Origin of the sequence: Streptomyces sp. NPDC005181, assembly GCF_040608395.1 — a bacterium.
In the GTDB taxonomy this organism is placed as follows: domain Bacteria; phylum Actinomycetota; class Actinomycetes; order Streptomycetales; family Streptomycetaceae; genus Streptomyces.
In genome coordinates, this window is the sequence record NZ_JBEXID010000028.1 from 1 (window position 1) to 57,105 (window position 57,105).

Consider the following 57,105-nt stretch of genomic DNA (forward strand, 5'->3'; position numbering starts at 1 on the left):
GCACGCGTCGGGCCCCTCCGGCGTTCTGCTTCTCTCAAGCCCGGGCGGCGGCGGTCCGGCGGCGGTGGGCTGCCCACAGCGCCTTCTGGAGCAGCAGCGTCAGCGTCCCCGCTAGCACGATCCCGCCGAGGTTCGCCATCAGCTGGCCCACCGAGCCCGACATCTGCCCGAAGTCCCGGTAACTGAACGCCACCGCCGCATTGGCCGCGGCCGGCACGGTCGTCACCGAGATCGCGACGCCGATCAGCGCCCCGGACTTCGTCGAGGTGAGGGAGAGCGTCCCGGCGATGCCCGCCAGGAACGCCACCACGAACGACATCCAGTCCGGCTTCCAGATGAACGCCGTGTTGGGCCGGGCCGCCTCGATCATCGCCTCCGTGAACAGCCCGAAGGCGTTCATCATCCACGCGAACCCGACCGTCACCACTATCGCGACGGCGAACCCGGCGATCAGCGTCCACAGCGACCGCCACGCCAGACGCGGGGCACGCTGCACCAGGGCCGTGGAGATACCGGCCAGCGGTCCGAACTCCGGGCCCACCGCCATCGCGCCCACGATCAGGATCGCGTTGTCGAGCATCACACCGCAGGCGGCGAGCATCGTCGCGACCGAGAGGAACGCCGCATAGGTGACGCTGAACGTCGACTCCTCGTGGGTCGCGTCCGTCAGCTTCTCCCACAGCACGGCGTCCACACCCTCACCCGGCGCGTCCTCCTTGGCCTGGTCGGCGCGGGCGGAGAGCGTCAGGTCCGAGTGCTCGACGGTGATCGAACCGGACTCGTCGATACCGAGCGCGCGCAGGGCGCCGATCAGCTCGTCGCCCGCCTCGCGTGCCACGTCGAACAGCACCAGGTCGCCCGCCGGATTACGGGCGGCGGCGGGCAGCACCACCAGATGCGTGGTGCCGACCGTGTGCTCGACGAGATGCAGCACCTCGTCCGTACGGTCGGCGGGGACGATCATGCGCAGGTGCAGCACGCGGGTACTCCCGGGAGGCTCGACAGCTCAGAGTTTGCGCAGCGACAGACGTTGGACCTTGTGGTCCGGGCCCTTGCGCAGCACCAGAGTGGCACGGCCCCGGGTGGGCGCCACATTTTCCAGCAGATTGGGCTTGTTGATGGTCCGCCACATCGTGCGGGCGTACTCCATGGCCTCCTCCTCGGAGACCTGTGTGTACTTGCGGAAGTACGAGAACGGGTTCTGGAACGCGGTCTCGCGCAGCTTGCGGAAGCGGTTGAGATACCAGGTCTCGATGTCCTCGGCCCGCGCGTCCACGTACACACTGAAGTCGAAGTAGTCGGCGAGCCCGACCCTGGTGCGGCCGTCCTTGCCGGGCAGGGCGGGCTGCAGCACGTTGAGGCCCTCGACGATCAGGATGTCGGGGCGGCGCACGGTGAGCCGCTCGCCCGGCACGATGTCGTAGATCAGGTGCGAGTAGACGGGCGCCGTCACCTCGTCCTTGCCGGCCTTGATGTCGGCGACGAAACGGGTCAGGGCACGCCGGTCGTACGACTCCGGGAACCCCTTGCGCGACATCAGCCCGCGCGCCTGGAGCTCCTTCATCGGCAGCAGGAACCCGTCCGTGGTCACCAGCTCGACCCGGGGGTGCTCGGGCCAGCGGGCCAGCAGAGCCTGGAGGATACGGGCACTGGTGGACTTGCCGACGGCGACACTGCCCGCGACCCCTATGACGAACGGGGTGCCGCGCTGCGCGCCGTGGCCGTTGCCCGCGTCCCCGAGGAAGGTGTTGAGGGCGCCGCGCAGGCCTGAGGTGGCCTGGACGTAGAGGTTCAGGAGCCGGGAGAGCGGCAGGTAGACGTCCCGCACCTCGTCGAGGTCGATGACGTCCCCGAGCCCGCGCAGCTGCTCGACCTCGGCGGCGGTCAGCGGCAGCGGGGTCTTGTCGCGCAGGGCACTCCATTCGGCACGCGACAGGTCGACGTACGGGGTCGAAGCGTGCTCGGCGCGTCGCTGGGTGCTTCGTGGCGGCGAAGTGATCACGGATTCATTGTTGCGGGAGTTTTGACGGAGTGGGGGGTGGGGTCGGTCACGTGGGGAGACGAAAGGGATCGTTCCGGGCGTGCCGACTACGGTTGTGTGCTCACTTTCCTGAGCACACAGAGCTCTCCGCTGTCGGGGTCACCGATGAAGGTCCACAGGAGGGCGGAATCGGGTTTGCCCCTGGCCACGAGTTCGCCACTGACATCGCCGGGGGCGAATTCGACGGGCACCTCCGTGGCGTTGTCCTCGTACTCGGACACTCGCGAGTCCCAGGTTCCGGTCCCGGTTTCATGGTGGAGGGGAAACCGAATCCGGAACTGGCGTCGGTGTCGGCGTCCCAGTAGTCGCCGCAGGCGTCCGTGGCGCTGAAGGTGCCGTTCCCGGCGAATACGAGCTGTCCGCCCCGGTCGTCCTGCCAGGTTCCCCGCAGCTGGCTCCTTGTCAGGACGAGCGGGGGGCCGTCCGGCTCCGGGGGAACGTTCACGACGGATTAGGGCGACTGCGCCGACGAATGATCCCGGCTGCCCCGCACCCCTTCTGCGACGATGCCAGCGAGGGGAGGGCGACCACGAAAGGATCGTTATGTGTGGAATCGTCGGTTACGTCGGTGGGCAGTCCGCGCTTGATGTTGTTGTCGCAGGGCTCAAGCGCCTCGAATACCGGGGTTACGACTCCGCGGGCGTCGCCGTGATCGCGGACGGCCAGCTGGCCTCCGTGAAGAAGGCCGGGAAGCTCGTCAATCTGGAGAAGGCGCTGGTCGAGCAGCCCCTGCCGGCCGGGATCACCGGCATCGGGCACACCCGTTGGGCCACCCACGGCGCTCCCACCGATGCCAATGCCCATCCGCATCTCGACAACGCGGGGCGCGTCGCCGTCGTCCACAACGGCATCATCGAGAATTTTGCCGTGCTGCGGTCCGAACTCGCCGAGCGCGGGCATGACCTGGCGTCCGAGACCGATACCGAGGTCGTCGCCCATCTGCTCGCCGAGGCGTACTCGTCGAGCGGTGATCCGGCGGAGGCGATGCGGCAGGTCTGCCGGCAGCTCGAAGGGGCGTTCACCCTGGTGGCCGTGCATGCCGATGAGCCGGATGTGGTGGTGGGGGCCCGGCGGAACTCGCCGCTCGTGGTCGGGATCGGGGAGGGGGAGGCGTTTCTGGCCTCCGATGTGGCCGCGTTCATCGCGCACACCCGGTCCGCGATCGAGCTGGGGCAGGATCAGGTCGTCGAGCTGCGCCGGGAGTCCGTCACGGTCACCGACTTCGACGGACAGCCCGCCGAGGTCCGTAAGTACCACGTGGACTGGGACGCCTCCGCCGCCGAGAAGGGCGGCTACGACTACTTCATGCTCAAGGAGATCGCCGAGCAGCCGAAGGCGGTCGCCGACACCCTCCTGGGGCGGATCGACCGCGCGGGCTCGCTCCACCTCGACGAGGTGCGCATCCCGCCGCACGTGCTCCGGGAGGTCGACAAGGTCGTCATCGTCGCCTGCGGGACCGCGTTCCACGCCGGGATGATCGCCAAGTACGCCATCGAGCACTGGACCCGGCTGCCCTGCGAGACGGAGCTCGCCAGCGAGTTCCGCTACCGCGACCCGATCCTCGACCAGCGCACCCTGGTCATCGCGATCTCCCAGTCCGGGGAGACGATGGACACGCTGATGGCGCTGCGGCACGCCCGCGAGCAGGGGGCGAAGGTCCTCGCCATCTGCAATACGAACGGATCGACCATTCCACGTGAGTCCGACGCCGTGCTGTACACGCACGCCGGACCGGAGGTCGCCGTCGCCTCGACCAAGGCGTTCCTGACGCAGCTCGTCGCCTGCTATCTCGTCGCCCTGTATCTCGGCCAGACCCGCGGCACGAAGTGGGGCGACGAGATCCGGACCGTCGTCCGGCAGCTCTCCGAGGTCCCCGGACAGGTCGAACGGGTCCTGGAGACCATGGAGCCGGTGCGCGAGCTCGCCCGCTCGCTGGCGCGCCAGGACACCGTCCTCTTCCTGGGGCGCCATGTGGGCTATCCGGTGGCCCTCGAAGGCGCGTTGAAGCTCAAGGAACTCGCGTACATGCACGCCGAGGGCTTCGCCGCCGGTGAGCTCAAGCACGGGCCGATCGCGCTCATCGAGAACGATCTGCCGGTCGTCGTGGTCGTGCCGTCGCCGCGCAGCCGGTCGGTGCTCCACGAGAAGATCGTGTCGAACATCCAGGAGATCCGGGCCCGGGGCGCGCGCACCATCGTCATCGCGGAGGAGGGAGACGAGGCGGTCGTACCGTACGCCGACCATCTGATCTGGATCCCCGCTACGCCTACGCTGCTTCAGCCGCTGGTGGCGACCGTGCCGTTGCAGGTCTTCGCCTGCGAACTGGCCACCGCCCGCGGCAACGAGGTGGACCAGCCGCGCAATCTGGCGAAGTCCGTGACGGTCGAGTGAACCAATGAATGAGTGAGTGAGCGCGTGATCATCGGGGTCGGGATCGATGTGGCGGAGATCGAACGGTTCGGCGCGGCGCTGGAGCGAACGCCGCATCTGGCTCAGCGGCTGTTCCTGGACAGCGAGTTGCTGCTGCCCAGCGGCGAGCGGCGTGGTGTCGCCTCGCTGGCCGCCAGATTTGCCGCCAAGGAGGCCATCGCGAAGGCGCTCGGGGCGCCCGGTGGGCTGCTGTGGACGGATGCCGAGGTGTTCGTCGAGGACAGCGGGCAGCCCCGGCTGCGCGTCGTCGGCACCGTCGCCGCGCGCGCGGCCGAGCTGGGCGTCCAGCACTGGCACGTCTCGCTGAGCCATGACGCGGGGGTGGCGTCGGCCGTGGTGATCGCGGAGGGTTGACCGTATGCGAACTGCGTACAGCGTGGAGACCGTACGGGCCGCCGAGCGCGCCCTGATGGCACGGCTGCCCGACGGCGCCCTGATGCAGCGGGCCGCAGCGGGCCTCGCGGCGGCCTGCGCCGATCTGCTGCGGCGGAGCGGCCGGGTGTACGGGTCCCGGGTCGTCCTGCTCGTCGGCAGCGGCGACAACGGCGGCGACGCGCTGTACGCGGGGGCCCGGCTGGCCCGGCGCGGCGCGGGCGTCCGCGCCCTGCTGACCGCGCCGGACCGCGCCCACGAGGGCGGGGTCGCGGCGCTGTGCGCGGCGGGCGGGCGGGTGGACGGCGCCGACCGGGTGAGCACGGACCTGATCGGCCGTGTCGATCTCGTCGTCGACGGCATCACCGGCATCGGTGGCCGCGGCGGGCTGCGTGAGGGCGCGGCCGCGTTGGTGCGGGCCCTCGAGGCGACCGGGGCGCCGATCGTCGCCGTCGATCTGCCCAGCGGTATCGAGGCGGACACCGGTGAGGTGCTCGGCGACGCCGTGCGGGCCGATGCGACGGTCACCTTCGGCACGTACAAACCGGGGCTGCTCATCGACCCGGCCGCCGACCGGGCGGGCGCGCTCCACCTCGTCGACATCGGGCTCGGCGACGAGCTGCCCGACGTACCCGATCTGGAGGCGCTGCAGTACGCGGACGTCGCGGCGCTGCTGCCTCTTCCCGCCGGCGAGAGCGACAAGTACCGGCGCGGGGTCGTCGGCATCGTCGCCGGGTCCGCCCGCTATCCGGGGGCGGCGGTGCTCGCGGTCGGCGGGGCGCTGCGGGGCGGGGCGGGGGCGGTGCGGTACGTCGGTCCGGGTGCCGACGCCGTGATCGCCCGGCACCCCGAGACCCTGGTCCACTCGGGGCCGCCGTCGAAGGCGGGGCGGGTGCAGGCATGGGTCGTCGGCCCCGGGCTCGGTGACGGTACGGCGGCCGTCTCGGCGGTCGCCGACGTGCTGGCCACCGATGTCCCGGTGCTGGTGGACGCGGACGGGCTGCGGCTGCTGGATGCCTCCGTCGTACGGGCGCGCACCGCACCGACGCTGCTCACCCCGCACGCCGGGGAGGCTGCCGCGCTGCTCGGCGTCCCGCGCGAGGAGGTCGAGGCGGGGCGGCTCGCCGCCGTACGGGAGCTCGCCGCCCGCTACCGCGCCACCGTTCTGCTCAAGGGGTCGACGACGCTGGTCGCCACCGACGTCGAGCGCACTCCCGTACGGGTCAATCCGACGGGCACCTCCTGGCTGGCCACGGCGGGCAGCGGCGACGTGCTGTCCGGGCTGGCGGGTTCCCTGCTGGCTGCGGGCCTCGCCCCGCTCGACGCCGCCTCCGTAGGTGCCCATCTGCACGGTCTGGCAGCCCGGCACGCCTCGGACGGCGGCCCGGTCGCCGCGCAGGACGTCGCGGACGCGATCCCGGCGGCGTGGCGGGACGTACGGGCCTGAGCGATCCTGAGCACCATCAGGCTGGGAACCGCAGATGAGAGCCGGTGAGGAGTGGTCGACGATGGGCAGCAGTTCCGTACGGGTACGCCGGGTGTACGACCCGCAGGAGAACGGTGACGGGACCCGCGTCCTCGTCGACCGGCTCTGGCCCCGCGGCGTCGCCAAGGACCGGGCAGGGATCGACCGGTGGCTCAAGGAACTCACCCCGTCGAACGAACTCCGCTCCTGGTACCACGAGGACCGCACCGGCACCCGCTACGACGACTTCGTCGACCGCTACCGCGCCGAGCTCGCCGACCCCGCTCACACGGCGGCGGTCCATGAGCTGGTGGAACTGGTCCGCGCGGGCGGGCCGGTGACCCTGGTCACGGCGGTGAAGGATGTCCCGCACAGCCATGTCCCGGTTCTCGTCGACCATGTGGAACATGAGCTGCACCACCGGTGACGCCGGCGGCGTCGTGACCGGCCCCGACGCCCCTGACGCGCCCCGGGCCCGGCACCTGAGGGCCCTGTCGTACGCCTCTGAGAGACTGGGCGCGATGAACGAGACAGCGTCCTTGAGAGCCCGAGCCGAGATCGACCTCGCCGCACTGCGCGCCAACGTGCGCGTGCTGCGTGCCCGGGCGGCCGGCGCGCAACTCATGGCTGTCGTGAAGTCCGACGCGTACGGGCACGGGGCGGTGCCCTGTGCCAGGGCCGCGCTCGAGGCCGGGGCGACCTGGCTCGGCACCGCGACGCCGCACGAGGCGCTGGTCCTGCGTGCCGCCGGGCTCGGCGGCCGGGTGATGTGCTGGCTGTGGACGCCGGGCGGCCCCTGGCGCGAGGCGATCGAGGCCGACATCGATGTGTCGGTGAGCGGCATGTGGGCGCTGCGCGAGGTCGTCGCCGCGGCCGAGGAGGCCGGCCGCCCGGCCCGCATCCAGCTCAAGGCCGACACGGGCCTCGGGCGGAACGGCTGCCAGCCCGCCGACTGGCCCGAGCTGGTCGCCGCTGCCCGTACCGCCGAGCAGGCGGGCACCGTCCGGATCACCGGCCTCTGGTCCCACTTCGCCTGCGCCGACGAGCCGGGCCACCCGTCGATCGCCGCCCAGCTGGGCGTGTACCGGGACATGCTGGCGTACGCGGAGAAGGCGGGCGTCGAACCCGAGGTACGGCACATGGCGAACTCCCCAGCGACGCTGACGATCCCCGAGTCGCACTTCGACCTCGTACGGACCGGGATCGCCATGTACGGCATCTCGCCCAGCCCCGAGCTCGGCACCCCGGCCGACTTCGGGCTGCGCCCGGTGATGACGCTCGCCGCGTCGGTCGCCCTGGTCAAGCAGGTGCCGACGGGGCACGGTGTCAGCTACGGGCACCACTACACGACGTCCGCCGAGACGACGCTCGGTCTGATCCCGCTCGGCTACGCGGACGGCATCCCGCGCCACGCCTCGGGGCGCGGCCCGGTCCTGGTGGGCGGCGCCGTGCGGCGGGTCGCGGGCCGGGTGGCGATGGACCAGTTCGTCGTCGACCTCGGCGGGGACGTCGTCGAGGTGGGCAGCGACGCGGTGCTGTTCGGCCCGGGAGACCGGGGTGAGCCGAGCGCCGAGGACTGGGCGGAGGCGGCCGGCACGATCGCGTACGAGATCGTCACCCGCATCGGCGGGCGCGTACCGCGCGTCTATGTGAATGTGACCCCGGCCGATGAGAACGGCGCCGAGGCCGGCCCGGACGGAATCCGGGCCGGCGAGAACGCGACCCCGCCCGATCCGATCTGATCCGGCCCGATCCGGCATGTCCTGTATGTCCTGCACGTCCTGACCTGACCTGACGGACAACGATCGACGAGGAGCGCGGCACGGTGAGCGAGAGCAGCGCGGGGGACGCGATGGCGACGGCGGCCGCTGTGGCGGTCGGCTGGCGCCGGGCGGGCATCGCCGGAGCGGCCATAGGCGTGATCGCGGCCGGTGCGGCGGCCGGTGTCGCGGTCGAGCGGATGACCGTCGGCCGGGGCATGCGCAGGAGAGCCAGGCTGGCGCTGGACGCCTCGGGACCGTACGGCTCGCTGCGCGGCATGCCCGGCCGGGCCACCGCCGACGACGGCACCGAGCTGTACTACGAGATCGACGAGGCCGAACCGGACGGTGGTACGGGTGCGGGCACCGGACCGGGCGCGGGCGCCGGGATCGCCGGTACCGGACCGCGGCGCCGCCGGCTCTTCGGCCGCAAGGCCCCCGGGCCCGTGACCGTCGTCTTCTGCCACGGCTACTGCCTCAGCCAGGACTCCTGGCACTTCCAGCGGGCGGCGCTGCGCGGCCTGGTGCGTACCGTGCACTGGGATCAGCGCAGTCACGGCCGCTCCGAGCGCGGCCGGGCCCAGGCCCAGGGGGTGACGGTCGGCATCGACCAGCTCGGCCGCGATCTGAAGGCCGTCATCGACGCGGCCGCCCCCGAGGGCCGGCTGCTGCTGGTCGGGCACTCGATGGGCGGCATGACGATCATGGCGCTCGCCGACCAGTACCCGCAGCTGGTCCGGGACCGGGTCGCCGCCGTCGCGTTCATCGGTACGTCGAGCGGGAAGCTCGGCGAGGTCAGCTTCGGGCTGCCGGTCGCGGGCGTGAACGCCGTGCGGCGGGTGCTGCCCGGGGTGCTGAAGGCACTCGGCTCGCAGGCGGAGCTGGTGGAGCGGGGCCGGCGGGCGACCGCCGACCTCTTCGCCGGGCTCATCAAGCGGTACTCGTTCGGTTCGCGGGACGTGGACCCGGCGGTGGAGCGGTTCGCCGAGCGGCTGATCGAGTCCACCCCGATCGATGTGGTCGCGGAGTTCTACCCGGCCTTCACCGAGCACGACAAGAGTGCGGCGCTGCCCGCGTTCCGTGACGTCCCGGTGCTGATCCTGGCGGGCGACAAGGACCTGGTGACGCCCAGCTCGCACAGCGAGGCCATTGCCGACCAGCTGCCGGACGCGGAGCTGGTCATCGTCCCGGACGCCGGGCATCTGGTGATGCTGGAGCACCCGGAGACGGTGACGGACCGGATGGCGGACCTGCTGGTCCGGATCGGAGCCGTACCGGCAGCGGCTAACGTTGGCGGGCATGGAAGCACCGCACAACAGCCTGGCGGCTGAGGCCACGAATGCCCCGGTCGCGCCCGCCGCGCCCGGGGAGACGCAGGCCGGAGAAGCCCAGGCCGAGGAAACCCCGGTCACCGCCCGCTTCGAGGTCACCTCCCCCGAACAGATGCAGGCCCTGGGCCGCCGGATCGCCGGCCTGCTGCGCCCCGGCGACCTCGTGATGCTCAGCGGTGAGCTCGGCGCCGGAAAGACGACGCTGACCCGGGGCCTCGGTGAGGGCCTCGGGGTGCGCGGTGCCGTCACCTCTCCCACCTTTGTGATCGCCCGCGTCCACCCGTCGCTGGGCACCGGCCCGGCGCTCGTCCATGTCGACGCGTACCGGCTGGGCGGCGGTCTCGACGAGATGGAGGATCTGGACCTCGACGTGTCGCTGCCGGAGTCGGTGGTGGTCGTGGAGTGGGGCGACGGCAAGGTCGAGGAGCTGTCGGACGACCGGCTGCAGGTGGTGATTCACCGTGCGGTCGGCGATACGGACGACGAACGGCGCTCGGTGACGCTGGTCGGGATCGGCACGCGCTGGACCGGGCTGCGGGCGGCGCTGGAAGCGGCGCACTGAGTCCGCACAGACAGGTTTTCCGACAGGCTGTCGGCATATTGTTGCGCGGGGCGGGCCAGGCGTGGTCACATGGATGCCGAGAGCGGGTTAGGTCTGCCTAACCACGCCTTCCACCGGAGCCCAGGAGGCATCCATGCCGACGCCCGAGCGTGAAGCGCAGCCGCAGCCGCCAGTGACGTCCGCGGTGTCGATGAAGGATCTGCTGGCGGCCTGCGCCGCGGCCACCGCTGTCTCCACCCCGCCGTCCGAGGAACGGCAGGAGTCAGGGGAGCCGCAGGTGTCCGAGGAGCGCGACGCCGCGTAGCGGGGTGTCCGCACGCGACGGCGCGCAGGCGGCTTCCGCCCGGGCGTTACGGGACGACGACGACCTTGGCGCCGACCGTCGCGAACGCCCACATCGCGTTGCCGTCCGCCCGCTTCATCCGTACCCCGCCGGTCTTCAGCTTCGGGTCCGGGCTTTTCATGGAGCCGTCCTGCGCCGCGCTGAACCCGACGGGAACACCTCCGTCGGCCGTCGCGAACAGCACCACATGCTCGATCTGAACGCCGTCCGAGCCCTTGATGACGCCTGTGCGCGAACGCACCTTGTAGGCCCCGGGCCGCGGGCTCATGGAGCTCGGCATGACCGCGAAGGTCCGGACCGTCTTCCCCTTCGCGTCGACCAGCCACACCCGACGGTCGTCCAGCGCGTACACGACCCGCGCCCCGGTGCCGGAGTCGGCGGGGACCGTGTGCGGGTGCTTCTTGTCCTTGTGCCCGGCGGCATGGCCGGTGGCGGGGGCGCTGCTGGTCGCCTTCGGCTTGGGGACGGCGAGTGTCTCGGGGACGTTCGCCGATGCCTGGTAGGCCAGGAAACCGACCACGGCGAGTGCCGCCGCAGTGAGCCCGGCCACGATTCCCGAGCTGCCCCTTGCCACCGTGCGCGCCCCTTTCGCTTTCGTCTTCACGCAAGCGCTTCGTCTGCCGTGTGTCGCATGTCGTACAAGCGTTTACGTCGTACCCGCGTATACCGGGTGACGGTAGCAGCAGCGACCGGTGGGAACGGGACTCCGTACGGGGAGCCGTGGTGCCGTCGGCGGAGCCGTAGGCTGTTTGCGTGCTCTTGCTCGCTGTGGATACCGCCACCCCCGCCGTCACCGTTGCCCTGCACGACGGGACCTCCGTCGTCGCCGAGTCGAGTCAGGTCGACGCCCGAAGGCACGGGGAGCTGCTGCTGCCCGCTGTCGACCGGGTCCTCGGCGAAGCCGGGACGGGACTCGACGCCGTGACCGCGGTGGTCGTGGGCGTCGGCCCGGGACCGTACACGGGCCTGCGGGTCGGGCTGGTGACGGCCGCGACGTTCGGCTCGGTGCTCTCTGTGCCGGTGTACGGGCTGTGCACGCTGGACGGCCTCGCGTACGCCGCCGGGCGCAGCGGCCTGGAGGGTCCGTTCGCCGTCGCGACGGACGCCCGCCGCAAGGAGGTCTACTGGGCGCGGTACGAGGACCCCCGTACCCGCACCGGTGAACCCGCCGTCGACCGGCCCGCCGACATCGCCGAACAGCTCGCCGGTCTTCCGGTGGTCGGGGCGGGCGCGGTGCTCTACCCCGACGCGTTCCCGGACGCCCGCGGTCCCGAGCACGTCTCCGCGGGTGCGCTCGCCGCCCTGGCCGCCGAACGTCTCGCCGCGGGAGCCCAGCTGCTGCCGCCGCAGCCGCTCTATCTGCGCAGGCCCGACGCCCAGGTCCCGAAGAATTACAAGGTGGTCACCCCGAAGTGACGACCCCGACTGCCGTACTGCGTGAAATGCGCTGGTGGGACATCGATCCGGTGCTGGAGCTCGAACACGAGCTGTTCCCGGAGGACGCCTGGTCGGCCGGCATGTTCTGGTCCGAGCTGGCGCACGCGCGCGGCCCGCAGGCGACCCGGCGCTATGTCGTCGCCGAGTCCCCGGCCACCGGCCGGATCGTCGGGTACGCGGGACTCGCCGCGGCCGGCGACCTCGCCGACGTCCAGACGATCGGCGTCACCCACGACCACTGGGGCGGCGGCCTCGGCTCCGAACTCCTCACCGACCTGCTGAAGCACGCCACCGCCTTCGAGTGCGCCGAGGTGCTGCTCGAGGTCCGGGTCGACAACACCCGCGCGCAGAAGCTGTACGAACGCTTCGGCTTCGAACCGATCGGCTTCCGCCGCGGCTACTACCAGCCGGGCAACATCGACGCGCTCGTCATGCGCCTGACGGTGCAGGAGCCCGCACAAGAGCCCGTACAAGAGACAGAGACTGACTGATGGCTGACGAACCGCTCGTACTCGGCATCGAGACCTCCTGCGACGAGACCGGCGTCGGTATCGTCCGCGGTACGACGCTGCTTGCCGACGCCATCGCGTCCAGCGTCGACACCCATGCCCGCTTCGGCGGCGTCGTACCGGAGATCGCCTCCCGCGCCCACCTGGAGTCGATGGTCCCCACCATCGAACGCGCCCTGAAGGAAGCCGGCATCAGCGCCCGCGACCTCGACGGCATCGCCGTCACGGCCGGGCCCGGGCTCGCGGGCGCGCTGCTCGTCGGCGTCTCGGCGGCGAAGGCGTACGCGTACGCACTGAACAAGCCGCTGTACGGCGTGAACCACCTCGCCTCGCACATCTGCGTCGACCAGCTGGAGCACGGCCCGCTGCCCGAGCCGACGATGGCGCTGCTGGTCAGCGGCGGCCACTCGTCGCTGCTGCTCGCGCCGGACATCACCAACGACGTACGGCCGATGGGCGCGACCATCGACGACGCGGCGGGCGAGGCCTTCGACAAGATCGCCCGGGTACTGGACCTCGGCTTCCCCGGCGGGCCGGTCATCGACCGGCTGGCGAAGGAGGGCGATCCGAAGGCCATCGCGTTCCCGCGCGGACTGAGCGGCTCGCGCGACCCCGCGTACGACTTCTCCTTCTCCGGCCTGAAGACATCCGTCGCCCGCTGGATCGAGGCGAAGCGGGCCGCGGGCGAGGAGGTGCCGGTACGGGACGTGGCGGCGTCCTTCCAGGAGGCCGTGGTGGATGTGCTCACCCGCAAGGCCGTCCGGGCCTGCAAGGACCAGGGCGTCGACCATCTGATGATCGGCGGCGGGGTCGCGGCCAACTCGCGGCTGCGGGCGCTGGCCCAGGAGCGGTGCGAGCGGGCCGGTATCCGGCTGCGGGTGCCGCGGCCGGGGCTGTGCACGGACAACGGCGCGATGGTCGCGGCGCTGGGCGCCGAGATGGTGGCCCGCAACCGGCCGGCGTCGGACCTGGAGCTGTCGGCGGACTCGTCGCTGCCGGTGACGGACACGCATGTGCCGGGCAGCGCGCACCACCACGACCACGATCATGTGCACGAGATCAGCAAGGACAACCTCTACTCATGACCGTCGCCCTCATGTGGGAGGCCCGGGCCGTGGCCGGCCGGGGTGGCGAACTGCTGGAGTGGGCACGGGCGCGCGCGGGCGAGCTGGCGTACGAGCCGCTGCGGTACGAGCTGCTGCGCGCGCCGCAGGACCGGGTGCTGGTCATCACCTGGTGGGAGGCGGCGTACGCCGATGTACTGCCCGAACTGCCCGAGCCGGAGCCGGATTTGATCACCCGGGCGGTGCACCGCTGGCGGTTCGAGGTCGCCGGTCCGGACACCGGCCGGGATGTCGGCCGGAGATGAGAAATCTCAACGGATCCTGAGATTTGTCGAAGGAAAACCGAACAAGGGTTCCGGGCGTAATAATTCGGACTTACGTTCCTCGACGTGACCGGAGACAAAAGACGCCGTTCCCGCCGCAAGGCAGCCGCGGCGGCGCTGGGCTGCACCCTGGTACTTGCCGCGGCCGGGGCGGGGTTCGCAACTGCGGTGCACGCAAGCCGCTTTGTGTAGATGGCCACGATTGAGTGAACGGTGTGACGATCGGTGGGTATGCCTGGCGGGATGTGCGTAACGTACTCGGTGCGATCTGGGACGCCGGGTGTGGCGTCAGCAGTCGGGGCCCCCGTGTCACCAGCGAGATGGTTCGGGGCCTCCCCGTCTCCTCTGGCCACACCCATATGGCCGGGTCGTGAGGGATTCCGTCCGCCCGGGACGGAGCGCATACGGGATATGCGTCGCCGACCGGGACGCGAAAGCGGAGGACCAGTGCGCCCAAGACCGTTCGGGGCGTGCCGGTGAGCCAGGACTCACTCCTGCTCACTGCCCAGGAACGGTGGGCGTACTGGCATCTGAACCAGAACATCCACAGCCTGGACATCGACAGCGCCCTGGGTGACGACCGCCCGGCCAGGGCGCTGTCGATGTCCCGGGCACGACGCCGTCGGTCTCGGCCTCGGCCTCCGCATCCCCGCTCCCGTCCGGCGCGCTGAACACCCTGGTCCTCGGTTCGGGCTCGCGCAGCGGCAAGGAGAACTCCGCGCTCGGCGGCAGTGACAGCTCCCGCGCCCGCTCCGACACAGCGATGGCCGTCCACCTGGGCAGCGACCGGAACACGGCAGCGACCTGGGCCGGATAAAGCTCCAGCAACAACTGGTCGAGGCGCTGCTGAAGCAGGCCGGGACGACCGATCTGCCGACCGACCCGGCCCGCCTGTACGCGATGGCGGACGCGTTCACCGGCAGTCTGACCACGGACACCGGCCTCGACTCGCTCGGCGAGCTGAGAGACCTTGCGCAGAGCCTGGGAGCCATCCCCTCGACCGGGCTGACCACGGTCACCATGCCCGTCGTCGCGGCCCCGTCCGACCCCAACCGGGTGGTGGCGCAGGAGCCCGCCGCGAGCAGTCTCTGGGCATCCCTGCGATAAGAGCCGAAAAATTCTTCCGGAGGTGTGTCGATTGCGGCGTCTCCCGTTCGACGCAAGGGTGAGAGGCAGGGAAGGCCCCCGCCCTCCCGTACCGAGGAGTCACCATGCCGCGCTTCCTGTCGATGATCCGCATCGATGAGCAGAACCTGCCCGCCCAGACCCCCGATCCCGAGTTCGAGGCACGCATGGGGGCGCTGTTCGAGGAGATCACCAAGGCCGGGGTCATGCTGGACACCGCCGGGCTCGCCCCCACCTCCCAGGGCACCAGGGTCAGCTGGGAGGACGGCAAGCTGAGCTACACCGACGGACCCTTCACCGAGACGAAGGAAGTCGTCGGCGGCTACGCCCTCATGCAGTGCAAGGACAAGGCCGAGGCGCTGGAGTGGACCAAGCGGTTCCTGGAGATCCACCCGAAGAACTGGACCGTCACCTCCGAGGTCCGCGAGATCGCCGAGGCCTGAGCCGCGTACCCGTCCTCGAACCGGCCCGGCCGCGCTTGCCCCGGCTCTGATCGGCTGCTCTGATGGGTGGCCGTGACGGAAGCAAGCGCGACCGCGGCGGTCGAGGCCGTATTCAGGATCGAGTCCGCGCGGATCATCGCCGGTGTCGCCCGCATCGTGCGGGACGTGGGCATCGCCGAGGAACTCGCGCAGGACGCCCTGGTCGCCGCGCTGGAGCAGTGGCCGGAGTCGGGCGTCCCGGACCGGCCGGGCGCCTGGCTCATGGCCACCGCCAAGCACCGTGCGATCGATCTGGTCCGTCGCAAGGAGACATACGCCCGCAAGCTCGCCGAGGTCGGGCGGACTCTTGAGGACGTGCAGCCGCCCGGGCCGGACGACATCGCCGGCGCCGACGACATCGACGACGACCTGCTGCGGCTGATCTTCACCGCGTGCCACCCGGTGCTGTCGACCGACGCCCGGATCGCGCTCACCCTGCGGCTGCTCGGCGGGCTCACCACCGACGAGATCGCCCGGGCGTTCCTGGTGTCCGAGCCGACCGTCGCCCAGCGCATCGTCCGCGCGAAACGCACCCTGGGCCGGGCCGGCGTCCCCTTCGAAGTGCCGTACGGCGCCGACCGCGCGGCCCGGCTCGGCTCCGTGCTCGAAGTCATCTACCTGATCTTCAACGAGGGTTACGCGGCCACGGCGGGCGATGACTGGCTGCGCCCCGGGCTCTGCGAGGACGCGCTGCGGCTGGCCCGGGTGCTGGCCGGGCTGATGGGGCAGGAACCCGAAGTGCACGGCCTGGTAGCCCTGCTGGAGCTCCAGGCCTCCCGCACCGCGGCCAGGACCGGCCCGGTCGGCGAGCCCGTCCTGCTCGCCGACCAGAACCGGTCCCGCTGGGACCGGCTGCTGATCCGGCGCGGGTACGCGGCCCTGGAGCGGGCGAACGCGCTGGGCGGGGCCCCCGGCCCGTACGCCCTGCAGGCCACCATCGCCGCGTGCCACGCCCACGCGGTGACGTACGAGGAGACGGACTGGACGGTCATCGCCACGCTCTACGGTCTGCTGGCCAAGGCGGCCCCGTCACCGGTCGTGGAGCTGAACCGTGCGGTCGCGGTCTCGATGGCCGAGGGACCCGAAGCCGGGCTCGCACTGGTCGATGCCCTGGCCGGGGACCCGGCGCTGGCGGCGTACCACCTGCTGCCGAGCGTGCGCGGCGATCTGCTGGCACGGCTGGGGCGCGGGGACGAGGCGCGGGCGGAATTCGTGCGGGCGGCGGGACTGACCCGTAACGCACGCGAGCGGGCGCTGCTGCTGGCGCGGGCGGAGAAGGAGGCGGAAAACGGTGGCGCGCCGCGATGAGTTCCGGGCGGCGGCACGGTCTACCTTGCACAGCCAACCCGTACGAGTCGCCGAGGAGCAGGCCATGCAGAAGATCAAAACCTTCCTGTGGTTCGACAACGAGGCCGAGGAGGCCGCGAACCACTACGTCTCCGTCTTCGGAGGGGACTCGAAGGTGCTGGGTGTCACGCACTACACCGAGGCGTCGCCGGGCGAGCCGGGCAGGGTCATGACCGTCGAATTCCGGCTGGCCGGTCAGGAGTACATCGCACTCAACGGCGGCCCGCAGTTCCCCTTCACCGAAGCGATCTCGCTCTCCGTCGACTGCGAGTCGCAGGCGGAGGTCGACGAGCTGTGGGCCAAGCTCACCGACGGCGGCGAGGAGAGTCAGTGCGGCTGGCTCAAGGACAAGTACGGGCTGTCCTGGCAGATCGTCCCGCGCGGGCTGTCCGAGGCGCTCTCCGACCCGGACCCGGCCAAGGCGGACCGGGCCATGAAGGCCATGCTCGGCATGAAGAAGCTCGACATCGAGGCGCTGCGCAACGCCTGACGGTCCGGGGCGTGGCCGAATCGGGCGGCCTGCCGCAGCACGTGGTCAACCGGTCGATCGGGCTGTACGCCACTGAGGTGGCCCCGGTCATCCGCATGGAGTCAGTTCGATCGCGCGGGCGCACCGGTCGGTTCGGCGGCCTCGTTGACTGCGTGACCGGGCGCATCGGGTGCCCGTCGAGAGAGGAGGCGCCATGTCCGATCAGTACGGCTACAGCGGCGAGCCGGAGGACGACCCCGACGTGGCGAATGCCGTCCACGACTCCGAGTACGTCGGCGCGGCCGACGAGCCCGACGCGTACGGCGATTACCTGGACATTGAGCAGTACGACTGAGCAGGAACGGGACGGGCGGGGCTCCCCGCTGTCGACCGGCCCCGTCCGTCCCACCCGCCCGGGCCGACCTCCGCGTACCGTGCCCGTCGGCGCGCCCGAGCCTGAGCCGCTGTTCTCCGTCGGCGGCGGCGCTCACCGCTGACCTCGCCCCTATCCTGGCCGCGTAGCAGGATCTGCGCAGGGGGAGGGTGTCACATGGAGTGGTACTGGTGGGTGCTCATCGTCTTCTGGACCGGCGGCTTCGGATGGGCGGTCGACAACGTCCGTACGGCGCTGCGCAACCGGCACGCCCGCAAGCTCGAACTGCTGGAGGCCAGCAAGCAGGAACGCCTGGCCGTCGAGGCGGCGAACCGGCCGCCGGAGCCGGTCTGCGGCTGCACGCATCACCTTGCCAAGCATGACAAGCAGGGCAAGTGCCATGAGCGGGTCGAGGTGCCGACGGCCTGGGACGAGAGCAAGAAGCCGGTCCGCTTCGAAGCCGGGCAGTGCAACTGCCAGCAGTATGTGGGCCCGCAGCCGCTCTCCCAGGTGTACGCGGACGAACTGACCGACCTGGCCTAAGGCGTCCTTGGCCGTACGGGGTGGCCGATCAGCATGGTCGGCGCCCCGGCGACCCGGGTCAGGAACACGGTCGCGGCGTTCGGGCCCTGGAGCTTCATCTTGCGGCGCAGCTCCTCCGGTTCGACGGCCGAGCCCCGCTTCTTGACGGTCAGGACGCCGACCTCCCGCTCCCGCAGCAGCGCCTTGAGCTTCTTCATGTTGAACGGCAGCCGGTCGGTGATCTCGTACGCGGAGGTGTACGGGGAGTCGTACGGCTCGTCGCTCGTGACGTACGCGATCGTCTCGTCGATCAGCCGGCCGCCCGACCGCTCCACGATGTCGGCAACCAGATGCGCACGGATGACGGCGCCGTCCGGCTCGTACAAGTAGCGGCCGACCGGGCCGACGGGCGGGGCGGGGAGCGCGGCCGGGGCCGACAGGGTGGCGCCGGCCGGGAGCAGCGTGGCGCGGTACGAGCCGGCCGCGAAACCCTCGCCGAACCAGAGCACCGCCTCCTTCACGTCGCCGCCGTCCGAGATCCACTCGGCCTCCGCCTGCTCCGGGACGGCCTCGTGCGGGACGCCGGGGGCGATTTTCAGCGCGGCGTGGGGCGCCTTGAGTGCGGCGCCGGTCGCCCAGGAGAGCGGCGGGGAGTACGCCTCCGGGTCGAAGATCCTGCCGCGTCCGCCGCGCCGGGCCGGGTCGACGAACACGGCGTCGTACACGGCGGTGTCGATCTCGGTGACATCGGCGCACCGCACCTCGATCAGGGTGTCCAGTCCGAGCGCGGCGGCGTTGGCGCGGGCCACCTCGGCGGTCAGCGGGTCGCGGTCCACGGCGAGGACGGAGATGCCCGCGCGGGCGAGCGCGATGGCGTCGCCACCGATCCCGCAGCAGAGATCGGCGACGCTGCGGACGCCGGCCGCGGCGAACCGGCCGGCCCGGTACGTGGCGACCGACGTACGGGTCGCCTGCTCGACACCGTTCGGCGTGAAGAACATCCGGTACGCGTCCTCGGCACCGAACTTCGCCGCCGCCCGCTGCCGCAGCCGCGCCTGCCCCAGCGCCGCCGAAACCAGCGCGGCCGGGTGGCTGCGGCGCAGCCGGGTCGCGGTGGCGAGTTCCTGGGCGGGGTCGTAGGACCGCAGCTCGGTCAGGAGCGCCGCGCCCTCGGGAGTGCGCAGGGCCGTGAAGGCGGTGAGCGGGTCGGTGGCGCCGGACGGGTCGCTCGGGTCGCGCGGGTCTGTCGGGCCGGTCGGGGCGAAGGCGTTCACCGGCCCATTGTGAGCCAGCCGAGGGACCGCTCGGGGTCCGGCGGCGCTGTCGGGCCGAGCGATCGTTCGACTGCTGGCACTATGCGACGCCATGTGGCTTTTACGACAAAAGGAAGAATCTGTCATGCCGGGGCGGAGGCTGGGCCCGATCCGTCGCAGGCGGGGTCACCGGCGACGGGGACCGGGTTACGCGGCCCTGGCCGCGCTCGTTGTCGCGGCCGTCGGCTCCGGTTGCGCCTCCGAGTCCGGCGGCCGCGCCGAGCACCGGGCCGCCAGGCCTCCCGCGGGCCGGCCGGGTGCCCCCGCCGGGCTGGCCGGCCCGCCCCGTGACCTGTCCACGTATCGCGAGAAGCTGGACCTGACCCAGGCCGCCCGTGCGGTGGCCGCCAGGAAGTGGGGGCTGGAGAGGACGCCGCTGGCCCCTCCCGCCCCGCCCGCCGTGAAGCCGTACCTCACCACCCGCAAGGGCTTCGAGGTCGAGGGCGGTGACGACTCGCTGCCCCCTGTCTTCACCACCGTCCCGACCAGGGACCGGATCGTCTTCCTGACGATCGACGACGGTGCCGAAAAGGACCCCGAGCTGCTGCGGATGATGTCGGAGCTGAGGATCCCGTTCAGCGCCTTCCTCAGCGACTACCTGGTGCGCGACGACTACGGCTACTTCAAGGAGGCGCAGGACCGGGGCGTCACGCTCAACAACCACACGCTCAACCACCCCTATCTGCCCGGCCTCTCCTACAGCGAGCAGGAGAGCGAGATCTGCGACCAGCAGGACATCATCGAGAAGGAGTACGGGAAGCGTCCCACCCTCTTCCGTCCGCCCTACGGCAACTACAACCGGGACACGCTGCGCATCGCGCGGTCCTGCGGCATCAAGGCCGTGCCGCTGTGGGCCGAGGAGGCGTTCCCCGACCACATGGAGTGGCGGGAGTGGGACCGCGATCTGCGCCCCGGCGACATCATCCTCACGCACTTCCGGGGCAGCGAGGACTGGGACGGCAGCATGGCCGACATGATCCGCGCGGTCATGAAGACCATCACGGACAAGGGGTACGCCGTGGCCCGGCTGGAGGACTACGTATGAGCCGGGCGCGCCGGCTGCTCGCCGGACTGCTGGCGGCCGGTGTGCTCCTGACCGCCACCGCCGGGTGCGCGCAGTCGGTCGACCCGATCGAACGGCTGGGCCGGAAGGCCGCGCAGAAGGTGCACCACCCGCACTGGGCGCCCGGGCCCGGGCGGACGTCGGGGCCGGGGCCGACGACGGGCGTGCGGGGTGATCGCGGGGTGCCCGGGGCGTTGCCCGTCACCGCCTGCGGGCGGCGGGATCGGCCGCAGGAGTCCGGAGACTCCCGGCTGTCGGCCCCGCTGAGGCAGCGGCACCGGTGGCCGGACCGGCCGGAACCGCACGGCTCGGTGGCCTCCGGGGCCGGGTGCGACCAGCGGTAGCCGCGCGCCTGTGCGCTTCAACCCGTGCGCTTCGCCCCATGGGCCTCGCCCGGGGCCGCATGCTCCTGGACTGCGCTTCAGGGGGGACCTCGCCCGTGGCCGTCACGCCACGACCGCACGTAATTGGCACTCCGCTTGACCGAGTGCTAATCGCGGTCATAGTCTCGGCTCTGGCACTCCCCACTGGAGAGTGCCAGCAGTACTGCGCGACTGGCAGGTCCGGCACCCGCGACGACGGATCCACCTGGTCGCCACCCCAGACAGTTAACCCCGCAGTTAACCCCGAGATCTCCGAAGGGGGAGGCCGGATCGTGACGACCACCAGCTCCAAGGTTGCCATCAAGCCGCTTGAGGACCGCATTGTGGTCCAGCCGCTCGACGCCGAGCAGACCACGGCCTCTGGCCTGGTCATCCCGGACACCGCCAAGGAGAAGCCCCAGGAGGGCGTCGTCCTGGCCGTGGGCCCGGGTCGCTTCGAGAACGGCGAGCGGCTTCCGCTCGACGTCAACACCGGTGACATCGTGCTCTACAGCAAGTACGGCGGCACCGAGGTGAAGTACAACGGCGAGGAGTACCTCGTCCTCTCGGCTCGCGACGTGCTCGCGATCATCGAGAAGTAATTCACCCACGTTTGCTTCTGTTCTGCGCCCCTGGCCCCCTGCGAAATAACCAGCCGGGAGGTCAGGGGCGCAGTTCGTTTGAGAGGACAACTCAGCTCCCATGGCGAAGATTCTGAAGTTCGACGAGGACGCCCGTCGCGCCCTCGAGCGTGGCGTCAACAAGCTTGCCGACACGGTGAAGGTGACGATCGGCCCCAAGGGCCGCAACGTCGTCATCGACAAGAAGTTCGGCGCTCCCACCATCACCAACGACGGTGTCACCATCGCGCGCGAGGTCGAGCTCGACGACCCGTACGAGAACCTCGGTGCCCAGCTGGTGAAGGAGGTGGCGACCAAGACCAACGACGTAGCGGGTGACGGCACCACCACCGCCACCGTGCTCGCCCAGGCGCTCGTCCGCGAGGGCCTGCGCAACGTCGCCGCGGGTGCGTCCCCGGCCGCCCTGAAGAAGGGCATCGACGCCGCGGTCAAGGCCGTGTCCGAGGAGCTCCTCGCGACCGCCCGCCCGATCGACGACAAGTCCGACATCGCCGCCGTGGCCGCGCTCTCCGCGCAGGACTCGCAGGTCGGCGAGCTCATCGCGGACGCGATGGACAAGGTCGGCAAGGACGGTGTCATCACCGTCGAGGAGTCCAACACCTTCGGTCTGGACCTCGAGTTCACCGAGGGCATGGCCTTCGACAAGGGCTACCTGTCGCCGTACATGGTGACCGACCAAGAGCGTATGGAGGCCGTCCTCGACGACCCGTACATCCTGATCCACCAGGGCAAGATCGGCTCGATCCAGGAGCTGCTCCCGCTGCTGGAGAAGGTCATCCAGGCCGGCGGCTCCAAGCCGCTGCTGATCATCGCCGAGGACGTCGAGGGCGAGGCCCTGTCGACCCTGGTCGTCAACAAGATCCGTGGCACCTTCAACGCCGTCGCGGTGAAGGCCCCGGGCTTCGGTGACCGCCGCAAGGCCATGCTCGGCGACATCGCCACTCTCACCGGTGCGACCGTCATCGCCGAGGAGGTCGGCCTCAAGCTCGACCAGGCCGGTCTGGACGTGCTGGGCACGGCGCGCCGCGTGACCGTCTCCAAGGACGACACGACCATCGTGGACGGCGGCGGCGAGCCCGGCGACGTCAAGGGCCGGGTCAACCAGATCAAGGCCGAGATCGACGCCACGGACTCCGACTGGGACCGCGAGAAGCTCCAGGAGCGCCTTGCGAAGCTGGCCGGCGGCGTGTGCGTGATCCGTGTCGGTGCTGCCACCGAGGTGGAGCTCAAGGAGAAGAAGCACCGTCTGGAGGACGCCATCTCCGCGACCCGCGCCGCGGTCGAGGAGGGCATCGTCTCCGGTGGTGGCTCCGCCCTGGTCCACGCCGTCAAGGTTCTCGAGGGCAACCTCGGCAAGACCGGCGACGAGGCCACCGGTGTCGCGGTCGTGCGCCGTGCCGCCGTCGAGCCGCTGCGCTGGATCGCCGAGAACGCGGGCCTCGAGGGTTACGTCATCACCTCGAAGGTCGCCGACCTCGACAAGGGTCAGGGCTTCAACGCCGCGACCGGCGAGTACGGCGACCTGGTGAAGGCCGGCGTCATCGACCCGGTCAAGGTCACCCGTTCCGCGCTGGAGAACGCCGCGTCCATCGCGTCGCTGCTGCTCACGACCGAGACCCTGGTCGTCGAGAAGCCGGCCGAGGACGAGGCCGAGGCCGGTCACGGCGGCCACGGTCACTCGCACTGACGCGTAGCCGCACCGGCTCGCAGCCGTAGAAGGCCCCCTGTTCCCGCCGCTCAGTGGCAGGAACAGGGGGCCTTCGGTCTTCCCTCAGCGCCCGGTCGAGCCGAGCCCCCAGCCCCCGGACACCGGTGTCTGCGCGGGCCGCTCCATCCGATAAGAACCCGCTCACTGCGGCCCGTACTTGCGGCCTGTCTTGGAGGTGACCCCTCCGAGCAGGCCGCGCGGCGCCACCTTCACCAGCCCCATCAGCGTCTTGTACCGCGCGTCCGGGATCGAGACGGACTTGCCGCGTGCCAGATCCGCCAGCGCCGTCGCCACCAGCTTGTCCGCGTCGAGCCACATCCAGCCCGGGATGTTGCCGGTCCCCATCCCGGCCCGCTCATGGAACTCGGTCCGTACGAAGCCGGGGCAGAGCGCCATCAGCCGCACGCCCGACCCGGCCAGATCCCTTGCCGCGCCCTGGGTGAACTGGACGACCCATGCCTTGGACGCGCCGTACGTCCCGCGCGGTACGAACGCCGCCACCGAGGCCACATTGACGACCCCGCCCCGCCCGCGTTCCTTCATTCCGGCCGCGGCCGCCGAGGTCAGCCGCAGCACCGCCTCGCAGTGCACCTTCAGCATCTTCAGCTCATCGGCTGTCGACACCTCCAGATAGCGGCCCTTGTTGCCGAACCCGGCGTTGTTGATCAGTAGGTCGACGGATTGCTGACGGTCCGTCAACCGCGCCTCGACCGAGGCGATCCCGTCGTCCTCGGACAGATCGGCGGTCAGCACCTCGGCCTCGATGCCGTGCCGGTCGTGCAGTTCGGTGGCCTGTTCCCGGAGCCGCTCGGTGTTGCGCGCCACCAGCACCAGGTTGTGCCCTTCGGCCGCGAGCCGCCGTGCGAAGGCGGCCCCGATCCCCGCGGTCGCGCCCGTAATCAGTGCAGTCGTCATACGCGGCACGTTAGTGCCACGCCCAGCGCGGGGATCACCCGCCCGAGGCCGCCGACTCCACATACTTCAGGGCGGAGCGCAGCGTCCGGGGGTGGAGTGCGTCCCGGGCCGCGAGCAGCTCCGGAAGCAGCTCCCGCCGAGTCGTCGAGGCCAGGAACTCCAGCTGCACCGTGACGTCGTGGTCCGGCCGGTGCACGATCTCGACCGGGTCCCCGGCGCGGATCCCGCCCGGCGCGATCACCCGCAGGTAGGCGCCCGGAGCAGCCGCCTCCGTGAACCGCTTGACCCATCGGCTCTCGCCGAGGTGCCCGCCGAACGTACGGCACGGAATGCGGCCCGACGTCACCTCCAGCACCAGCGAGGGGCCGATCCGCCAGCGCTCGCCGATCTTCGCGCCGCTCACGTCCAGTCCGGAGGTCGTCAGGTTCTCGCCGAACGCGCCATTGGCCAGCGCACGGCCGAGCGAGGTCTCCCAGGCGTCGAGGTCCTCGCGGGCGAAGGCGTACACGGCCTGGTCGGTGCCGCCGTGATGGCGCAGATCGCAGACCGTGTCCCCGGCCACTCCGCTGCCGCCGGTGCCCTGGGGGCCGGGGTCGGTGACCCGTACCGAACCGTCGGCCGGCCTCTTGTCGATCCCGGTGACGCCGCCGAGGGCATCGGTGTACGCGACCGCCTCGGGACGTCCCGCATTCACAGTGAGCAACTTCATCGGCTTCGTCGGCTCCGTCGGCTTCATGGGGACAACGCTAACCACTCCCGTCTCAAAGCCACAGGACGGTTACTCGCTTCTGCCCCAAGAGTGTCTTATGGTTGAAAGGTGATCGAAGCCCGTCATCTCCGTGTCCTGCGCGCCGTGGCCGCCACCGGTTCGTTCTCCGCCGCCGCGCGTGAACTGGGCTGCACCCAGCCCGCGGTCAGCCAGCAGATGAAGGCCCTGGAGTCCTCCGCGGGCACTCCGCTGCTGATCCGCACAGGTCGCGAGATGCGGCTCACCCAGGCGGGTGAGGCGCTTGTGCGTCACGCCTCCGGCATCCTCGCCGGGCTGACCGCCGCCGAGGAGGAGGTCGCCGCGATCGCCGGGCTGCGGGCCGGCCGGGTCCGGCTCGTCTCGTTCCCCAGCGGCAGTTCCACGCTGGTTCCCGGCGCCCTCGCCGCCCTCCGTGCCGCCCACCCGGGTACGCGGGTCTCCCTCGTCGAGGCCGAGCCGCCGCGCTCGGTCGAGATGCTCCGGGAGGGAGACTGCGACATCGCGCTGGCCTTCCGCTACGGCACCTCGGGCGCCGAATGGGACGACCTGGTCGTACGTCCGCTGCTCACCGACCGGCTGATCGGCCTCGTCCCCGACGGGCACCGGCTTGCCGGCGCGGATGCGGTCGGGATCGGTGAACTGGCGGACGAGTCCTGGATCGCGGGCTGTCCGCGCTGCCGCCGTCAACTGGTGGAGGTCTGCGAGGAGTCCGGTTTCACCCCCCGGATCGACTTCGCCACGGATGACTACCCGGCGGTGATCGGCCTGGTCGGCGCCGGCCTGGGGGTGGCCGTGCTGCCGGAACTGGCGATCGAGTCGGTACGTCCCAAAGGGGCCCGCACCGTGACGGTGGAGCCGGCGGTCGAGCGTGAGATCGTCGCGCTCACGCTCCCGGACCTGGCGCAGGTCCCGGCCGTGGCGGCCACGCTGGACCAGCTTTCCCTGGCGGCGGTCCGCTAGGGGGTGCAGGAACGTTTCTTCGATTGTTCTGTGCGGTGCGAGGGTCAGCCGTGTCCTGAGGGGGCGGTCAGCCCCGATGGCGCCCCTGCTGTCGTGATCAGTCGGTTGCGGGCCCGTCCCATGAGCTCTTCGCGCTCGTCCTCGGTCAGCCCGCCCCACACTCCGTAGGGCTCACGTACCGCCAGGGCGTGAGCCGCGCACTCGGCGCGTACCGGGCATCGCATACAGACCTCCTTCGCCGAGTTTTCGCGGGCGCTCCGGGCTGCCCCGCGCTCACCCTCCGGGTGGAAGAACAGCGAGCTGTCGACCCCGCGGCAGGCCGCCAGCAGCTGCCAGTCCCACAGATCGGCGTTTGGTCCGGGAAGGCGGGAGAAATCTGCCATTGCTTGTCCCCTCGAAACCATGCTGAGTCGGCTACGCGGTAGTCGTTCGTCGGTGACCGTGCTCATGACCGTACATCTACGGTGTAAGTAGATGTAAATATGACTGATTGCGAATCTATCCACAGATACCCGCAAAAGGGAAGAAAACCCGCTAAATGGGGCATGCCTTCAGGTGAAGCTTCGATTGATGACTGGACAATCCGCGCCGCTCTCCTCCGTGAGTGACTCCTCACGTAGAGTGCCGAACTCGGCCGTCGTACCCGTAACTCTTTCGAGTGACCATCGTTGAGAGGGCGGAAGCGGTTGACGGAAAAAGCGATCGGGCAGATGTCCGAGAGTGTCAACCGCACAGGTGACGACTTGTATCAGCCTGGAGGCTCAAGGTGACGCGCATCAGCTGCGGAGGACGGTCATGACATCCGTCCTCGTCTGCGACGACTCCCCGCTTGCCCGAGAGGCGCTCCGTCGCGCGGTTGCGACCGTGCCCGGCGTCGAGCGTGTGACGACGGCGGCCAACGGTGAGGAAGTTCTCCGCCGCTGGGGTGCCGACCGTTCGGATTTGATTTTGATGGACGTACGCATGCCCGGTCTGGGAGGTGTGGAGACGGTCCGGCGACTGCTCTCCGCCGATCCCGGGGCGCGGATCATCATGCTGACCGTCGCCGAGGACCTGGACGGTGTCGCGCTCGCGGTCGCCGCCGGTGCCCGCGGCTATCTGCACAAGGACGCCTCCCGCGCGGAGCTGCGGGCGACCGTCACCCAGGCGCTGGCCGATCCGACGTGGCGGCTCGCCCCGCGCCGGCTGCGGTCGGCCGAGATGGGTGCGGCGCCGACGCTCACGGCGCGTGAGATCCAGGTGCTCGAAGGGATGAGCCATGGCCGTTCCAACGCGGAGATCGGGCGCGAGCTCTTCCTCTCCGAGGACACGGTGAAGACGCACGCCCGGCGGCTTTTCAAGAAGCTCGGCGCCTCGGACCGGGCGCACGCCGTGGCGCTCGGCTTCCGCTGGGGCCTGGTGCGCTGATGACCGGCGATGGCCGGTAGGGGGTCTCCCCGTCCGCACTCCGGCGGACGGGGCGGCGGGGGCGCCGGACCGCCGATCGGGAGCCGGTCCCCCGCGGTATGTGACGCTTCCCGGCCGATGCCGCATCCTTGAGATGTGGAGTTCCTCGGGAACGATTCGGTCGAGCGGAAGGGGAGGGCGCAGGACATGACTTCCGGCGCACCCGCTCATAACGCTTCGGTGCACAACTACGGACGCGGTGCCACGGATGAAGCGGCACCGAGGCACCATGGTCCGATGCGCGACGACGAGACGACGGTGATCGGTGCTCTGGTGCACCGTGCCGTCGACGGCGACGCGCAGGCCACCCATGATCTGCTGGCCCATGTCCATCCCCTCGCGCTGCGCTACTGCAGGTCCCGGCTGAACCGGCTGCCCGGTGATGCTCGCCACTTCGTGGAGGACCTGGCGCAGGAGGTCTGTGTCGCGGTGCTGATGGCGTTGCCGCGCTACAAGGACACCGGCAGACCCTTCGAAGCCTTTGTCTTCGCCATCGCCGGCCACAAGGTCGCCGATCTCCAGCGCGCCGCCATGCGGCACCCGGGATCGACCGCCGTGCCCTCCGACGAGATGCCGGAGCGGCCGGACGATTCGCTCGGGCCCGAGGAGCGCGCGCTGCTCAGCAGCGATGCCGCCTGGGCCAAGAAGCTCCTCGCCAACCTCCCGGAGAACCAGCGCGAGCTGCTGGTCCTCCGGGTCGCGGTCGGTCTGACCGCCGAGGAGACCGGGCAGATGCTCGGCATGTCGCCGGGCGCCGTCCGGGTCGCCCAGCACCGCGCGTTGAGCAGGCTGCGGGCCCTCGCCGAGCAGTGAGCGGCACCGGCTTCACCCCGGAACGGAGTTCCGTACGAAGCTACAGAACCTCTAGGTGATCTTGCTCGTGGAATGAGACACCCCCGGAGGCCGTTAGCATGGACATCCGCACCGATCAAGGCCATTTGGGGAAGGTGTCATGACTGCAAACGTCGACGGAGTGCCCGAGAAATTCGCGTCGCTCGGGCTGACATACGACGACGTGCTGCTGCTGCCCGGCGCGTCCGACATGGCGCCCGATCAGATCGATACTTCCTCGTACATCTCGAAGAACGTGCGGGTGAACATCCCGCTGCTGTCCGCCGCGATGGACAAGGTCACCGAGGCCCGCATGGCGATCGCCATGGCCCGCCAGGGCGGCGCCGGTGTACTGCACCGCAATCTCTCCATCGCGGACCAGGCCAACCAGGTCGACCTGGTGAAGCGTTCCGAGTCCGGCATGGTCACCGACCCGATCACGGTGAACCCGGACGCGACCCTGCGCGACGCCGACGAGCTGTGCGCCAAGTTCCGCATCAGTGGCGTGCCGGTCACCGACGCGGCAGGCAAGCTTCTCGGCATCGTCACCAACCGTGACATGGCCTTCGAGGCGGACCGTTCGCGCCAGGTGCGCGAGGTAATGACGCCGATGCCGCTCGTCACCGGCAAGGTCGGCATCTCCGGCGTGGACGCCATGGAGCTGCTGCGCCGCCACAAGATCGAGAAGCTTCCGCTGGTCGACGACACCGGGGCTCTCAAGGGCCTCATCACCGTCAAGGACTTCGTCAAGGCGGAGAAGTACCCGAACGCCGCGAAGGACAAGGAAGGCCGGCTGCTGGTCGGAGCCGCCGTCGGTGTTGCGGGTGACGCCTTCGAGCGCGCCCAGGCACTCGTCGAGGCAGGCGTCGACTTCATCGTCGTCGACACCGCCCACGGCCACTCCCGCCTCGTCTCCGACATGGTCGCCAAGATCAAGTCGAACGCGTCGGGTGCCGACGTCATCGGCGGCAACGTCGCCACCCGTGACGGCGCCCAGGCGCTGATCGACGCGGGCGTCGACGGCATCAAGGTGGGTGTCGGCCCCGGCTCCATCTGCACCACCCGCGTGGTCGCCGGCATCGGCGTCCCGCAGGTCACCGCGATCTACGAGGCATCGCTCGCCGCCAAGGCGGCCGGTGTGCCGGTCATCGGCGACGGCGGCCTGCAGTACTCCGGAGACATCGCCAAGGCCCTGGTGGCCGGTGCGGACACCGTGATGCTCGGCTCGCTGCTGGCGGGCTGCGAGGAGTCCCCGGGCGAGCTGCTCTTCATCAACGGCAAGCAGTTCAAGTCGTACCGCGGCATGGGTTCGCTCGCCGCGATGCAGACGCGTGGCGACCGCAAGTCGTTCTCCAAGGACCGCTACTTCCAGGAGGGCGTCGCCTCCGACGAGAAGCTGGTCCCCGAGGGCATCGAGGGCCAGGTCCCGTACCGCGGCCCGCTGTCCGCGGTCGTCCACCAGCTCACCGGCGGTCTGCGCCAGTCGATGTTCTACGTCGGCGGCCGCACCGTTCCGGAGCTCCAGGCCAACGGCCGGTTCGTCCGGATCACCTCGGCGGGTCTCAAGGAGAGCCACCCGCACGACATCCAGATGACGGTCGAAGCGCCGAACTACAGCAGGAAGTAACGCAACAGAACAGGTGAGGGGCGGTCCGGGCGTACTGGGACCGCCCCTCACCTGTGTGTCGGGGATACTGGAAAACGCAGACAGTACGCCTAGGGAACTGAAAGGCCACACCATCGTGACTGAGATCGAGATCGGGCGCGGCAAGCGCGGCCGCCGGGCGTACGCCTTCGACGACATCGCCGTCGTGCCGAGCCGTCGCACCCGCGACCCGAAGGAGGTCTCGATCGCCTGGCAGATCGACGCCTACCGGTTCGAGCTGCCGTTCCTGGCCGCTCCGATGGACTCCGTGGTCTCCCCGCAGACCGCGATCCGGATCGGTGAGCTGGGCGGTCTCGGCGTCCTCAACCTCGAAGGCCTGTGGACCCGGCACGCCGACCCGCAGCCGCTCCTCGACGAGATCGCCGGGATGCCTGTGGAGTCGGCGACCCGCCGCCTCCAAGAGATCTACGCCGCACCGATCCAGGAGGAGCTGATCGGGCAGCGCATCAAGGAGGTGCGCGACTCCGGTGTCGTCACCGCCGCCGCGCTCTCGCCGCAGCGCACCGCCCAGTTCTCCAAGGCTGTCGTCGACGCCGGCGTCGACATCTTTGTCATCCGCGGTACGACGGTCTCCGCCGAGCACGTCTCGAGTGCGGCCGAGCCGCTCAACCTCAAGCAGTTCATCTACGAGCTGGACGTTCCGGTGATCGTCGGCGGCTGCGCCACGTACACCGCGGCCCTGCACCTGATGCGTACCGGTGCGGCCGGTGTCCTCGTCGGCTTCGGCGGCGGCGCCGCGCACACCACGCGCAACGTCTTCGGTATCCAGGTCCCGATGGCGACCGCGGTCGCCGATGTGGCCGGGGCCCGCCGCGACTACATGGACGAGTCCGGTGGCCGGTATGTGCACGTGATCGCGGACGGCGGCGTCGGCTGGTCCGGCGACCTGCCGAAGGCCATCGCCTGCGGCGCCGACGCCGTGATGATGGGCTCCCCGCTGGCCCGTGCGACGGACGCTCCCGGCCGCGGCCGGCACTGGGGCATGGAGGCGGTCCACGAGGACGTGCCGCGCGGCAAGCTGGTGGACCTGGGCTCCGTCGGCACGACGGAGGAGGTCCTCACGGGCCCCTCGCATACCCCTGACGGCTCGATGAACATCTTCGGTGCGCTGCGCCGGGCGATGGCGACGACGGGGTACAGCGACCTGAAGGAGTTCCAGCGCGTCGAGGTGACGGTGGCGGACTCGCAGCACCGCCGCTGATTGTTCCGAGCAAGACGGGAGGGCCAGGGCCGCATTGCGGTCCTGGCCCTCCCTTGTGCGTGCGTCAGTCGCTCGCCTTCCTGGCGCCGCCGTACGCCGCGAAGGCGCCGATGGCGATGAACAGGTACGTCTTGAAGTCCGCGGACTCGCTCCAGGCGTCGGTCAGCGGACCGAACTTGTCGAAGAAGACGTCTGTGAACGAGACGCTGAACTTGTCGGACACGATCACGGCCATGCCGATGAGCTGGCCGAGGTAGATGGCACCGAGCGACAGGACGGCGCTGACGATCGGCAGGACCGGGTTGCTGCCACCGACCTTGCCCGCGGCGAAGCCGACCAGGAGGCCGACACCGATGGCGATGTAGCCGACCTCGCGCTCGATCGCACCGGCGATGACGCCGTAGAGGATCGCCGCGACGATCGCAGCAGCCACAGCGGTGGCTACACCCAGACCGAGGTTGTTCCGCGTGGGTGCCGCGGCCGGTGCGAACGGCACGCCGCCGAACTGGCCGGGCTGGCCGGGCTGCTGACCCGCGAACGGGTTGCCGGTCGGGACGCCGGGCTGACCGGGCTGGCCCGGCTGCTGGGCGGCGAACGGATTGCCGCCGCCTGGCTGCGCGTCGGAGGGCTGCTGGGGCTGGTTCGACGGCGGCACGGGCTGACTCATGGTGCTGGATCCCCCCTGGGACGAAAGCGCACGACTGTGCGAGAAGTGACGCCGCAGGCTAGCAGTCGTCTCCGACATCGCCCACCGAAATCCTTGGGGGGACCGTCTTCACAGCCGGTGCGCCGCTCCTGCCGGGGTGGCGCCCCGGGTGTCCAGGAGGAGTTGGGCCTTCACGGCGAGGCCCTGGAGGTCGTACGTGCGGTGGTGCTGGAGCAGCACCGTCAGGTCCGCGCTCGACGCCGCTTCGTACAGTGAGTCCGCGCGCGGCACGGGCAGTTCGCGGACGCGCCAGTCCAGGACGTGCGGGTCGTGGTAGCCGATCTGTGCACCCATGTCCATCAGCCGGGTGGCGATCTCCCGGGCGGGGGAGGCCTCCTGGTCGGCGAGATCCGGCTTGTAGGTGACGCCGAGGAGCAGGACCCGGGCGCCGCGGACGGACTTGCCGTGTTCGTTCAGCAGGGTGGCGCAGCGCTGGATCACGTAACTCGGCATCCGGTCGTTGATCTCCTGGGCGAGCGAGACCATCCGCAGCGGGTGGCCGGGGGTGCGGCTGCTGTACGGGAGGAAGCCCGGGTCGACCGGGGGGCAGTGGCCGCCGACGCCGGGGCCCGGACGGAACGGCTGGAAGCCGAACGGCTTGGTCTCGGCGCACCGGATGACGTCCCAGAGGTCGACGCCGAGGTCGTGGCAGAGCACGGCCATCTCGTTGACCAGCGCGATGTTGACGTGCCGGAAGTTGGTCTCCAGGACCTTCGTCATCTCGGCCTCGCGCGGCCCGCGGGCCCGTACGACCTTGTCGGTGAGCCGGCCGTAGAAGGTGGCGGCCGATTCGGTGCAGGCCGGGGTGAGGCCGCCGATGACCTTGGGGGTGTTGCTGTAGACGTGGGTGCGGTTGCCGGGGTCGAGGCGGCTGGGGGAGCAGGCGAGGTGGAAGTCGCGGCCGGCGCGCAGCCCCGAGCCCTCTTCGAGGAGGGGGCGTACGAAGTTCTCGGTGGTGCCGGGGGGCACGGCAGATTCGAGCAGGACGGTGGTGTGCGGGCGCAGCCGGGCGGCGAGGGCGCGGGCGGCATCGCCGACGGCGGCGAGATCGAGTGTGCGGTCGGCGCCGAGGGGGGTGGGCGCGCAGATCACGGCGGTACGGACCCGGCCGAGCTCGGCCGGGTCGGTGGTGGGCCGGAAGCCCCCCGAGAGCATCCGGCGGATCTCCGAAGCGGCGAGGGAACCTTCGACGGGGGTGCGGCCGGCGGAGAGCTCGGCGAACGGGCGGGGGTCGGTGTCGTAGCCGACGGTCTGGATACCGGCGGCGACGGCGGCTTGGGCGAGGGGCAGGCCGAGGTGACCGAGTCCGATGATGGCGAGGTCTGCGGGCATGTGGGTGGCCGTCCTTCCCTAAGACCATGAAGGCAGAAAGCGCAACCGCTGGGGACAGTGCAATGTCACACTAGGCGTAAATATGACCTATATGTCGCATTGTGCGGCTCTCGTTGACCGGGTGTTGTCCACAGGCGGTGGCTGAAGTCGCGGACCGCGGACAGAATCGAGTGGTGGGCACGGGCACCCGACCCCCTCGGTCGGACCGCATCCCCGTGCCGGACCACCCCGATCTACCGGGAGGCAGCAGTGAGGACAGCGACACTGGGACCCGCGGAGCGTGCCGAGGCGCTCGCCGCGCTGGCCGAGCGCGAACTGGACGTGCTGGTCGTGGGAGCGGGTGTGGTCGGCGCCGGGACGGCGCTGGATGCAGCCACAAGAGGACTCTCGACCGGACTGGTCGAGGCGCGCGACTGGGCTTCCGGCACGTCGAGCAGGTCGAGCAAGCTGATCCATGGCGGACTGCGCTATCTGGAGATGCTCGACTTCGCGCTCGTACGGGAGGCACTGAAGGAGCGCGGGCTGCTGCTGGAGCGGCTGGCCCCGCACCTGGTGAAGCCCGTGCCTTTCCTCTATCCGCTGCAGCACAAGGGCTGGGAGCGGCTCTACGCCGGTTCGGGTGTCGCGCTGTACGACGCGATGTCGGTGTCGTCGGGGCACGGTCGCGGGCTGCCCGTGCACCGGCATCTCTCCCGTCGCCGCGCCCTGCAGGTCGCGCCCGCGCTCAAGAAGGACGCACTGGTCGGAGCGTTGCAGTACTACGACGCCCAGATGGACGACGCCCGCTATGTGGCGACGCTGGTGCGCACGGCCGCCGGCTACGGCGCGCACGTGGCGAACCGGGCGCGGGTGATCGGCTTCCTGCGGGAGGGCGAGCGGGTCGTCGGCGCGCGGGTGGAGGACGTCGAAGCGGGCGGGGAGTACGAGGTCAGGGCCAAACAGGTGGTCAACGCCACGGGGGTGTGGACGGACGACACCCAGGCGCTGATCGGCGAGCGTGGACAGTTCCATGTCCGGGCGTCCAAAGGAATCCATCTGGTCGTCCCGAAGGACCGCATCCACTCCTCGACCGGTCTGATCCTGCGGACCGAGAAGTCCGTGCTGTTCGTGATCCCGTGGGGGCGCCACTGGATCGTCGGGACGACGGACACCGACTGGGACCTGGACAAGGCGCATCCGGCGGCGTCCAGCGCCGATATCGACTACTTGCTCGAACACGTCAACTCGGTCCTTGCCACCCCGCTGACCAGGGACGACGTCCAGGGCGTCTATGCCGGGCTGCGGCCCCTGCTGGCCGGTGAGTCGGACGCGACCAGCAAGCTCTCGCGCGAGCACACGGTGGCGCACCCGCTGCCGGGGCTCGTGGTCGTCGCGGGCGGCAAGTACACGACGTACCGGGTGATGGCGAAGGATGCCGTCGACGAGGCGGTGCATGGTCTCGATCAGCGGGTGGCGGACTGTGTCACGGAGGACATCCCGCTGCTGGGCGCGGAGGGCTACCGGGCTCTGTGGAACGCGCGGGCGAGGATAGCGGCTCGCACCGGGCTCCATGTCGCCCGAGTGGAGCATCTGCTGAACCGGTTCGGATCCATGACGGAGGAAATCCTCGAACTGATCGTTGCCGACCCCTCGCTCGGCGAGCCGCTGCCCGCGGCGGACGACTATCTGAAGGCCGAGATCGTCTACGCCGCTTCGCACGAGGGGGCCCGCCATCTCGACGACGTACTGACGCGGCGGACCCGGATCTCCATCGAGACCTTCGACCGGGGTACCCGCAGCGCGGCGATCTGCGCGGAGTTGATGGGGCCGGTGCTGGGGTGGAACAAGAGCCAGATCGAGCGGGAGGTGGAGCACTACGAGAAGCGCGTGCAGGCGGAGCGGGAGTCGCAGCGCCAGCCGGACGACCAGACGGCGGACGCGGCGCGGCTCGGAGCGCCGGACATCGTGCCGGTCTGAGCCGGTCCGCTCAGCCCTCAGCGAGGTCGGCAGAACTCGGCGTCGAGGAGGGCCGGTTCGAGGGTCGCATCGGACAGGCTGTCCGTGTTGATGCGGAACGTCAGGGTGTGCCGGCCGTCGCGGGTGGCGGCGGTGCGGACATAACTGCCCGCTATATGGCCGTTATGACCCCAGACGGTGGTGCCGCAGGAGAGCTTCTGCGGATAGATGCCCATGCCATAGATCCCGTCTGCCGCAGCGGTGTTCAGCAGGGTGTTCAGCTGGGCGGGCGGGAGCAGGCGCCCGCCCAGCAGGGCCGCGTAGAAGCGGTTCAGATCGGCGAGCGTGGAGATGAGCTCGCCCGCGGCGCCCGCGGCGCGCGGGTCGAGGGCGGTGACATCGCGGAGGCTGCCGTCGGCCGGGTCGCGGGAGTAGCCGCGGCCGTGCGGTGCGGGCAGCGCGGTGCGGGAGCCGGGGAGCGACGTGCCGGTGAGATGAAGGGGATTGATGATGCGGCGGCGGATCTCGGTGGCGTAGCTGTGTCCCGTGACGTGCTGAACGACGAGGCCGAGCAGGACGTAATTGGTGTTGGAGTAGGCGAAGCCGCCGGTGGTGTTCGTGGGGCGATGGGCGACGGCCGTACGGACCGCAGCGGTGGCGGTGACGGGGTGGGCGTCCGTGTCGGCCGTGTAGTCGTACAGTCCGCTGGTGTGGGTGAGCAGGGCGCGCAGGGTGATGCGGCGGCCGTCGTTGCCGTGCCCGTGCACCAGCCCTGCCAGATGCCGGTCCACGGTGTCCGACAGCTGCAGCCTGTGCTCCCGGGCGAGTTGGAGGACGACCGTGGCGACAAAGGTCTTGGTGATGCTGCCTGCCCGGAACCGGTCCTGCCGCCGGATGCCGGGGCCTGTCGAACGGTATGTGCCGTAGGCGGCGGAGGGGGCGCGATGGGCCAGAAGCGCCGCGGTCGGAGCGCCGCCCCGGGCGACGAGCCGGGGAAGGTAGGAGGCTGCGGGAGTCAGATGTGGTTCGCTGGGCAGGCTCGCCGTTCCGAGGCCGAGCAGTGTTATTACCAACGGGGTGACGAGCAGCGCCCTGAAAATCGGCATGGCAGGGAGTCCCTTCCTCCGGCCACATCATGACGGACCACGGACCCGGCCCCATGACCGGTCCCGGGGTGAGGGACAATGAACGCTCTGCCAGGGCGGGTTGATCGCAGAGGGGACGCATGTCGGAGGCGGAGCAGGCGCGGGAGCCCCAACGGGACACGGATGGACGTCTCCTTGCGGGTAGGTACCGGCTCGGGGAGGTGCTCGGCCGGGGCGGTATGGGCACGGTCTGGCGTGCCGTCGACGAGACGCTGGGCCGCACGGTGGCGGTCAAGGAGCTGCGGTTCCCGTCGGCCATCGACGACGACGAGAAGCGCCGGCTGATCACACGCACTCTGCGCGAGGCGAAGGCGATCGCCAGGATCCGCAACAACGGCGCGGTGACGGTCTACGACGTGGTCGACGAGGACGACCGGCCGTGGATCGTGATGGAACTGATCGAGGGCAAGTCGCTCGCCGAGGTGGTGCGCGAGGACGGTGTGCTGACGCCGAAGCGCGCGGCCGAGGTCGGCCTTGCCATCCTCGACGTGCTGCGCCTGGCGCACCGCGAGGGCATTCTGCACCGCGATGTGAAGCCGTCCAACGTGCTGATCTCCGAGGACGGCCGGGTCGTCCTGACCGATTTCGGCATCGCACAGGTCGAGGGCGACCCGTCCGTCACCTCGACGGGCATGCTCGTCGGCGCCCCCTCGTACATCTCGCCGGAGCGCGCCCGCGGGCACAAGCCGGGACCGCCCGCCGACCTGTGGTCGCTCGGCGGACTGCTCTACGCGAGCGTCGAGGGCTGCCCGCCGTACGACAAGGGGTCGGCGATCGCGACCCTGACCGCGGTGATGACCGAGCCGCTCGACCCGCCGAAGAACGCGGGTCCGCTGGAGGAGGTCATCTACGGCCTGCTCGCCAGGGACCCGGAGCAGCGGCTCGACGACGCGAGGGCGCGCGCCCTGCTCAACGATGTGATCCACGCGGCCGACAAGCCCGCTCCCGTGGTGCCCCCGCCGGCCGACTCCACCCAGGTGATGGCGCTGCCCGACCGCGTCGGCGCCCCCCGTACCAAGGGGGCGTCGAAGCGCGGAGAGGCCGGGGAGGGCGCGCGTGAGCGCCTGCGCGGAGCGCTGCGTTCCGTACGGAACGCGAAGGCGGCGCCCGGCGCCGGTGCGGGTGTGGCTGTTGCCGCCTCGACGTCTGCTTCTGCCGCTTCGACAGCGCCGCGGACTGCCCCGTCGGCTCCTGCCCGGCCCACGGCTTCGCCGGCCTCCGCCGCCGGTGGCGTACCCCCGCAGCGTCCGGGCGGCTCATCGAACGCACCGGTCCGGGCGTCCATCACGGATGTGGTACCCCGCCGCACCCTGGCGATCATCGCGGCCGTCATCGCGCTCGCCGTGCTCGGCACGGTCCTTGCGCTCACGCTCGGCGGGGGCGACAAGGGCAACGAGAGCAGCAGTTCGGGCAAGGGCGGCACCTCCGTCTCGGCGGGCGGCCCCTCCGGCGACACCGACAAGGGTGACGCAAGTGGCAAGGACCAGGGCCAGGCCCCGAGCAACGATCAGGGCAAGGACACGTCCAAGGGCAAGGACAAGGGCAAGGACGACGACTCGGGCAAGGGGTCGGATGGCTCCGGGACCGGGAGTTCGAAGGCCGACGACGCGCTGCCCGACGGGTACAGGACGGTCACCAACAAGCAGTTCCACTTCACGATGGCGATGCCCAAGAACTTCACGCGCTACAAGATCGCGGGCAGTAACTCGGGTCAGATCTATGCCGTCGACGGTGGATTCCCGCGCGTCCAGATCGACTACAACAGCTCTCCCGGGCAGGACGCCGCTGCCGCCTGGAACGCCGCGAGGAGCGCGGTCGCGGCCAGCAGCGACGGCTACCGGCACCTCGGGATAAGGAAGATCGAGTTCAACGGCTACCCGACCGTCGCCGACTGGGAGTTCGAGCGTACGCAGCAGGGCCAGCGGATCCGGGTACTGAACCGTGGTTTCCGGGCCGACGACACGCACGGCTACTCGATCATGATCAGCTGCAAGGCGAGTGAGTGGAACAGCAAGGAGTGCCGGACGCTGCGCGAGACGGCCTTCGCCACATTCAAGCCCAAGGACTGAGCGATGCCGGCTTGCGTCGACCCTGCCGCACGTCCGGGGCTTGCCACGTATGGTGAGAGCTTGAGAACCGTACGCAGCCGAATGCATGGGTCAATTGCACAGTAAGTGACCGCAATTGACGGGTTGGTACGGGGTTCGTGGCCGGGGGGACAGCGCGCTCTGGGGAGGCGTCGTGGACGACTACGCGGGTCGGGTGCTTGCCGACCGCTACCGCCTGCCGCTGCCTCCGTCCGACGAGTACGAGCTGGTCGAGACCCGGGCGTTCGACACGGCCAGCGGCCAGGAAGTCCTGGTGCGCCAGGTGCCCTTGCCGGAGGTCGTGGACGCCGAGGTGCTCGACGCCGACGGGCTGCCCTCGGCGGCCCGGCGGACCACCGGGCGTGCGGTGCGGCGGTCCACGGACCCCGCGGTCCGGCGCGCGATCGAGGCCGCGCAGGCCGCCGCCCAGGTGCCCGACCATCCGAGGCTCGACCAGGTCTTCGACGTGTTCGCCGAGGACGGGTCGCTCTGGATCGTGAGTGAACTGGTCGCGGCCCGCCCGCTGGCTGCCCTGCTCGCCGAGCGGCCGCTGAATCCGTACCGGGCCGCCGAGATCGGCTCCGATGTGCTGACGGCCCTGCGGGTGCTGCACGCGCACGGCTGGACCCACCGGAACATCACCGTCCGTACGGTGCTGATCTGCGACGACGGACGCGTCGTGCTGACCGGCCTGGCGGCCGGGGCGGCGGAGGAAGCGCTGTGCGGGTATGTACCGACGCCGCAGCCCGACGACGAGGACGCGTACGGGCCGCCCGCGGTCGAGTCGGGCCCGACCGGCCCGTACGTTCCGCCCACCGCGTCGCTGCCGCCCGCCGGGCCGGCCGAGACCGCTGGACACACCGGGACGGCGGGGCTGAGCGAGACCATCGATCACCCGGCCGAGTCCGTCGATCCGGTCGATCCGGTGGGGCTGCCGGCCTCGCGCCGCCCCGCCGGTGAGCTGGAAGGCGTACGACGGCCGCTGAACCCCGACCTTCCCGGCGCGGGCAGCGCCGCGGAGCTGCGGGCAGCGCGCGCCGGAGCCATCGCCGCCTACCGGGCGGGCGCCCGCGCCGCCGCACGCGTCAGCGAGGACCGGCGACAGGCCGGGACGCGCGAGCCGGCGGAAGCGGAAGAGACGGGCATCCTTCCCGTTCAGCGCCCCGGACGGCCCGACACCGGCCGGCTGCAGCTGACGGGCGGCTGGGGCCCCACCGCCGACGACCCGTACGACGACGAGGGCGACGACGAGGACGGTAACGACAACGAGTACGGCGTTCCGTACGGCAGCGACAGGGGCGACGACGGCAACGGCGGTCACCATGGGCAGGGGCCGCCAGGCCTGCGGATGCACCTGACCGGCACCTGGGGCGACGGCGCCGACTTCGGGCGCCCCGTTCCCGCCGGAGGCTCCAGCGAGGACGCCCTGCGCGCCGACGCCCGGCGCCATGGCAGCACCTCTGCAGCGGAACACCGGCAGCCGCAGCCTCAGCCGCAGCAGGTCACCTCCGGCCGCTGGGACGACATCGTCGCCGGTGGCCGGGGAACTTCCGCCTACCGCGGCCCCGCCACCACCCTGGCCGCCGAGCGCGCCCGTCAGGCCCGGATCGCCGTCGTCGGCGCCGTCACCGAGCGCTGGGCGCCCGAGCAGGCCGGCCCGGTCCACGAGAACTGGCAGCTGGCGCCGCCCATCGGCCCCGCCACCGACCTCTGGGCGCTCGGCGCCCTGCTCTACCGCGCCGTCCAGGGCCACGCCCCGTACCCCGAGGAGAACGCGGCCGAGCTCGTCCAGATGGTCTGCGGCGAGCCGCCCGCCTTCGCCGAGGAGTGCGGTCCGCTGCGCCCCGTCGTCGAGTCGCTGCTGCGCCAGGATCCCACCGAGCGGCCGGACTTCGAGGAGCTGCGCGGCTGGCTGCGCTCTCTCGTACGGTCGGCGCCCGAGCCCGAGGCCGGTCTCGACGTCGTGACCCTGCCGTCCTTCGACGACACCCGGCTGCCCGTCGTACGCCGCCGGGGCGAACTGGTCCGTAAGCGCCGCGGCCGCCCGGGCAGCACCTCGGCGCACGGCCGTCACCGCCAGACAAGGGAGAGGCCGGACCGGTACGAGCGGTCACGGGCCGGAAGAGCGCCCAGGACTCCGCGTGAGCCCAAGGGCCCCAAGGCGTTGCGCACCCCGCCCCGTTCGCAGCAGGGTGACGGGCGCACGCCGCGGCGGCTCGGGCGGCTGCTGCTCGTGCTGATCCTGCTGGGCCTGGCCGCGGCCATCGCGTACGCCGTGATGTTCATGCCCAAGTCCGGCACCGGCACCGGATCCGACTCGAAGGGATCGGCGCCGGCTGCCACGGACAGCGGCGCCCCCGGCACATCCGACGGGAAGGCGCCGTCGGAGTCGCCCCGGTCGTCGACGACACCGTCGCAGTCGCCCGGTACCCAGAAGCCGCAGACCAGCCGCTCCGCCGTCGCGCTCGCCCCCGGATACACCCTGCGCAAGGACGAGGAGGGTTTCGAGGTCGGTGTGCTCAAGGGCTGGCAGCGCAGCCCCGCGGGCGCGGACCGGCAGATCCGGTACGGCAGCGACGGATTCAGTCTGCTGGTCGTGCCGGGGCGCGACACGGTGAAGGCCAACGGCGGTGATCCCCTGGTCTACCAGCGCGACAAGGAGCGGGAGTTGCAGCCCTTCCGGGACTCCAGCTGGTCCTCGGCGACGGGACTGCGCCGCATCGACGTCGGCCGACAGGCGATGGCGGAAGGCCAGTTCACCTGGCAGGACGACACCGGACGCGAGGTGTACGTCCGCAACCTCGCGATGATCGTCGACGGCCGCTACCACGTACTCCAGGTGATCGGCCCGGACAGCGAGCGCGACAAGGTGACAGCCATCTACGAACAGGCCATCGCCTCCTACCGCGTGACGTCCTGAACCCCCGGCAGGAACACGGCCGGCCGGGCGACAAGCATCACAGTGAGGTCTCGTGAGCGATGCGAGGTTCCGTGGCCGTACATCCCCTCCGTAACCTGGCAGCCGAAGGAAACGGGGCGGGGACACGTGGATCGATCACAGGGAACGGGCGCGGGGCTGGTACTGGCCGGAAGGTACCGGCTCGGTGAAGTCCTCGGGCGGGGCGGCATGGGCAAGGTCTGGCGTGCGCACGACGAGGTGCTGCACCGCACGGTGGCGGTCAAGGAGTTGACCGCCGGGCTGTACGTCGCGGAGGCCGACCGGGTCGTGCTGCACGCCCGCACTCAGAAGGAGGCCCGCGCGGCGGCGCGCATCAGCCACCCCGGCGTGGTCACCGTCCATGACGTGGTCGAGTACGACAACCGGCCCTGGATCGTCATGCAGTACGTCGACGGGCCGTCACTCGCCGACGCAGCCAAGGAGAGCGGCGAGATCGCGCCGCGCGAGGCGGCCAGGATCGGCCTCCATGTGCTCGGCGCCCTGCGCGCCGCGCACAGCGCCGGTGTGCTGCACCGGGACGTGAAGCCCGGCAACGTGCTCCTCGCCCGTGACGGTCAGGTGCTGCTCACCGACTTCGGGATCGCCGCGATAGAGGGTGACTCGACCATCACCAGGACCGGCGAACTGGTCGGCTCCATCGACTATCTGGCACCCGAACGGGTACGGGGCGGCGACCCCGGCCCCGCGTCGGACCTCTGGTCCCTCGGTGCCACGCTCTACGCCGCGGTCGAGGGGTGCTCGCCGTTCCGCCGCACGTCCCCGATCTCCACCATGCAGGCCGTCGTCACCGAGGAACCGGCGCCGCCCGCCCGGGCCGGGGCGCTCGCACCGGTGATCATCGCTCTGCTCCGCAAGGACCCGGCGGAACGGCCGTCGGCGGCCGAGACGGAACGGATGCTGCTGCAGGCGATGGAGGGGCGCGAGCCCCGGGCGGCGCAGGCCTACGTCCCGACACAGCGGGTGTCCGAGGAAGTCCTGCGCTCGATGAGTCCGGACGGCACGGTCGGTACGGTCGGCACCGGAGCGGAATCACCCGGCGCCGTCCCGCAGTTCACCATCTCGGCCCCGGTGACCCGTCGCAGGAGCGGCCGTTGGCGTACGGCGATCCTGGTCGTCACCCTCGCCGCACTGATCGGCGGCGGCGCCGGGCTGGCCGCGATGAAGTACGGCGACAACTCGGGGAGGGACTCCACCGGGAGCGGTTCGGTGCACGAGAGCAGCACCCCGCCGCGGTCCTCGCCCGAGGCGTCGAAGCCCGCACCGTCCACCGAAGCCGTACCCGACGGCTGGCACCGGGTGGACGACCCCGAGGGATTCAGCCTGGTCGTCCCCGACGGCTGGAAGCGCCGGGCGGACGGTCAGAACGTCGACTACACCCCGGACGACGGCAACCACTACGTCCGGATCAGTGTCGACCCGGAGCCCGACTTCGAGAACTCGTACATGCACATGCTGAACCTGGAGACGAGCCTCAGCCGGCGGCTGCCCGGTTACGAGCGCAAGACCCTCCACTCCAAGTACTACCGCGATCGGCCCGGCTCCCTCTGGGAGTTCACCTGGACCGAGTCCAAGGACCACCCGGGCCCGCGCCACGCGATCGACCAGATGTACTACGAGGAGGAGGGCGGGCCGGAGTACGCGTTGTACATGACGGGTCCGGCCGCCGACTGGGACACCACCCGGGACCGGTTCGACACGATGCTGCGCGGCTGGCACGCACCGGCCGGTACCGGCTGAGACTGCCGGGATTCCACCGGCCACAACCGCAATAGCTCCCTGATCAGGGGCTTTGTTGCCAGTGATCACTGGCTCGTTTGTGGGGAGTGTGAAAACCTATTACCGACGGGTACCCAAAGCGGGTGGCTGGACATACCCTCGCCCTCATGACGGACTCGCAGGCATCTGCCGCCCCCCTCGGTACCAACCCCGTGGCCGCCGTGCCCGCGGGCGTGCGCACGGCCGCCGATGTGGTGACACCCGAGGTGATCGCCCAGCTGACCCGTGGTGTCGTCGGCTCCGGCCGTACCGCGAACCACACCCCGTTCACCGGGGAGAAGCTGGCCGACCTGCCCGAGTCCACGCCCGAGGACGTCGCCACCGCCTTCGAGCGGGCCCGCGCCGCCCAGCCCGCCTGGGCCGCCACCCCCGTCCGGACCAGGGCCGCCGTCCTCCTCCGCTTCCACGACCTCGTGCTCGAGCGGCAGGCGGAGGTCCTCGACCTCATCCAGCTGGAGACCGGGAAGGCCCGACTGCACGCCCACGAGGAGGTGCAGGCGGTCGCCGTCTCCGCCCGGCACTACGGGCGCAGGGCGTCCGCGTATCTGAAGCCGAAGCGGCACACCGGTGTCGTACCGACGCTGACCAAGGTCACCGAGCTGCGCCAGCCGCGCGGTGTCATCGGCCAGATCGCGCCGTGGAACTACCCGTTCGAACTCTCCGTCGGCGATGCGCTGCCCGCGTTCGTCTCCGGGAACGCCCTCGTGATGAAGCCCGACACGGAGACCGCGCTGACCGCCCTCTGGGCCCGTGACCTGCTGATCGAGGCAGGGTTGCCCGCCGAGGTGTTCCAGGTCGTCCTCGGGGACGGACCGGTCGTCGGTCCCGAGGTCGTCAAGCACGCCGACTACGTCTCGTTCACCGGCTCCACCCGCACCGGCCGCGAGGTCGCCCAGGGCGCTGCCGCGCGTCTGGTCGGCGTCTCGCTGGAGCTCGGCGGCAAGAACGCCATGCTGGTCCTCAAGGACGCCGACGTGGAAAAGGCCGCCGCCGGCGCCGTCCGCGCCTGCTTCTCCTCCGCCGGACAGCTCTGCATCTCCATCGAGCGGCTGTACGTCCACGAGTCGGTCGCCGACGACTTCGTGGAGCGGTTCGCCGCCCGTACGAAGGCCATGCGGCTCGGCAACTCCCTCGCGTACGGCGCCGACATGGGTTCGCTCGTCGGTGAGCGCCAGCTGGAGACCGTCACCCAGCATGTCGCGGAGGCCGTCGAGAAGGGCGCCACGCTCGTCGCCGGTGGTGTCGCCCGCCCCGACATCGGCCCGCTGTTCTACGAGCCGACCATCCTCGACGGCGTCGAGGCGCCGATGGCCGTCTGCACCCAGGAGACCTTCGGCCCGGTCGTCTCCCTCTACCGCTTCTCCGACGAGGACGAGGTCATCGCCCTCGCCAACGCCACCCCGTACGGCCTGAACTCCAGTGTCTGGACCAAGGACGCCAAGCGCGGCCACCAGGTCGCCGCCCGGCTGCGTACCGGCACGGTCAACATCAACGAGGGGTACGCCCCCGCGTACGGCAGTGTGCAGTCCCCGATGGGCGGCATGAAGGACTCCGGTCTCGGCCGGCGGCACGGCTCCGAGGGCATCCTCAAGTACACCGAGGCCCAGACTGTCGCCCAGCAGAGGCTGATCCCGCTCGCCCCGTCCTTCGGGATGGACGACGAGAAGTACGCGGCGTTCATGAGCCGCAGCCTGAAGGCGATGAAGGCGTTCCGCCTGCGCTGACCCCCGTAACACCGCGGCATCTTCTGCCCTTTTCGTACCGAGGAGAGCCATGTCCCAGGACAGCCCTGCCCAGAATCAGGCCGAACCGGCCGGTGAGACCGATGACGACGCGGCGTACGACTACGACGTCCTTGTCGTCGGCTCGGGCTTCGGCGGTGCGGTGTCGGCCCTGCGGCTGACCGAGAAGGGGTACCAGGTCGGGGTCCTGGAGGCGGGCCGCCGCTTCACCCCGGGCACCCTTCCCAAGAACTCCTGGGACATCAAGAACTACCTGTGGGCTCCCGCACTCGGGCTCTTCGGCATCCAGCGTGTGCATCTGCTCGGCAATGTGATGGTGCTCGCGGGGGCGGGCGTCGGCGGCGGCTCGCTCAACTACGCCAACACGCTGTACGTACCCCCGGCACCGTTCTTCGAGGACCGGCAGTGGGCCGCCATCACCGACTGGCAGGACGAGCTGGCGCCGTACTACGACCAGGCCAAGCGGATGCTCGGAGTCCGGCTCAACCCGACGATGACCCCGTCCGATGTCCATCTGAAGGCGACCGCGCAGGCCATGGGGGTCGGCGACACCTTCCATCTCGCCCCGGTCGGCGTCTTCTTCGGCGACGGCAAGGACGCCGACGGTACGGCGAGGGCGAAGCCCGGTGAGACGGTCGCCGACCCGTACTTCGGCGGCGCGGGGCCCGCCCGCAAGGCCTGCACCGAGTGCGGGGAATGCATGACGGGCTGCCGCCACGGCGCGAAGAACACCCTCAACGAGAACTACCTCCACCTCGCCGAGAAGGCCGGAGCGGTCATCCACCCGATGACCTCCGTCGTCGCGATCACGGACGACCCGGAGGGCGGTCACCACGTCACCACCGTCCCGACGGACCGCCGCAGGAAGGGCAAGCCGACGCTGCTGCGCGCCCGCAAGGTGGTCGTCGCGGCGGGCACGTACGGCACCCAGACCCTGCTCCACACGATGAAGGACCAGGGGCTGCTGCCCCGGCTGTCGTCGCGGCTCGGCGAGCTGACCCGTACCAACTCCGAGGCGCTCGTCGGCTCGCAGACCAGCGACCGCCGCTACCGCAAGAAGCACGGCACCGCGAAGGCCGACTTCACCCAGGGCGTCGCCATCACCTCGTCGATCCACCCCGACGAGAACACCCACATCGAGCCGGTCCGCTACGGCAAGGGCTCCAACGCCATGGGCGCGATGTCGATCCTGCAGGTGCCGTACGGCGGTCGCCGGGTGCTGGGCTGGCTCGGCAACATGGCCAGGCACCCTGCCCTCGCCGTGCGGTCGCTGTCCAACCGGCGCTGGTCGGAGCGGACCATCATCGGCCTCGTCATGCAGTCGCTGGACAACTCCCTGACGACGTACCGCAAGCCCGGCGGTATCGGAAAGGGCCTGCTCACCGCCCGCCAGGGGCACGGCGCGCCCAACCCGACCCAGATCGAGGAGGCCACGCGCAGCGCCTCGCTGCTCGCCGAGGAGATCAACGGCTTCGCCGGGTCGAACGTCGGGGAACTCATGGGCACCCCGCTCACCGCGCACTTCCTCGGTGGCTGCCCGATCGGTGCGAGCGCCGATGAGGGGGTCATCGACCCGTACCACCGGCTGTACGGGCACCCGGGCATCTCGGTCGTGGACGGCTCGGCGGTCTCCGCGAACCTCGGCGTCAACCCGTCGCTGACCATCACCGCGCAGGCGGAGCGGGCCATGTCGCTGTGGCCCAACAAGGGCGAGGCGGATCCGCGTCCGGCGCAGGGCGAGGCGTACGAGCGGCTGGCGGCGGTCGAACCGAAGGCACCGGCGGTGCCGAAGGAGGCCTTCGGCGCGCTGAAGCTGCCGTTCCTGGGCCTGCCCGCGGTCCCGCCGAAGAAGAGCGCGGACAGGAGTGCGGAGAAGTAGGAGAGGAGCAGGGCAGCAGAAAGGGGCTGCACCCCCCTCCGAGTGCAGCCCCTCACGCCTACCGGTGACGACGCCTGTTATGCGGCGACGTCACCGTTCCTGCGACGCCGCACGACGAACATCGCGCCGGCGCCGAGCGCTACGGCCGCGCCGCCCGCAAGGGCGAACATCGGCACTGCGGAGGACGAACCGGTCTCGGCGAGCGTGCCGGAGACGTTGCCCGTCGTGTTGGAGGACGGGGACTCGGCCGGGACCGGGGCGGTGCCACCGGTCTGCGGCGTCGAGCCGCTGCCGCCGGACTTCACGATCTGGAACTTGTACGCGACGTCGCTGACGCCCATGCAGTCCTTGTCGCCGATGTACAGACCGGCGCCGAGGGTGAAACCGGCACCGACCGGGGCGGTCGACTTCACGTTGATGCGGAGCGGGATGTCGACCTCGTAGCCGGCCTGGATCTCGTCGGACTGACCGACGTAACCGACCGCGCGGCCGTCCTCGCTGAGGTCCTCCCACTCGTTGGTGTCCAGGTCGAGCGCCTGCAGGCTGACCTGCTTCGACTTGAACAGGTCCTCACCGTTCTTGTCGGAGGAGGCGCCCGCGAAGTAGTCGATCTCCCGCACGGTCGACTTCGAGGAGTTGTAGACGTTCATCGTGAACTTGTGCCAGCCGCTGCCACGGGCGATCTTGCCGGGCAGGCCGTTGATCGAGATGTCCAGGTCGGACTTCTCGCACTCCGTCGGCTCCTCCGGGTCCTCGGACTCGGACGGGGTGCCCGACGGAGTCACGGAGCCGGACGGGGTGCCGGACGGGCTGGTGCTCCCGGAGGGAGTGGAGGACCCACTCGCGGCGGGGTCGCCCGTCTCTTCCGCGGGCTTACTGTTCTCCTCGGCGGGCGAGGAGGTGCTCTCGGCGGGCGCGGTGGTGGTGACGTCGGCGGACGGCGTACCGGTCTGCGCGGACTCGGTGGGCGCTGCAGACGTCGTCTCGGCCGCAGGGACCGTGTCGTCGGCGAACGCGATCGGGGCGGCCAGGATGGCAGCGGGGGCCATGACCGCGGTGGCTGCGGCCACCGCCATCGCGCGGCGAAGCTTCATGAAAGACCTCGGAAGTCCGGCGTGCCGCTTCGGGTGCGGCACGGATGAGTGGACAGGCCTTCCGCGTGGTGGGGTCACGGGTGGGGCCGGTTGTTCTGCATACATGACCTGTGGTCCGGGGTAATGGTTGTCCGGATATTCACAGAATCTTTATGTGACGCCCGTCACGTCTCGCGCCGCGACCCCGGCGTGACCCGCGGTGCACCGCCCGGGCCGCCGCCCTGCTGCACCCCACGACCCGCCGCGCCTTCAAGGGCCGGGGGCCGCGAAGGATCACGACATGACCAAGGGCCCGCCCCATGGACCGCGAACCGGTCCATGGGGCCCTTGTCGGTCAGCGCCGATGCCAGGGCAGTGCCGCTGTCGATAAGCGGTCCCGGGGGTGGCGCCGCAGGGGTGTGGTGTCGTGCATCGGGTCTGCGCCCCGGTGCACCGGGGCGCATGAGTGGTGCCGACCCAGGTCAAAGACGGTGCGACAGGAGGGGGACTTGCCCTTTGTGGCCTGCTGGACGGGCGGTGCCCCGCGCAATCGTTTCGACCGGATACGGTCGGCTCCGGGCGTCCCCGGAGCCGACCGCCCTTGGGGTGACCGGGCTGCTGTCCCCTGCCGACCGGTCACGCACGCTGGGGCGCGGTCCCACGGCGTACCTGCAGTACGCCACACGCTCCAGCGGAGCCACGCGTGGTTTCTTCGAAGGCCGCCCCTGGCTGGCACGGACACCGGGACCAACGAAGTCACCGTGGGCCCGGTCACGCGCCGTACGGGTGAGAGTCGGCCCGAACGCAGATACGCCCGTACAGCCCCGCGGCCGGTGCGGCGGCCTCACGGGTCTCACACGCGGCCGCGGCACAGCTCCAGCAGCGTCATGGCGAGCGAGGTGCCGGGCTTGCCGAGCGCATCCCGGTACTGGCCGAGGATCTCCATCTCGCGGGAGAGGCTGACCCGGCGGCCGCCGGAGGTGATCCGGGCCTCCTGGATGACCGCCGAAACGGCCATGCGTTCCTGGACGAGCCCGATGATCCGGTCGTCCAGTGAGTCGATGCGCTCGCGGGCTCCGGCGATCAGCGCGGCGGCCTCGTCGGTGCGCGCACCGGTCTCCTCGGTGAGGGACTTCTCGGTGAGCTTCTTCGCGGCGACGGCGGTGCTGTTCATTCCGTGACTCCTGGTGTCCTGGTGGGGTGCGGCCCCCCGGAACGATCGGACCCGGAATGCCAGAACGCCCCGGGCCTGTCGGCCCGGGGCGCCTGGAACGTTGCTTGTCAGTGGCTCAAGCAGCACGACCATGGCAGCCGGCGGGCCGGGTGCCATAGGTAAAGACGTAGGTCGTGTGCTGACGCATGCGACCAGTATGGACCCGCTCCCGCCGGTGGTCCAACATGGCGCCCGGATGGTGAGACGCCGCAGTGAGGGCGGTCGCCGACCCCGTGCCGACGGACGCGAACAGGGTCTCCCCCGCATCCCCGGTAGAATCGGGAGGACCGACCCCCCTTCACCGCCGGAAGGCCGCCCCGTGCCAGCAGCACCCCCCGCCGCCCCCGACACCGCACCCGACGTGGTCCTTGTTGTCGACTTCGGCGCGCAGTACGCCCAGCTCATCGCCCGACGTGTCCGTGAGGCCCGGGTCTACAGCGAGATCGTCCCGTCCACGATGCCGGTGGCCGAGATGCTGGCCAGGAACCCCCGGGCGATCATCCTGTCCGGCGGCCCCTCCTCGGTGTACGCGGAGGGCGCGCCCAGCCTCGACCGTTCGCTGTTCGAGGCCGGGGTCCCGGTCTTCGGCATGTGCTACGGCTTCCAGCTGATGGCCACCACGCTCGGCGGCACCGTCGACGACAACGGTGCCCGTGAGTACGGCCGCACCCCGCTGACCGTCTCCAAGACCGGCTCCACACTCTTCGAGGGCACGCCCGCCGAGCAGTCGGTGTGGATGTCGCACGGTGACGCCTGCTCCGCCGCTCCCGAGGGCTTCACCGTCACCGCGTCCACGGACGTCGTGCCGGTCGCCGCCTTCGAGAACGACGAGAAGAGGCTGTTCGGCGTCCAGTACCACCCGGAGGTGCTGCACTCCACGCACGGCCAGCAGGTCCTGGAGCACTTCCTCTACCGCGGCGCCGGCATCGAGCCGACCTGGACCACGACCAATGTGGTCGAGGAGCAGATTGCGCTGATCCGCGAGCAGGTCGGCACCAAGCGCGCCATCTGCGGCCTCTCCGGCGGCGTGGACTCCGCGGTCGCCGCAGCCCTCGTACAGAAGGCCATCGGCTCCCAGCTGACCTGCGTGTACGTTGACCACGGTCTGATGCGCATGGGCGAGACCGAGCAGGTCGAGAAGGACTTCGTGGCCGCCACCGGCGTTCAGCTGAAGGTCGTCGACGCCGAGGAGCGGTTCCTCAAGGCGCTGGCCGGGGTCTCCGACCCCGAGCAGAAGCGGAAGATCATCGGCCGCGAGTTCATCCGCGTCTTCGAGCAGGCCCAGGCCGAGCTCGTCGCCGAGGCGGGGGCGGCCGGCGAGGACGTCGCGTTCCTCGTGCAGGGCACGCTCTACCCGGACGTCGTGGAGTCCGGCGGCGGCACCGGCACCGCCAACATCAAGTCCCATCACAACGTGGGCGGCCTCCCCGACGACATCGAGTTCCAGCTCGTCGAGCCGCTGCGCCAGCTGTTCAAGGACGAGGTCCGGATGGTCGGCCAGGAGCTCGGCCTGCCGGAGGAGATCGTCCAGCGCCAGCCGTTCCCCGGCCCCGGCCTCGGTATCCGGATCGTCGGTGAGGTCACCAAGGACCGGCTCGACCTGCTGCGCGAGGCCGACGCCATTGCCCGCGAGGAGCTGACCGCGGCCGGACTCGACCGTGACATCTGGCAGTGCCCGGTGGTCCTCCTGGCCGACGTCCGCTCGGTCGGCGTCCAGGGCGACGGCCGCACCTACGGCCACCCGATCGTCCTGCGTCCGGTCTCCTCCGAGGACGCCATGACGGCCGACTGGTCGCGCCTGCCCTACGAGGTCCTGGCGAAGATCTCCACCCGCATCACGAACGAGGTCGCCGACGTCAACCGCGTCGTCCTCGACGTGACGAGCAAGCCGCCGGGCACCATCGAGTGGGAGTAACCCTCCCCACGGGGTCAACGTGATGCCGTCGCTCATTCGTTTGAGCGACGGCATCGTCGTACCGGCTGAGAAAACCGATTGCACCGCCCGCACGACCGTGCGAGGCTCCGCGACCATGTCTGCCGATGAGATCCGCCCGATCATCTCCGCGCCTCACAACTACCGACTGACCTGGAACACCCCGCTCTCCGAAGAGCACGCCGCGCAGTTGATCTCGGCTTGTGCACCCGCCCCCGGGGCGCGCATCGTGGACATCGGCAGCGGCTGGGGCGAACTGCTGATGCGACTGGTGGCATCGGCGCCCGGCAGCACCGGCGACGGTGTGGAGACCGACCCCGACGCCGTGGCGCGCGGGCGGGCGCTCGCCGAGGAGCGGGGGCTCGCGGAGCGCGTACGGTTCCACGCGACGCCCGCCACCGAGTGGACCGAGAGCGGCTACGACCTCGCCGTGTCCATCGGTTCCGCCCATGCCTGGCCCGGCTCGACGGCCGAGGCGCTGAAGGCCCTACGCGCCGCCGTCCGGCCCGGCGGGCGGGTGCTGTACGGCGACGGGATCTGGCTGCGGGAGCCGTCCCCCGCCGCACTCGGCGGCATCGGGGCCGAACCCGGCGACTTCGGTTCGCTGCTCGAATTGATCAGGCTCGCCGAGTCCGTCGGGCTGCGCGCACTCCAGGTGACCGTCGCCGACCAGCGCGAATGGGACCTCTTCGAGTCGAACGGGCCGATCGGACGGGGTGAGCGCTGGGCGCTGGAGAACCCCGGCCATCCGCTGTACGACGAGGTGATCGCCGAGGTCGACGCCCGCCGCACCGGCTACTACGGCGGCTACCGCGGGGACTTCACCCTCGCCTACCTCGTGCTGAGCGCCTGACCGTTCCCGAATCGGTGCGTGATCGCTCTGGCCACCTGCGGCGACCGGCGGTAACTTCCGGTCCCGTACGCCCTGGGAGCCCCGAGGAGTCGCCATGCCCGAGCCCACACCGATACCCGTGGAACAGCTGCAGTTCGCGATGCCGCCCGTCCATCAGTCGATCGACGAGGAACGCGCGTACCGCAAGGAGCGGCTGGCCGGGGCGCTGCGGCTGTTCGCGGCGTACGGGTACGAGGACGGCGTCTCCGGTCACATCACCGCGCGGGACCCGGAGTACACCGGCTGCTTCTGGGTCAATCCGTTCGGCGCCCCCTTCGACGGACTCCTCCCGGACGAGCTGATCCTGGTCAACGGCGACGGACAGGTCGTCGAGGGGCGGCACCACGTCAACCAGGCGGCGTTCGCCGTCCATGCCCAGGTGCACCGGGCCCGCCCGGACGTCGTCGCCGTCGCGCACACCCACTCCCTGCACGGACGGGCGCTGTCCGCGCTCGGTGAGTTCATCGAGCCGATCACCCAGGAGTCCTGCGCCTTCTACGAGGACCATGCGGTCTACCAGGCCTACACCGGGGTCGTCGTCGACGGGGAGGAAGGGCGTCGGATCGCGGCAGCGCTGGGCCCCCGCAAGGCGATCATCCTGCGCAACCACGGGCTGCTGACCGTGGGCGACTCGGTGGACGCCGCCGCCTGGTGGTTCGTCACGATGGAGCGTTCCTGCCAGGTGCAGCTGACCGCGCGGGCGGCCGGGAAGCCGGTTCTGATCGAGCACCGGGACGCGGTGGCCACCCGCGAACAGCTCGGCAGCGACCTGGTGGCCTGGATCAACTACCAGCCGCTGTGGAAGAGGATCTCCCGAACATTCTGACGATCCGCGCGTCCCGGCCGCCCCGATGCGGGCCCGTCCCGTCCCGTACGGCACAATTCGCAGCAATCAGTGGTCAGTTGGCAGTACGTGGGCGGGAAAGGGTGGCGTTCTCCGTGGCGTTGGACGAGGCACGACAAGGCACGCACGGCGGTGGCTGTACGTGCGGCGACTGCCCGCACGGAGCGCGCGAGGGACACCGGCGCGCGGTGGCCGCCTTCCTGGCCAAGCGGGACGAACTCGCCGCGGGCCAGGGGCTGCCGACCGGCGTCGCCCAGTCCGCGTCCGCGACCCGCCAGTGGGTCTCCGACGAGCTGACCGAGTCGGCCCGTGCGGTCGCCGAGCGCAGCCGGGAGGCGGGCGACGCCTGGCTCCACCAGGTGTGGGTGCGCACCCTGACCGTCGTCTGGGGAGGCGTCGCCCTGCTCGCCATCGGCGAGGCCGGCACCGCCATCGGTGCGGGCTGGTCGACGGCCCGCACCGCCGGTCTGCTCGCCGCGCTCGTCACCGCCGGGCTGCTGACCGGCGCCGCCCGCTTCCACCGGGCCCGCGGCGGCGTCCTCGCCCCGCTGATCGGTGAGGACAACCGGCTCTCGACCTCCCGTGCGGTCGCGGTGGCCTGGGTGCTGCTCGCTGTCTTCTCCGTACTCGTCCTCGCACTCCAGCTGGCGGGCGCCTCCGGCCACGCGGAGCGCGACGCGCTGATCGACGGCCTGGAGCTGGCGCGCGGCGCCGGGGTGCTGACCGCGCTGGCGCTGGTATGCGCCATTGCCGTGGTCGTGCGCCGGGTGGTGACCGGACGCGCCCTCGCCGGGCGGCTGCAGAAGCTGCGCGCCGACCGGCCGCGCGCCGCCGATCTGCTCACCGACGACTCCGGGCGGGGCAGCTTCACCGACGTGCAGTACGTGCTGGTGAGCGCCGTGGCCGTACTCTTCGCCGCGGTCCGGCTGGCCCGCCGGCCCGAGCAACTGCCCGATCTGCCGTGGGGGCTGGCCCTGTTGGTGGCTGTCTCCGCGGCGACGTACTTCGCGGGCAAATACACGGAGGGCGGGCGTCCGGTCGTGCTGTCCGTCGTACGGGCCCGGGAACCCGGGGATCTGGACGCGCCGATCCGTACCGGCGACGACATCGAGATCCGTGGCGCCGGTTTCGTACCGCCCGGCGCTGGGGCCCCGGACCGGCTGGCCCGCGTGGTCGTCCGGATCGGCCGGGTCCATGTCCATGTCCCGCTGGTCCCGGTGGCAGGCGGCTTCGCCAACCCGGCGGACACCGTGCTCACCGTGCCGGTGCCGGTGGAGGTCGAACCGGGACTGGTGGACGTACAGGTCGTGACGGCCGCCGGGGTGGAGACGAATCGGGTCGAGATCGACGTCACGGACTGAACGGCAGGACGGATCCCCGCCGAATGCACCTGATCGAGCCGTAGGGCTGGTGAGCAGCGCGTTCACCGCGTACGTATGGTCTGGTGACGGGTCGACGGAAGGCGGGGTCACTATGCATGGGTACGGCACGAATACAGGTGGTCTGGGCGAGAAGAGGAGCCTGCGGGAGCTGGCACGGGAGCATGCGCTGCTGCCGCTGCGCATATTTCTCGGCGCCACCTTCATCTATGCCGCGCTCGACAAACTGACGGACAGTGCCTTCTTCCGCGCCGCCGGGCCGGGGTCCGTCGGCGAGATGATGCACGCGGTACGCGACTCGTCCGCGATCCCGGCACTCGTCGACCTCGCGCTGAAGAGTCCCGGAGGGGTCGGGTACGCCATCGCCTTCGGTGAACTCGCCGTCGGCATCGGCACCCTGATCGGGCTGTGGACGCGGCTCGCCGCACTCGGCGGGGCACTGATCTCGCTGAGTCTGTGGCTGACCATGAGCTGGCAGGCCGATCCTTACTACTTCGGCAACGACCTGGCCTACCTCATGGCCTGGCTGCCGCTCGTGCTCGGTGGCGCCGCGTCGTTCTCCGTGGACGCCCTCCTCGCGTCGCGCCGGCGACGTATCCGGTAGCTCACCCACGTCGTGGTGGCGGCCAGCCAGAAGCCGCCGAAGAACACCGGGAAGAAGAAGGCCCAGGGGGCGTCCCAGGTGCCCGCCGCGTCCGCCGCGTAGCCGGCCGCCAGGGCGAGCATCGCGATGCCCGCCACCGCGCGGCCCGGCCGGATCTCATGACGCAGCACGAGTGACCTCCACCTGTCCGATACCGACTTCCAGATCCAGCTCGACCGTGCCGGCCGGGGTGACGCCGGCCGGCGGAGCGATCGTCCGGTGTTCTCTCTGCGCCGGGCTGACGTCCACATCGCCCGGGGGATCGGCCGGCAGCCGGATGTCCCCGAGCCCGGCCTCCGCCCGCACCTGGACGGTCACCGCCCTCGGTACGACGACGACCGCCCGGCCTGCGCCCACCCGCACCCGGGTGCTGACCGTGTCGCCCTTCGGGACCGGGACCTCGGTGAGGTCGAGCGTGCCGACCCCGGAGCCCAGTTCGTACCGCGGCTGGACCGCCGCGACCGAGGCCGGCCGCCACTCCTCGCGCACCCACTGGGTGCTGATCTCCTTCGGCAGCGCCGCCGCGCCCGCCAGCAGCACCGCCGTGATCATCGACAGCAGCACCGTGCCGAACCCGGTCCGGCCGAGGAACGTGCTGACGACCATGCCGGCACCGAACACGGCGAGCGCCGCGGCCAGACCGAACTGCAGGCTCGTACCGAGCGGATGGGTCTCCCAGCTGAGCCCCGTGGACAGACCGCCCGCGACGAGCGCAAACAGAAAGACCAGGCCACCGATCGAGTGCGGCCCCCGGTCCGCCCGCACCCGTTCGGGCGCGCGGAACGGGGCGTCCGCCGCGGCGCTGCGGGGCCGTACCGTCCCCTCGCCGAGCACCGTGTCCGCCGGACCCCACAGATAGCCGGCGCCCACCGGCCCCGAGGTGCCGTCCTTGATGATCGGATCCCGCCACCAGGACGGGCCGGCCGGCGACGGCGGCGCCTTCACCTCCGGCGGCGCGTCCGCCACCGCCTGTGCGGCCGCCGGGTGCAGCGGGTCCTCGGGGGCCGCGGTCCTGCGGTGCCGCGTCCAGACACAGAAGCCGATGACCGCGAGCGTCAGCATCGCGGAGAACGCCAGCGTGCCGCCGTTGCCCAGCATGGAGAGGAAGAGCCCGCAGCCGATCAGCGCGAACAGCACCGCGATCAGCGACGCCCCCTCGACCCGGCCCGACAGCAGCCTGCGCGCCTCGTTCTCCTCCTCGCCCTCCAGCGGGATCAGCAGCCACGCGAAGCCGTAGAAGATCAGGCCCAGGCCACCGGTCACCGACAGGACACCGAGCACGATCCGGAAGATCACCGGGTCCACGTCGCAGTACCGGCCGAGCCCGCCGCACACCCCGGCCACCACTTTCTGCCGCGAGCTGCGCTGCAGCTGCGGACTCGGTGCGGAGGGCGGCGCGACGCCGGAGGCGGCGTCCTGGGGAACGGTCATGGCTCCATGGTGACGGGCCGTGCGCGCCCGCGGCACCCGCGCCGACCCTGGCCGATCCCTGATATTGGCCGCGCGGACCCTGAGGGTAGGCCCTCGAGTCCCCGTACGACCGGCCGTCTCAGGGTTGAGTGGGGGCCGACCCTGATGCCGCCGACCGGCCCGGCATGTGACGATCGGAGCATGCCAGCCGCCACGCCCCGAGCCGGGGGCTCCCTCAGCGCCGACCCGGAGGAGCCACCGCTGCGCAAGCTGTACCGCAGCGCCGACGGACGGCTGCTCGGCGGCGTCGCGCGCGGACTTGCCGGGCATCTCGGGTTGCCCGTCGCCTGGGTGCGGTTCGTCTTCCTCGGCCTGTTCTTCGCGGACGGCCTCGGTGCGCTGCTGTACGCCGTGTTCTGGATCGTCGTCCCGCTCGGTGTCGGCGGGGTCGAGGCGCCGCGCTCCGTCTTCGATACAGGCGCCGACGGCCGGCGCCGGCTCCGCAAGCCCGACAAGGGGCAGGTGTTCGCCCTCATAGCGCTGCTGATCGGCGCCGTCATCTTCGTCGGCAACGTCGACATGGGCAGCAAGGCCGACCGCTACATCTGGCCGACGCTGCTGATCGGCGCGGGCTCCGTCCTGGTGTGGCGGCAGGCCGACAACGCGCGGCGGGCCCGCTGGATGGAGGTCGGCAGCCGCCGCCGGGTGCTGCATCTGGCCCGCGGGCTGGCCGGGGTCGCCCTGGTCGGCCTGGGCCTCGCCGGCTTCATGGTGGTACGCGGCTCCGCGGCCCAGCTCGGCAATGTCCTCACTGCGGCGATCGCCGTTCTCACCGGCATCGCGCTGCTGGCCGGCCCCTATCTCGTACGCATGACCCAGGACCTCTCCGAGGAACGCCTGATGCGCATCAGGGCCCAGGAGCGCGCCGAGGTCGCCGCCCATGTCCATGACTCCGTGCTGCACACCCTCACTCTGATCCAGCGCAACGCCGAGGACCCGGGTGAGGTCCGCAGGCTGGCCCGCGCCCAGGAACGCGAACTGCGCAACTGGCTGTACAACCCCGAGGGCACCGGCAAGGAGGAGGGCGACGAACCGGAGACCCTCGCCGAGGCGGTCAAGCGCGCCGCCGCCGAGGTCGAGGACAAACACGGCGTTCCGCTGGAAGTCGTCGTCGTCGGCGACTGCCCGCTCGACGAGAAGCTCGCCGCTCAGATGCAGGCCGCACGCGAGGCGATGGTCAACGCCGCGAAGTACGGTGGCGAGGGCGGCGCGGTGCAGGTCTACGCGGAGGTCGAGGGCCGTACGGTCTTCGTCTCGGTAAGGGACCGGGGGCCGGGATTCGATCCGG

At 70.9% G+C, this 57,105-nt stretch carries 52 protein-coding genes and 1 pseudogene (1 of these 53 only partly in view); 39 read left to right on the forward strand and 14 right to left on the reverse strand.

The features are described from left to right. Positions 1-34: 34 nt before the first annotated feature. The 3 genes from ABZV38_RS19405 to ABZV38_RS19415 form a co-directional block, all read right to left on the reverse strand. Entirely contained in the window at positions 35-979 is a 945-nt protein-coding gene (locus ABZV38_RS19405; RefSeq protein WP_356328509.1) for a DUF389 domain-containing protein, read from the reverse strand. Between the two features lie 27 nt (positions 980-1,006). Then, positions 1,007-2,002, reverse strand: coding sequence for a type I pantothenate kinase (coaA, locus tag ABZV38_RS19410; RefSeq protein WP_030914205.1), 996 nt, complete (start codon positions 2,000-2,002; stop codon positions 1,007-1,009). A gap of 86 nt (positions 2,003-2,088) precedes the next feature. Further along, positions 2,089-2,262: a hypothetical protein gene (locus ABZV38_RS19415; RefSeq protein WP_356328511.1), complete on the reverse strand. Its 174-nt coding sequence runs from the start codon at positions 2,260-2,262 to the stop codon at positions 2,089-2,091. 322 nt (positions 2,263-2,584) lie between these two features. Between ABZV38_RS19415 and glmS the strand changes: the two genes are divergently transcribed. The 8 genes from glmS to ABZV38_RS19455 all read left to right on the forward strand — a co-directional run bounded on the left by glmS (position 2,585) and on the right by ABZV38_RS19455 (position 10,265). Next, positions 2,585-4,432: a glutamine--fructose-6-phosphate transaminase (isomerizing) gene (gene glmS / locus ABZV38_RS19420; RefSeq protein ID WP_356328513.1), complete on the forward strand. Its 1,848-nt coding sequence runs from the start codon at positions 2,585-2,587 to the stop codon at positions 4,430-4,432. A gap of 24 nt (positions 4,433-4,456) precedes the next feature. Then, on the forward strand, positions 4,457-4,825 hold the full coding sequence (locus ABZV38_RS19425; RefSeq protein ID WP_356328631.1) for a holo-ACP synthase: 369 nt from the start codon (positions 4,457-4,459) through the stop codon (positions 4,823-4,825). A 4-nt stretch (positions 4,826-4,829) separates the two neighbouring features. Next, positions 4,830-6,290 carry an NAD(P)H-hydrate dehydratase gene (locus ABZV38_RS19430; RefSeq protein ID WP_356328515.1) on the forward strand — a complete coding sequence of 487 codons (1,461 nt, stop codon included), beginning with the start codon at positions 4,830-4,832 and terminating at the stop codon, positions 6,288-6,290. A gap of 61 nt (positions 6,291-6,351) precedes the next feature. Beyond that, positions 6,352-6,735 carry a DUF488 family protein gene (locus ABZV38_RS19435; RefSeq protein ID WP_356328517.1) on the forward strand — a complete coding sequence of 128 codons (384 nt, stop codon included), beginning with the start codon at positions 6,352-6,354 and terminating at the stop codon, positions 6,733-6,735. A gap of 94 nt (positions 6,736-6,829) precedes the next feature. Then, entirely contained in the window at positions 6,830-8,050 is a 1,221-nt protein-coding gene (gene alr / locus ABZV38_RS19440) for an alanine racemase (RefSeq protein WP_356328633.1), read from the forward strand. Positions 8,051-8,133: 83 nt separating this feature from the next. Then, the gene (locus ABZV38_RS19445) at positions 8,134-9,399 is read left to right on the forward strand and encodes an alpha/beta hydrolase (RefSeq protein WP_356328519.1); all 1,266 of its coding nucleotides are present in this window, start codon (positions 8,134-8,136) and stop codon (positions 9,397-9,399) included. After that, positions 9,368-9,961, forward strand: a complete 594-nt coding sequence (gene tsaE, locus ABZV38_RS19450) for a tRNA (adenosine(37)-N6)-threonylcarbamoyltransferase complex ATPase subunit type 1 TsaE (RefSeq protein ID WP_356328521.1) — start codon at positions 9,368-9,370, stop codon at positions 9,959-9,961. Before ABZV38_RS19445 ends, tsaE begins: the two co-directional genes overlap by 32 nt. 133 nt (positions 9,962-10,094) lie before the next feature. After that, complete coding sequence (locus tag ABZV38_RS19455; RefSeq protein ID WP_356328523.1) at positions 10,095-10,265, forward strand: hypothetical protein; 171 nt, start codon at positions 10,095-10,097, stop codon at positions 10,263-10,265. 46 nt (positions 10,266-10,311) lie between these two features. Here ABZV38_RS19455 and ABZV38_RS19460 read toward each other — a convergent pair whose 3' ends face one another. Next, positions 10,312-10,878, reverse strand: coding sequence for a hypothetical protein (locus ABZV38_RS19460; protein ID WP_356328525.1), 567 nt, complete (start codon positions 10,876-10,878; stop codon positions 10,312-10,314). 179 nt (positions 10,879-11,057) lie between these two features. Between ABZV38_RS19460 and tsaB the strand changes: the two genes are divergently transcribed. From tsaB to ABZV38_RS19510, 10 genes and pseudogenes are all read left to right on the forward strand, one after another. Continuing rightward, the gene (gene tsaB / locus ABZV38_RS19465; protein ID WP_356328527.1) at positions 11,058-11,720 is read left to right on the forward strand and encodes a tRNA (adenosine(37)-N6)-threonylcarbamoyltransferase complex dimerization subunit type 1 TsaB; all 663 of its coding nucleotides are present in this window, start codon (positions 11,058-11,060) and stop codon (positions 11,718-11,720) included. After that, on the forward strand, positions 11,717-12,232 hold the full coding sequence (gene rimI, locus ABZV38_RS19470) for a ribosomal protein S18-alanine N-acetyltransferase (RefSeq protein WP_356328530.1): 516 nt from the start codon (positions 11,717-11,719) through the stop codon (positions 12,230-12,232). Before tsaB ends, rimI begins: the two co-directional genes overlap by 4 nt. Beyond that, positions 12,232-13,335, forward strand: coding sequence for a tRNA (adenosine(37)-N6)-threonylcarbamoyltransferase complex transferase subunit TsaD (gene tsaD, locus ABZV38_RS19475; RefSeq protein ID WP_356328532.1), 1,104 nt, complete (start codon positions 12,232-12,234; stop codon positions 13,333-13,335). The genes rimI and tsaD overlap by 1 nt, the downstream gene beginning before the upstream one ends. Beyond that, entirely contained in the window at positions 13,332-13,619 is a 288-nt protein-coding gene (locus ABZV38_RS19480) for a hypothetical protein (RefSeq protein ID WP_356328534.1), read from the forward strand. The genes tsaD and ABZV38_RS19480 overlap by 4 nt, the downstream gene beginning before the upstream one ends. A 488-nt stretch (positions 13,620-14,107) precedes the next feature. Next, positions 14,108-14,744, forward strand: a pseudogene (locus ABZV38_RS19485) (hypothetical protein). A 104-nt stretch (positions 14,745-14,848) separates the two neighbouring features. Further along, positions 14,849-15,205: a YciI family protein gene (locus ABZV38_RS19490; protein ID WP_356328535.1), complete on the forward strand. Its 357-nt coding sequence runs from the start codon at positions 14,849-14,851 to the stop codon at positions 15,203-15,205. A gap of 66 nt (positions 15,206-15,271) precedes the next feature. Further along, positions 15,272-16,552, forward strand: coding sequence for an RNA polymerase sigma factor (locus ABZV38_RS19495; protein ID WP_356328536.1), 1,281 nt, complete (start codon positions 15,272-15,274; stop codon positions 16,550-16,552). 64 nt (positions 16,553-16,616) lie between these two features. Further along, entirely contained in the window at positions 16,617-17,081 is a 465-nt protein-coding gene (locus ABZV38_RS19500; protein WP_356328538.1) for a VOC family protein, read from the forward strand. A gap of 193 nt (positions 17,082-17,274) precedes the next feature. Further along, positions 17,275-17,415: a hypothetical protein gene (locus ABZV38_RS19505; RefSeq protein ID WP_356328540.1), complete on the forward strand. Its 141-nt coding sequence runs from the start codon at positions 17,275-17,277 to the stop codon at positions 17,413-17,415. A 195-nt stretch (positions 17,416-17,610) separates the two neighbouring features. After that, a complete protein-coding gene (locus tag ABZV38_RS19510; RefSeq protein WP_356328541.1) occupies positions 17,611-17,976 on the forward strand; it encodes a hypothetical protein in 366 nt (121 codons plus the stop codon). Here the strand turns inward: ABZV38_RS19510 and ABZV38_RS19515 are convergent. Further along, positions 17,973-19,139 carry a class I SAM-dependent methyltransferase gene (locus ABZV38_RS19515; protein WP_356328635.1) on the reverse strand — a complete coding sequence of 389 codons (1,167 nt, stop codon included), beginning with the start codon at positions 19,137-19,139 and terminating at the stop codon, positions 17,973-17,975. The genes ABZV38_RS19510 and ABZV38_RS19515 overlap by 4 nt on opposite strands. 181 nt (positions 19,140-19,320) lie before the next feature. Here ABZV38_RS19515 and ABZV38_RS19520 point away from each other — a divergent pair, with 181 nt between their 5' ends. The 4 genes from ABZV38_RS19520 (at position 19,321) to groL (ending at position 23,021) form a co-directional block, all read left to right on the forward strand. Then, positions 19,321-20,313 carry a polysaccharide deacetylase family protein gene (locus ABZV38_RS19520; protein ID WP_356328543.1) on the forward strand — a complete coding sequence of 331 codons (993 nt, stop codon included), beginning with the start codon at positions 19,321-19,323 and terminating at the stop codon, positions 20,311-20,313. Next, complete coding sequence (locus tag ABZV38_RS19525; protein WP_356328644.1) at positions 20,310-20,675, forward strand: hypothetical protein; 366 nt, start codon at positions 20,310-20,312, stop codon at positions 20,673-20,675. The genes ABZV38_RS19520 and ABZV38_RS19525 overlap by 4 nt, the downstream gene beginning before the upstream one ends. 311 nt (positions 20,676-20,986) lie before the next feature. Then, positions 20,987-21,295, forward strand: coding sequence for a co-chaperone GroES (gene groES / locus ABZV38_RS19530; protein ID WP_037688098.1), 309 nt, complete (start codon positions 20,987-20,989; stop codon positions 21,293-21,295). A 100-nt stretch (positions 21,296-21,395) separates the two neighbouring features. Further along, on the forward strand, positions 21,396-23,021 hold the full coding sequence (groL, locus tag ABZV38_RS19535) for a chaperonin GroEL (RefSeq protein ID WP_356328545.1): 1,626 nt from the start codon (positions 21,396-21,398) through the stop codon (positions 23,019-23,021). A gap of 162 nt (positions 23,022-23,183) precedes the next feature. Here groL and ABZV38_RS19540 read toward each other — a convergent pair whose 3' ends face one another. Beyond that, positions 23,184-23,957 (reverse strand): SDR family oxidoreductase, encoded by a 774-nt coding sequence (locus ABZV38_RS19540; protein ID WP_356328546.1) that lies wholly within the window; start codon positions 23,955-23,957, stop codon positions 23,184-23,186. A gap of 34 nt (positions 23,958-23,991) precedes the next feature. Next, positions 23,992-24,666, reverse strand: coding sequence for an MOSC domain-containing protein (locus tag ABZV38_RS19545; RefSeq protein ID WP_356328637.1), 675 nt, complete (start codon positions 24,664-24,666; stop codon positions 23,992-23,994). Positions 24,667-24,774: 108 nt separating this feature from the next. Between ABZV38_RS19545 and ABZV38_RS19550 the strand changes: the two genes are divergently transcribed. Further along, positions 24,775-25,665, forward strand: a complete 891-nt coding sequence (locus tag ABZV38_RS19550; protein WP_356328548.1) for a LysR family transcriptional regulator — start codon at positions 24,775-24,777, stop codon at positions 25,663-25,665. Positions 25,666-25,709: 44 nt separating this feature from the next. Here ABZV38_RS19550 and ABZV38_RS19555 read toward each other — a convergent pair whose 3' ends face one another. Further along, complete coding sequence (locus ABZV38_RS19555; RefSeq protein ID WP_356328550.1) at positions 25,710-26,048, reverse strand: WhiB family transcriptional regulator; 339 nt, start codon at positions 26,046-26,048, stop codon at positions 25,710-25,712. 412 nt (positions 26,049-26,460) lie between these two features. Here ABZV38_RS19555 and ABZV38_RS19560 point away from each other — a divergent pair, with 412 nt between their 5' ends. The 4 genes from ABZV38_RS19560 (at position 26,461) to ABZV38_RS19575 (ending at position 30,809) form a co-directional block, all read left to right on the forward strand. Then, a complete protein-coding gene (locus ABZV38_RS19560; RefSeq protein WP_003948568.1) occupies positions 26,461-27,072 on the forward strand; it encodes a response regulator transcription factor in 612 nt (203 codons plus the stop codon). A gap of 276 nt (positions 27,073-27,348) precedes the next feature. Further along, a complete protein-coding gene (locus ABZV38_RS19565; protein WP_030084428.1) occupies positions 27,349-27,924 on the forward strand; it encodes a sigma-70 family RNA polymerase sigma factor in 576 nt (191 codons plus the stop codon). A 139-nt stretch (positions 27,925-28,063) separates the two neighbouring features. Next, a complete protein-coding gene (gene guaB / locus ABZV38_RS19570; protein ID WP_356328552.1) occupies positions 28,064-29,569 on the forward strand; it encodes an IMP dehydrogenase in 1,506 nt (501 codons plus the stop codon). Between the two features lie 115 nt (positions 29,570-29,684). Further along, entirely contained in the window at positions 29,685-30,809 is a 1,125-nt protein-coding gene (locus ABZV38_RS19575; RefSeq protein WP_356328554.1) for a GuaB3 family IMP dehydrogenase-related protein, read from the forward strand. Positions 30,810-30,873: 64 nt separating this feature from the next. Here the strand turns inward: ABZV38_RS19575 and ABZV38_RS19580 are convergent, their stop codons facing one another. Together ABZV38_RS19580 and ABZV38_RS19585 are read right to left on the reverse strand one after the other, a co-directional pair. After that, positions 30,874-31,476 (reverse strand): hypothetical protein, encoded by a 603-nt coding sequence (locus ABZV38_RS19580; protein WP_356328556.1) that lies wholly within the window; start codon positions 31,474-31,476, stop codon positions 30,874-30,876. A gap of 108 nt (positions 31,477-31,584) precedes the next feature. Further along, complete coding sequence (locus tag ABZV38_RS19585) at positions 31,585-32,847, reverse strand: nucleotide sugar dehydrogenase (RefSeq protein ID WP_356328557.1); 1,263 nt, start codon at positions 32,845-32,847, stop codon at positions 31,585-31,587. 249 nt (positions 32,848-33,096) lie between these two features. Here ABZV38_RS19585 and ABZV38_RS19590 point away from each other — a divergent pair, with 249 nt between their 5' ends. Then, on the forward strand, positions 33,097-34,803 hold the full coding sequence (locus ABZV38_RS19590; RefSeq protein WP_356328558.1) for a glycerol-3-phosphate dehydrogenase/oxidase: 1,707 nt from the start codon (positions 33,097-33,099) through the stop codon (positions 34,801-34,803). A 17-nt stretch (positions 34,804-34,820) separates the two neighbouring features. Here the strand turns inward: ABZV38_RS19590 and ABZV38_RS19595 are convergent, their stop codons facing one another. Next, positions 34,821-35,888, reverse strand: a complete 1,068-nt coding sequence (locus ABZV38_RS19595; RefSeq protein WP_356328560.1) for a serine hydrolase domain-containing protein — start codon at positions 35,886-35,888, stop codon at positions 34,821-34,823. A gap of 119 nt (positions 35,889-36,007) precedes the next feature. On the opposite strand from ABZV38_RS19595, the gene ABZV38_RS19600 reads away from it, so the two are divergent. From ABZV38_RS19600 to ABZV38_RS19620, 5 genes are all read left to right on the forward strand, one after another. After that, positions 36,008-37,996 carry a serine/threonine-protein kinase gene (locus ABZV38_RS19600; RefSeq protein ID WP_356328562.1) on the forward strand — a complete coding sequence of 663 codons (1,989 nt, stop codon included), beginning with the start codon at positions 36,008-36,010 and terminating at the stop codon, positions 37,994-37,996. A gap of 172 nt (positions 37,997-38,168) precedes the next feature. Beyond that, positions 38,169-40,934, forward strand: coding sequence for a protein kinase (locus tag ABZV38_RS19605; protein WP_356328564.1), 2,766 nt, complete (start codon positions 38,169-38,171; stop codon positions 40,932-40,934). A 126-nt stretch (positions 40,935-41,060) separates the two neighbouring features. Then, complete coding sequence (locus ABZV38_RS19610; protein WP_356328566.1) at positions 41,061-42,710, forward strand: serine/threonine-protein kinase; 1,650 nt, start codon at positions 41,061-41,063, stop codon at positions 42,708-42,710. Between the two features lie 146 nt (positions 42,711-42,856). Next, positions 42,857-44,473, forward strand: coding sequence for a succinic semialdehyde dehydrogenase (locus tag ABZV38_RS19615; protein ID WP_356328567.1), 1,617 nt, complete (start codon positions 42,857-42,859; stop codon positions 44,471-44,473). Between the two features lie 49 nt (positions 44,474-44,522). After that, positions 44,523-46,370, forward strand: a complete 1,848-nt coding sequence (locus ABZV38_RS19620; protein ID WP_356328569.1) for a GMC family oxidoreductase — start codon at positions 44,523-44,525, stop codon at positions 46,368-46,370. 77 nt (positions 46,371-46,447) lie between these two features. On the opposite strand, the gene ABZV38_RS19625 is transcribed toward ABZV38_RS19620, so the two are convergent. Then, positions 46,448-47,464 carry an LAETG motif-containing sortase-dependent surface protein gene (locus ABZV38_RS19625; protein WP_356328571.1) on the reverse strand — a complete coding sequence of 339 codons (1,017 nt, stop codon included), beginning with the start codon at positions 47,462-47,464 and terminating at the stop codon, positions 46,448-46,450. 832 nt (positions 47,465-48,296) lie between these two features. Further along, positions 48,297-48,617, reverse strand: a complete 321-nt coding sequence (locus ABZV38_RS19630) for a chorismate mutase (RefSeq protein ID WP_356328573.1) — start codon at positions 48,615-48,617, stop codon at positions 48,297-48,299. A gap of 358 nt (positions 48,618-48,975) precedes the next feature. Between ABZV38_RS19630 and guaA the strand changes: the two genes are divergently transcribed. From guaA to ABZV38_RS19655, 5 genes are all read left to right on the forward strand, one after another. Further along, positions 48,976-50,571 (forward strand): glutamine-hydrolyzing GMP synthase, encoded by a 1,596-nt coding sequence (guaA, locus tag ABZV38_RS19635; RefSeq protein ID WP_356328574.1) that lies wholly within the window; start codon positions 48,976-48,978, stop codon positions 50,569-50,571. 115 nt (positions 50,572-50,686) lie between these two features. Then, positions 50,687-51,442, forward strand: a complete 756-nt coding sequence (locus ABZV38_RS19640; protein WP_356328576.1) for a class I SAM-dependent methyltransferase — start codon at positions 50,687-50,689, stop codon at positions 51,440-51,442. A 94-nt stretch (positions 51,443-51,536) separates the two neighbouring features. After that, a complete protein-coding gene (locus tag ABZV38_RS19645; RefSeq protein ID WP_356328577.1) occupies positions 51,537-52,307 on the forward strand; it encodes a class II aldolase/adducin family protein in 771 nt (256 codons plus the stop codon). Positions 52,308-52,420: 113 nt separating this feature from the next. Beyond that, the gene (locus ABZV38_RS19650; RefSeq protein ID WP_356328580.1) at positions 52,421-53,686 is read left to right on the forward strand and encodes a hypothetical protein; all 1,266 of its coding nucleotides are present in this window, start codon (positions 52,421-52,423) and stop codon (positions 53,684-53,686) included. Between the two features lie 112 nt (positions 53,687-53,798). After that, positions 53,799-54,308 carry a DoxX family protein gene (locus ABZV38_RS19655; RefSeq protein WP_356328582.1) on the forward strand — a complete coding sequence of 170 codons (510 nt, stop codon included), beginning with the start codon at positions 53,799-53,801 and terminating at the stop codon, positions 54,306-54,308. A 156-nt stretch (positions 54,309-54,464) separates the two neighbouring features. Here the strand turns inward: ABZV38_RS19655 and ABZV38_RS19660 are convergent, their stop codons facing one another. Further along, positions 54,465-55,778, reverse strand: a complete 1,314-nt coding sequence (locus tag ABZV38_RS19660; RefSeq protein ID WP_356328584.1) for a PspC domain-containing protein — start codon at positions 55,776-55,778, stop codon at positions 54,465-54,467. Positions 55,779-55,958: 180 nt separating this feature from the next. Here ABZV38_RS19660 and ABZV38_RS19665 point away from each other — a divergent pair, with 180 nt between their 5' ends. After that, positions 55,959-57,105, forward strand: partial view of a PspC domain-containing protein gene (locus ABZV38_RS19665; protein WP_356328586.1) — the 5' portion only. Its footprint extends 152 nt past the window's final position; only the first 1,147 of its 1,299 coding nucleotides appear in the window; its start codon is at positions 55,959-55,961; its stop codon lies off the right edge, out of view.

Bases quoted from the DNA above. Each gene is read 5' to 3' on its own strand.
- glmS (WP_356328513.1), top strand. From the start codon at position 2,585: ATGTGTGGAATCGTCGGTTACGTCGGTGGGCAGTCCGCGCTTGATGTT.
- ABZV38_RS19430 (WP_356328515.1), top strand. From the start codon at position 4,830: ATGCGAACTGCGTACAGCGTGGAGACCGTACGGGCCGCCGAGCGCGCC.
- ABZV38_RS19435 (WP_356328517.1), top strand. From the start codon at position 6,352: ATGGGCAGCAGTTCCGTACGGGTACGCCGGGTGTACGACCCGCAGGAG.
- alr (WP_356328633.1), top strand. From the start codon at position 6,830: ATGAACGAGACAGCGTCCTTGAGAGCCCGAGCCGAGATCGACCTCGCC.
- tsaE (WP_356328521.1), top strand. From the start codon at position 9,368: ATGGAAGCACCGCACAACAGCCTGGCGGCTGAGGCCACGAATGCCCCG.
- ABZV38_RS19455 (WP_356328523.1), top strand. From the start codon at position 10,095: ATGCCGACGCCCGAGCGTGAAGCGCAGCCGCAGCCGCCAGTGACGTCC.
- tsaD (WP_356328532.1), top strand. From the start codon at position 12,232: ATGGCTGACGAACCGCTCGTACTCGGCATCGAGACCTCCTGCGACGAG.
- ABZV38_RS19480 (WP_356328534.1), top strand. From the start codon at position 13,332: ATGACCGTCGCCCTCATGTGGGAGGCCCGGGCCGTGGCCGGCCGGGGT.
- ABZV38_RS19490 (WP_356328535.1), top strand. From the start codon at position 14,849: ATGCCGCGCTTCCTGTCGATGATCCGCATCGATGAGCAGAACCTGCCC.
- ABZV38_RS19500 (WP_356328538.1), top strand. From the start codon at position 16,617: ATGCAGAAGATCAAAACCTTCCTGTGGTTCGACAACGAGGCCGAGGAG.
- ABZV38_RS19505 (WP_356328540.1), top strand. From the start codon at position 17,275: ATGTCCGATCAGTACGGCTACAGCGGCGAGCCGGAGGACGACCCCGAC.
- ABZV38_RS19510 (WP_356328541.1), top strand. From the start codon at position 17,611: ATGGAGTGGTACTGGTGGGTGCTCATCGTCTTCTGGACCGGCGGCTTC.
- ABZV38_RS19520 (WP_356328543.1), top strand. From the start codon at position 19,321: ATGTGGCTTTTACGACAAAAGGAAGAATCTGTCATGCCGGGGCGGAGG.
- ABZV38_RS19525 (WP_356328644.1), top strand. From the start codon at position 20,310: ATGAGCCGGGCGCGCCGGCTGCTCGCCGGACTGCTGGCGGCCGGTGTG.
- groL (WP_356328545.1), top strand. From the start codon at position 21,396: ATGGCGAAGATTCTGAAGTTCGACGAGGACGCCCGTCGCGCCCTCGAG.
- ABZV38_RS19540 (WP_356328546.1), bottom strand. From the start codon at position 23,957: ATGACGACTGCACTGATTACGGGCGCGACCGCGGGGATCGGGGCCGCC.
- ABZV38_RS19545 (WP_356328637.1), bottom strand. From the start codon at position 24,666: ATGAAGTTGCTCACTGTGAATGCGGGACGTCCCGAGGCGGTCGCGTAC.
- ABZV38_RS19555 (WP_356328550.1), bottom strand. From the start codon at position 26,048: ATGGCAGATTTCTCCCGCCTTCCCGGACCAAACGCCGATCTGTGGGAC.
- ABZV38_RS19560 (WP_003948568.1), top strand. From the start codon at position 26,461: ATGACATCCGTCCTCGTCTGCGACGACTCCCCGCTTGCCCGAGAGGCG.
- ABZV38_RS19565 (WP_030084428.1), top strand. From the start codon at position 27,349: ATGCGCGACGACGAGACGACGGTGATCGGTGCTCTGGTGCACCGTGCC.
- guaB (WP_356328552.1), top strand. From the start codon at position 28,064: ATGACTGCAAACGTCGACGGAGTGCCCGAGAAATTCGCGTCGCTCGGG.
- ABZV38_RS19580 (WP_356328556.1), bottom strand. From the start codon at position 31,476: ATGAGTCAGCCCGTGCCGCCGTCGAACCAGCCCCAGCAGCCCTCCGAC.
- ABZV38_RS19585 (WP_356328557.1), bottom strand. From the start codon at position 32,847: ATGCCCGCAGACCTCGCCATCATCGGACTCGGTCACCTCGGCCTGCCC.
- ABZV38_RS19595 (WP_356328560.1), bottom strand. From the start codon at position 35,888: ATGCCGATTTTCAGGGCGCTGCTCGTCACCCCGTTGGTAATAACACTG.
- ABZV38_RS19600 (WP_356328562.1), top strand. From the start codon at position 36,008: ATGTCGGAGGCGGAGCAGGCGCGGGAGCCCCAACGGGACACGGATGGA.
- ABZV38_RS19615 (WP_356328567.1), top strand. From the start codon at position 42,857: ATGACGGACTCGCAGGCATCTGCCGCCCCCCTCGGTACCAACCCCGTG.
- ABZV38_RS19620 (WP_356328569.1), top strand. From the start codon at position 44,523: ATGTCCCAGGACAGCCCTGCCCAGAATCAGGCCGAACCGGCCGGTGAG.
- ABZV38_RS19625 (WP_356328571.1), bottom strand. From the start codon at position 47,464: ATGAAGCTTCGCCGCGCGATGGCGGTGGCCGCAGCCACCGCGGTCATG.
- ABZV38_RS19630 (WP_356328573.1), bottom strand. From the start codon at position 48,617: ATGAACAGCACCGCCGTCGCCGCGAAGAAGCTCACCGAGAAGTCCCTC.
- ABZV38_RS19640 (WP_356328576.1), top strand. From the start codon at position 50,687: ATGTCTGCCGATGAGATCCGCCCGATCATCTCCGCGCCTCACAACTAC.
- ABZV38_RS19645 (WP_356328577.1), top strand. From the start codon at position 51,537: ATGCCCGAGCCCACACCGATACCCGTGGAACAGCTGCAGTTCGCGATG.
- ABZV38_RS19655 (WP_356328582.1), top strand. From the start codon at position 53,799: ATGCATGGGTACGGCACGAATACAGGTGGTCTGGGCGAGAAGAGGAGC.
- ABZV38_RS19660 (WP_356328584.1), bottom strand. From the start codon at position 55,778: ATGACCGTTCCCCAGGACGCCGCCTCCGGCGTCGCGCCGCCCTCCGCA.